Genomic DNA, 57,385 nt, shown 5'->3' with positions numbered 1-57,385 from the left:
GCGCGGCCGCCGCTTCGACCATGGCCCCGGCCTCGGCCCCGTACACGGCGCCGTGCACCGAACCGGCCCCGGCCGCGGCGGCCGGCGGCGCCTCGACGCCGAGCCGGTCCGCCATCACGGGCAGTACCTGTACGCCGGCCAGTTCCTGGTAGCCACCGGAGTTGACCCGGGTGACCTGGCGGACCAGCGGGTGCCCGGCGACCGGCAGGAAGCCGACCTCCCCGGCGCCTCCGGTCCAGCCGCGGTGCAGCCGGCCGCCGAGCACGAGGGCGGCCCCGAGGCCCTCCTCGTTCCACAGCAGGACGAAGTCCTCGTGGCCGCGGGCGGCGCCGAGCCGCTGCTCGGCGACGGCGGCGAGGTTCACGTCGTTCTCGTACTCGACCGGCATCGGCAGGGCCGCGGCGAGCTCGTCGAGGAGCGTGGGGGACTGCCAGCCCGCCAGGTGGTCCGCGTAGCGCAGCACCCCGGTGCGGGGGTCGAAGGAGCCGGGGGTCGCGATGACCACCCGGTGGATGTCGGCGAGGTGCAGCCCGGCGTCCTTGACGGCCTCGCCGAGGGCGCGGGTGACCTGCTCGACCGGGCCGGTGCCCTCCGCGTACGGGAGCTCGTGGCTGCCGACCACCTCACCGGCCAGGTCGGCCACGGAGGCGAGGATCCGGCCGGGGGTGACGTCGAGTCCGGCGACGTGCGCGGCCTGGGCGTTGACGGCATAGAGCTGCGCGTTGGGGCCGGGGCGGCCGGTGGCGGTGCCGGTGAGGACGACGAGCCCGGCGGCCTCCAGGCGGGCCAGCAACTGGGAGGCGGTGGGCTTCGAGAGGCCGGTGAGATGCCCGATCCGGGTCCGGGACAGGGGACCGTGCGTCAGCAGGAGCTCGAGCGCGGCCCGGTCGTTGAGGGCGCGCAACAGGCTGGGCGTACCGGGGGTGGCGGGCATGGGGTGACTTCTCTCTCACCGGGGTGAACTGTTAGGTAAGTTTCCTATTGGTGTTGGCCCGTGTCAATGGCACTGCGTACACCACTGCCCCCGCAGGTCGGACCTACGGGGGCAGTGGTGTGTGTACGCAGTACGGGCCGGGCGGCTACTTCGTGACGCGCGGGCCGGACCCCGCGCCGCCCGCGGCCGGATGCGGGATCTCCGCGGTGGCCAGGGACTGCGGGGAAGTCGGGTTCGCCAGCGCCGACGGCGGGGCGACGGAGGCCGAGGGGTCGGCCGGGGCCGCGTCCTCCTCGGGCGCCGGCAGGCCCCCGACGATCCCGATGCCCGCCGCGTCGAAGGCGTCCTTGATCCGCCAGCGCAGCTCGCGCTCCACGGCGAACTGCTGGCCCGGCATCGTCTTCGCCGACACGGACACCGACATCGAGGCCAGCAGCACCTCGTCCAGGCCGAGCACGTCCACCGGACCCCACAGCCGCTCGTCCCACGGGGACTCCTTGGCCATGGTGTCGGCTATGTCCTTGATCACCTCGCGGATGCGGCCGAGGCTCTCGTTGGGCTTGACCTGGACCGCGACGCTCGCCGTGGCCCAGCCCTGGCTGAGGTTGCCGATCCGCTTGATCTCACCGTTGCGGACGTACCAGATCTCGCCGCTGTCGCCGCGCAGCTTGGTCACGCGCAGACCCACCTCGACGACCTCGCCCGAGGCCACCCCGGCGTCGATCTTGTCGCCGACGCCGTACTGGTCCTCCAGGATCATGAACACGCCGGAGAGGAAGTCCGTGACCAGGTTCCGGGCGCCGAAACCGATCGCCACACCGGCCACACCGGCACTCGCCAGCAGCGGGCCCAGATTGATGTCGAGCGCGCCGAGCACCATCAGGGCCGCCGTGCCGAGGATCAGGAAGGAGGCCACCGAGCGCAGCACCGAACCGATGGCCTCGGACCGCTGCCTGCGCCGCTCGGCGTTGACCAGCAGCCCGCTCAGGGCCGTGCCCTCCACGGCGTCGGCGCCGCGGTTCATCCGGGTGATCAGCTTGGTCAGCGACTTGCGGACCACCGAGCGCAGGGCGAAGGCGATGACCAGGATCAGCAGGATCCGCAGGCCCAGGTAAAGCCATCCGGCCCAGTTCTCCTCTATGAAACTGGCGGCGTTCGTGACGCTCTCGTGGGTTTCTCTGATCGTTTCGGACGCGTCCGGGTTGTCGGCTGCGAGGGGGAGCAGGGCGGCAGGCCTGGGCACGGCGGGAACCTCCAGATGTAGCGTCCTGCCCGCGGTAGGGGTGGGCGGGCAGACCATCCACCCTAACGGGGCACTCGGCCTGACTTGTTGCCGTGTTCGAGGGAGAGACCAGACTCACGCGGGGATGAAGCGGTTGTGGTCGAAAACACCTCGGACCCGTTACGGGCGCGTGGTGGCGCTTCGACCAGCCGTAAGGGGAGACTGGAAAGCAGATCGTCCCGGCGCGAGCCACGCGCCGCCGGCGTACAAGGAGGCAGTCCGTGCCGCACGTCCTGGTCCTCAACGCGTCGTACGAGCCCCTCGGCGTCGTACCGCTCCGTCGCGCGCTCGTCCTCGTCCTGGAGAACAAAGCCGTCTCCCTGGAAGAATCCGGCGCCTTTCTGCACAGTGCGACAAGGGCCGTCCCCGCGCCCAGCGTGGTTCGGCTCAAGCGCTTCGTGCGGGTCCCCTACCGGGGGCCCGTTCCACTCACCCGCCGCGCGCTGTTCGCCCGGGACGGCGGCCGCTGCATGTACTGCGGGGCCGTCGCCACCAGTGTCGACCACGTCATCCCGCGCAGCCGGGGCGGGCAGCACGCCTGGGACAACGTCGTCGCCGCGTGCCGCCGCTGCAACCACGTCAAGGCCGACCGCCACCTCGTGGACCTCGGCTGGCGCCTGCGGCACCAGCCGGCTCCGCCGTCGGGGCTGGCCTGGCGGATCATCGGGACGGGGCACCGGGATCCGTGCTGGATGCCGTACCTCCAGCCGTACGGGGCGGACGACGCGCTGGACCGCATCGGGGTCCCCCTGACCGCCGCGGCGGTCGCGTCGTAGCCCGCTGAGCCGGGGGCCCGGCTGCGAGCGCACCGCTGCGACCTGTGCCCCCGGACCCCTCTGGGGCTCCGCCCCGGGCCGGCCCCCGGGTACGGCGGGTGGGGGAGCTCCGCCCCGCAGGGTTGCCCGGCCCCCTACGGGGCCAGTGCGTAGGCCTCCGCGGAGAGCAGGCTGCAGCCGTAGCGCGTGGCGCGGGCTTCGCAGGTGACCCGGACGAAGCGGGCCGGGGCGGCCGCCGGGTCCAGGTGGACGGAGTCCACCCCGCCGCGCGAGGCGACCGTCGCCGACGGGTGCCACGCGACACCGTCCGCCGAGGTCTCCACCCGGAACCGGGACGGGTACGCCTCCTGCCAGTGGAGACGGAGCAGACCGATCCGCGCCGCGGCCGGCAGCTCCGCCTGCCACCAGGCTCCGTCCTGCGCGGGCGAGGACCAGCGGGTGGCCGCGGAATCGTCCAGCGCCCCGGACGCGGGGAACGCCGGCGTCTCGTCGGCCGAGGACGAGGCCACGGCGGAGCGCAGCAGGTTCGGGCCGGCCGTGCGCGGGAAGGCCCGGACCTTCAGGGTGTGCTTCTCGGAGCCGAAGGTGACCGGGACCTCGTAGGTGCCCGGCGCGGTGCCCGCGGCCACCGTGAGCTCCACCGGGACCGTGGCCGTCGTCCCGCGCGCGGCCGCCGCGGTCTGCGGCAGGCGCACCGAGATGCCCGGCGGCGGCGCAGCCGACAGGGCCCCGCGGACCTCGCCGGGACGCAGCGCGGACAACTGCGCCACGATCCGCTGCGGGGCCCCGCCGATCTCCGCGTCCACGGTCTGCGGCAGCTCGAAGCGGGCCTCGGGGCCGTCCGCCGTCCACGGGACCACGCTGTGCACCGCCGGTGCCGGGCCGGACCAGACGAGCCGGACCGCGTCGGCCCGCAGGCCGCCCACGTCCGCCTGGGTCCAGCCCGAGGCGGCGGCCTCCGCGACCTTGCGCCAGCCCTCTCCCGGTACGTGGGCCTCGATCACGGCGCCCCGGCTGCCCGGCGGCAGCGGGTCCGTCATCACGGTCACCACCGACACCGGCCGCGCGGCGGACAGAGCGACCGTCCACGCGTCGTCCTGCCGGGTCACCGTGCCCGGCGTCAGGGCCGCGCCGGTCCAGGCGTCGGCCTCGGCCGCGGCCCGGGCCAGGAAGGGGTCCAGCACCGCCTTGTCGACCCGGGCGCTCTCGGCCCCGGACAGCGCCGCGCGGGCGGTGCTGAGGGCCTGCGAGGCCTGCCAGGCCGCCGCTCCGTCCCCGCGGGCCTGCGCCTGGAGGACGTCGAGGGCCAGTTCCCCGGCCGCCCCGTAGCGCGCGAGCCGCGACAGCCAGGGCCCTGCCTCCTCCGCGAGCGCGGGCAGCCGGTCCGGGGCCTCGCGCAGCACGCGGAAGGCGGCGCGCAGCCGTGCGCCCGCCGCCGGGTCACCGGAGCTCCGGGCCCGCCAGAACTCGTCCATCAGGGGGACCAGATAGGCCGACTCGGGCTGGGCGAGGCCGGAGGAGGCGTTGTTCCCGGCCAGCGCCGCCAGGGCTTCGCGGGCCCTGGGGTCGGGTCCGGCGAGCGAGGCCACGGCCGCCGCCCAGGAGTCGGCGGCCCGGTAGCCGCGCGGGTTCCAGGTGAAGTCCGCCGCCGTGAACAGCGGGATGCGCGACAGGGTGCCCTGGGGCATCGCGTTGGCCAGCACGGCCGCGGAACCGCGCGCGACCACCGGGTCCCGTCCCGCGTACGGGCCGAGGAAGATCCGGCCCGGGTCCCAGTCGTTGACCGGGTAGTTGTCCATGGTGACCAGGGGGCGCTGCCCGAGCGCGGAGCGCGCCCCGGTCATCTCCGGCCCGGTGATCGTGCGGGGCACCACGCCGACGCCGGTCCAGGCCACCTCCACCCGGCCGTCCAGGGCGGCGGCCAGCGCGGTCCGGTAGGGCGTCGCGCCCTCCTGGTAGTACTCCGTCGGCAGCAGCGACAGCGCGGGCGCTCCCGGATAGCGCCGGGCCAGGTGCGCGGCCAGCTCGCCCGCCACCTCCGCGTGCGCCTTCGCGGCCGCCGCCGGGCCCCTGCCGTACCGTTCCCGGTCGGCCCGGCAGCCCCACTCGGTGTAGCTGACGTCCTGGAACTGCACCTGGAACGCCCGGAACCCGAGGTCCCACATGGCGTCCAGCTTGCGGGCGAGCGCCGCCCGGTCCGCCGAGGAGGCCAGGCACATCGACTGCCCGGGCGCCACCGCCCAGGCGAGGACCACCTTGTTGGCCCGCGCCCGGCCGGCCAGCTCCCGCAACTCCGCGGCCCGCGCCGCCGGGTAGTCGCGGCGCCACTCCGTGGTCCGGTACGGGTCGTCACCGGGTGCCAGCAGCAGCCGGTTCAGCTTGGTGCGGCCCATGAACTCCACCTGCGCGAGCCGCTGGGCGGCCGTCCACGGAGTTCCGTAGAACCCCTCCGTGATCCCGCGCACCGGCGCCGTCGGCCAGTCCCGTACGAGGACCCCGGGCACCTTCCCGCCGCCCTGGGCCAGCAACTGGCGCAGCGTCTGCGCCGCGTGGAACAGCCCGTCCTCCCCGGTGCCGGCCAGCGCGACCGTGTCCCGCCCGCCGTCGCGGCCCACCGCCAGCCGGTAGCCGCCCGCCGGCAGGTCGCCGGCCGCGGCCGCGCCCAGGGCCCGCAGCGCCCGCTCGGCATCGGGTCCCTGGAGCCGTACGACGGGGCCGGCGGCGGGCAGCGGTTCCCCGTCGGCCCGCTCGTGCAGGGTCCGTACGCCCGCCCCGCGCAGGGCGTCGCGCACCACCTGGGCGGCGTCCGGGTCCACGCCCGCGGACAGCACCAGGACGGCCTCGGCGCCCAGCGGCACCGCGCGCGCCGGGTCGGCGGCCATGGACTGGGGCCGGGGCCACACCGCGGGCCCCCCGTCGGCGGTGCGCGCCGGATCGGCGCCGGGGTCGAGCACGGGGGCCGAGGCGGGAACGGGCGCCGGTTCGCGCAGGGCCGCCGGAGCCGCGGAGGACGCGGACGAGGCGGGCGCCGCCCCCGGGTCCGCGGCGGTGGGGGAGTCCGGTGCGGTCGGCGCGGTGAAGGCGGTGGGGGAACCCACCACCGCCGAGCCGCTCAGCAGCGCGCCTATGACGGCGACCGCCGCGGCCGTGGCCGTGGCCCGCTTGCTGCCCCTGGTCTGCACGGAGCCACCCCGTCCCGAGTCGTCCCCCGCTCGTACGAATGAGCCAGAGCCCACCATTCGTACGCCGGGGTGTCAACGTCGCCGGGTGATCTGACCTGGATCGGCCAGGAATGCGGTGCGGCCGACTGGGTAGAGCTGGGATGTTCTCCGTGCCGCACGGCGGAGGGTGTTCCCGACGTTCCCGCACGCCGGGGCCGATGGCTCCGGACGCGCGGTGATCGGCGCGGAGCTCCGCAACACCTCTCGTGCGCGGCGCGAACACAGGCACGTCTGTGCGAATTCACGGCCCGCACGGGAGAATTTCCGCTGTCGGTGGTGCGCGGACGGCGCGCGGACCGACACAGTGGGAGCCATTCACGGGTCCTGACCGATCCTCACGCACGAAGGAGTACCTGCCGGTGAACACCAAGGCCGCACAGTCGAAGTCCGCGAACGCCGAAAGCGCCAGCTCCGCCATATCCGCCCCGAAACGGCGCCCGCCGCTCGCCCACCTGCCGGCGCAGTCCGAACCGGACGAGCGGACCCTCACCAGCGAGCCCTCGCTCGCCGACGCCGCGCACGCGCCGCTGACCAGTGAGCCCCCGCTCGCCTGCGAGGCCCCGCTGACCAGCGAGCCGACCACCCATGCCGCGGCGGCCGCCGCGGGTGACTAGACGACAAGGAACCTGATGGACGACCTCGCCCGGCTCGCGGCCCTGTACGGAGTCGCCACCACCTACCAGCCCGCCGAGGACGTCACCCTCCGGGTCCCGGAAACCACCGTCGCCGCCGTACTGCGGCAGTTGGGGGTGAACACGGACACCCCGGAGTCCGTACGCGCCGACCTGGCCGCGGCCGAGCACGAAGCGGCGTACCGGCTGCTGCCGCACGTGCTGGTGTGGTGGGCCGGCTCCCGGCCGCCCGTGGAGCTGGCCGCACTGCCCCCGGGCACCCGCACCCAACTGGAGGCGGAGACCGAGGCGGAGGCACGCGCGGAGGCGGAGGCAGCGGCCGGTGCGGTGCCCTGGAGCGCGGCCGAAGCGGGCGAGCCGCCGCTCGGCGTGCACCTGATCCACGCGCAGGCCCCCGACGGCCGCACCGCGACCGCCACCCTGATCGTGGCCCCCGACCGGGCCCCGGCGGCGCCCGAGCGTACCCACGGGCTGCTCGTCCAGCTCTACTCGGTTCTCTCCGAACGCTCCTGGGGCATGGGCGACCTGGGCGACCTGGCGGAGCTGGCGCGCTGGGCGGGCCGCGTCCACGGAGCCGGCTTCGTCCAGGTCAACCCGCTGCACGCGGCCGTGCCCGGCACCCCGACCGACCCCTCCCCGTACCGGCCGTCCTCGCGCCGCTTCCCCGACCCGGTGCACCTGCGGATCGAGGACGTCCCGGAATACGCCGACTGCCCGGACCGGGCCGCCCTCGGGGAACTGGCCGATAGGGGAGCCCAGTTGCGGCGCGAGGTGCTGGAGAAGGGGGCGCTGATCGACCGGGACGCCGTCTGGGCCCTCAAGCGTGCCGCCCTGGAACTGCTCTACGCCGTGCCGCGCGGGCCCGAACGGGAGGCGGAGTACGCGGAGTTCCGCGCCGCCCAGGGTGCGGAGCTGGACCGGCACGCCGCCTGGTGCGCCGCTCACGCGGGGGAGGACCCGAAGACCCGGGCCGACTTCCACCGCTGGCTGGTCTGGCTGACGGACGCCCAGCTCGCCGCCGCCCAGCGCGCCGCCAAGGAGGCCGGGATGGCCGTCGGCATCGTGCACGACCTGGCCGTCGGGGTGCACCCGGAGGGCTCGGACGCCACCGGCGCCCCCGCCGAAGCTCCCTTTGGGGCTCCCCACTACGCCCGGGCCGTCTCCGTCGGCGCCCCGCCGGACGCCTTCAACGCGCGCGGCCAGGACTGGGGGCTGCCCCCGTGGCGGCCCGACCGGCTGGCCGCCACCGGGTACGCGCCGCTGCGGGCCCTGCTGCGGGGGGTGTTCCGGTACGCGGGCGCCCTGCGGATCGACCACGTCATGGGACTCTTCCGGCTCTGGTGGATCCCGGAAGGGTCCCCGCCCGCCGAAGGCGCGTACGTCGCGTACGACGGGGAGGCGATGCTCGCCCTGCTGGTCCTGGAGGCGCACCGGGCCGGAGCCCTGGTCATCGGCGAGGACCTCGGCACCGTGCAGCCGGGGGTCCGCCAGGCGCTGGCCCGGCGCGGGGTGCTGGGCACCTCGGTGCTGTGGTTCGAGCGGGACTGGGGAGGCGACGGGGAGCCGCTGGAGCCGGAGCGCTGGCGGGCCGACTGCCTGGCCACCGTGACCACCCACGACCTGCCGCCCACGGCCGCCAAACTGGCCGGCTCCCACGTGGAACTCCGCGACCGGCTCGGTCTGCTGACCCGGCCGGCGGAGCGCGAGCGGGCCGAGGACGCGGCCGACACCGCGCGCTGGCTGGACGTACTGGAGGACCTCGGGCTCGACACCAAGGGCGAGGAGGCCGCCGTACGGGCCCTGTACGCGTTCCTGCTGCGCACCCCGGCCCGGCTGGTCGGGGTGTGGCTGCCCGACGCGGTGGGCGACCGGCGGCCGCAGAACCTGCCCGGCACCTGGGACCAGTACCCCAACTGGCGGCTCCCGGTGGCCGACGCGGAGGGCCGGCCGCTGAGCCTGGAGGCACTGGCCGCCTCGCCGCGGGCGAACGCCCTGCTGGGGGCCGTGCGGGGGGCGGCGGGAACCCGTACGGCACCCCCGGGCGCGCGCGGTGTTTAGGTGTTCGCTACGTTTGCACCGTGGACAAGAAGAACGCTCTGCGCGCCGGCGCCGTCACGGCCGGAACGACGCTGATGATGCTGCTGATGACGTCTCCCGCCCTCGCGGTCACCCGTGACGACGGCGACGACCCGGGTCCGGGCCTGAGCGTCGCCCAGACGCTCGGCCTCTACGTGGCCACGCCGATCGTGCTGTTCCTGATCATCGCCGGTCTGGTGATGGTCGGCGACAAGTCGCGCAAGACGCAGAGCGAGAACTGAACGAGAACCGAGCGAGACCGAACCACAGACTGAACGAAGGCGCCGGATGTCCTTGAGGACACCCGGCGCCTCGTCGTACCCGGGCCCGGCTACGGAACCCCCGCCATCACCTTGCGCAGCAGGGCGGTGAGCGTCGCGGTCTCCGCCTCGTCCAGCCCGGTGAGCGCCTCGCGCTGCACCTCCAGCCCCGCCGTGACGGCCTCGTCGATGAGCGCGAGGCCCCGGTCGGTGATGGTCACCCGCAGCCCCCGCCGGTCGTCCGGATCGGGGCTCCGGCGCAGCAGCCCGGCCTTCTCCAGCTTGTCCAGCCGTCCCGTCATCCCGCCCGTGGTGAGCATCAGCGTGGCCGAGAGCTGGCGGGGGGAGAGGGTGTACGGGGCTCCGCTGCGGCGCAGCGTGGCGACGACGTCGAACTCCCCGCGCGAGATTCCGTAGCGCCCGTAGGCCTTTTCCATCGCGTCGCCCATGGCTTTGGAGATCCGGTAGATCCGTCCGAAGACGGCCATGGGCGTGGTGTCCAGCTCGGGTCGTACCGCGAACCACTGGTCCGCGATCGCGTCGACCGCGTCGACGGGGGCTTTGTCGGTCATGGGCGCAGTATCCGGCTTCCGCTCGTTCGGTGGCAAGAAAGTTGCTTGCGAAAAAGTAGCTTAACACTAAGCTACTTTCAAGTGAGCTACTCGCCGAGCCGCCGAGCCGCTCGTCCCTGCCACAGGAGCGTCCGTCATGAAGCGCATCGCCACCATCGCCCTGACCGCCCTGGCCCCCGTCTCCTGGGGCTCCACCTACTTCGTGGCCTCCGAGCTGCTGCCGCCCGACCGGCCGCTGTTCACCGGCGTGATGCGCGCCCTGCCCGCCGGGCTGCTGCTCACGGCCCTCGCCCGGAAGCTGCCCACGGGCCAGTGGTGGTGGAAGGCCGCCGTCCTCGGCGGGCTCAACATCGGCGCCTTCTTCCCGCTCCTGTTCCTCTCCGCCTACCGCCTGCCCGGCGGGGTCGCGGCCGTACTGGGCTCCCTGGGGCCGCTGTTCGTCGTGGGGCTCGCCGCGCTCCTCCTGGGCGAGCGGGCCCGGCTGCGGACCGTGGTCTGCGCCGTCGTGGCGGCCTTCGGCGTCGGCATGGTGGTGCTGACCGCGCAGGCGCAGCTCGACCCGGTCGGGCTGGTGGCCGGCGTCGTCTCCTCCGTGTCGATGGGTGCGGGCATCGTCATGACCAAGCGGTGGGGGCGCCCGGAGGGCGTCGGCCCGCTGGCCATGACCGGCTGGCAGCTCACCGCGGGCGGACTGATCATCATCCCGGTCGCCGCACTGGTGGAGGGAGCGCCGCCGGCCCTCGACGGCAAGGCCTTCCTCGGCTACGGCTACATGATGCTGATCAACACCGGCATCGCGTACTGGCTCTGGTTCCGCGGCATCGGGCAGCTCACCGCCACCTCCGTCACCCTCCTCGGCCCGCTCTCGCCGCTCACGGCCGCCGTCATCGGGTGGGCCGCCCTGGGCCAGGCCCTGTCGCCGGTGCAGGTGCTGGGCATGGTGATCGCCTTCGGCGCCACCGTCGCGGGCCAGCTCGCGGCCGGCCCCGCGCGACGGCCGAAGACCGGACCTTTCACTTCCGCTGAAGAAACCCATCGAAATGTTTCGATGGACCTGACGGGTGCCCCGGTGCGACGGTAGACCGACGAACCGACACTCCGAACCCCGAGGGGGAGACACACCGTGGCCGTCATGGACCCAGTCCGCACCGTCCCGCAGGAAGCAGCACCCGGCAAGGCGAAGAAGGGGGCCGCCGGTCTCGGCGTCCTCCTCGCCCTGCTCGCGACGGTCGTCTGGTCCGGCAGCTTCGTCGCCACCCGCGGCATGGCCGACAGCATCCCGCCCGTCCAGGCCGTGTTCTGGCGCTGGGTGATCGCCACGGTGGCCGTCGCCCCTTTCGCCGCCCGGCAGGCCTGGCAGCAGCGGGCCCTGCTCCGCAAGCACTTCGGCTACATCGCCCTGGCCACGCTCTTCGGCGTCACCCTCTACAACACCCTCGTCCACCAGGCCGGCCTGACCACCTCCGCGTCCAACATGGGCATGATCATGGCCGCCTCGCCGGTCATCATGGCCCTGTACGCCCGGCTCGGCGGCGAGAAGCTCGGAGCCCGGCGCACCTTCGGCCTGGTCCTCGCCGCCCTCGGCGTGCTGCTCCTGGTCGGCAAGGGATCCATCCGCTTCGACTTCGCCGCCGGCGACCTGTGGATGTTCGGCGCCGCCCTGTCCTTCGCCACGTACAGCGCGCTCCTCAAGCGCAAGCCCGCCGAACTGGGCGGCCTCGCCTTCCTGCTGACCACCTTCGTCCTCGGCGCCCTGATGCTCGCCCCCGCCTACGCCGTGTCCGTCGGCGTCCAGGGCGGCTTCCAGGTCACCCCCTCCACGGCCGGAATGCTCCTGTACGTCGGCGTCTTCTCCTCCGCCGTCGCCTTCTTCGCCTGGAACAAGGCCGTCTCGATGATCGGCGCCGCCCGCGCCGGAGTCGTCTACTACCTCCAGCCGGTCTGCGTCGCCGGCCTCGGTCTGCTGCTCCTCGGCGAGACGACCGGCCCGACGCAGCTCCTGTGCATGGCGCTGATCCTGGGCGGCGTGGGTCTGGGTGCCCGGCGGTAGGTTCGGTCCCATGATCGAGTGGGACATCAAGAAGCTGCGGATCCTGCGGACCCTCGCCGAGCGGGGGACCGTGACCGCGACGGCCGAGGCGCTGCACATGACGCCCTCGGCCGTTTCGCAGCAGCTGACCAACCTGGCCAGGATGCTGGGGGTCCCGCTGCTGGAGGCCCAGGGGCGCCGGGTCCGGCTCACCGACGCGGCGCAGCTGGTACTGCGGCACGCGGAGGCCGTGTTCGCGCAACTGGAGCGGGCCGACGCGGAACTCACCGGATACCTCGCGGGGGAGGCGGGCGAGGTGCGGATCGGCGCCTTCTCCACCGCCGTACCGGTCCTCGTGGTCCCGGCGGTGGCCGCGCTGAGGCGCTCGCACCCCGGCGTGGAGGTCCGCGTACGGGAGACCGAGGCCGCCGAGTCCTACGAGCTGCTGTCCGCCGGGGTCGTCGACCTCGCGCTCTCCCTCGCCGCCCACGCCCCGACCGCGCGGGACCCCCGCTTCACCCGCAGGACCCTGCTCGAGGACCCCCTCGACGTGGCGCTGCCCCCGGACCACCCGCTGGCGCGGGCGGGCGAGCTGCGGCTCGCGGACCTGTCCGGGGACCCGTGGATCTACGGCGGCTCCGGGCCCTGGTCGGAGATCACCCGCAACGCGTGCGAGGCCGCGGGCTTCGTCCCGGAGCAGGCCCACTCGGCGTCCGGCTGGACGGCGATCCTCGCCATGGTGGAGGCCGGCATGGGGGTGGCCCTGGTGCCCCGCATGGTGGCGAGCCGCGCCTCCGGCGTCGCCGTGCGCGTGCTGTCCCGGGACCGGCCGACCCGGCACGTCATCGCGGCCCTGCGGCGCGGCTCGGAATCGGCGCCGGCCGTGTCCCACGTCCTGGCGGCCCTACGGGCCGTCGCCGCGGCCCGGCCGTAGCCGCCCCGCAGGGCGCGGGCACGGGGCCGGGCGGGGCCGGAGGGTCCGGCACCGCCCGGCGTCCGGGCTCCGGTCAGGCCTGGGCTGCGGCAGCCGCGTCGGCCGCCTGGGCGCGCAGCGCGCGCTCCACGCCCGCGCGGGACTCCGAGACGAGCCGGCGCAGGGCCGCGTTCGGCTCGGCCGAGGCCAGCCAGGCGTCCGTCGCCGCGAGGGTCTCCGCGGAGACCTGGAGGGACGGGTAGAGCCCCACCGCGATCTGCTGCGCGATCTCGTGGCTCCGGGTCTCCCAGACCTCCTTGACCGCAGCGAAGTACTTCGCCGTGTACGGGGCGAGGAGCTCGCGCTGGTCGGTCTGGACGAAGCCCCCGATCACCGCCTCCTGCACCGCGTTCGGCAGCGAGTCGCCCTCGACGACCGAGGCCCACGCCTCCGCCTTGGCCTCCGCCGTCGGACGCGCGGCCCGCGCGGTCGCCGCGTGCCGCTCGCCCGCCGCGGTCCTGTCCCGCTCCAGCTCGGCCGCGATGGCCGGCTCGTCGGCGACACCCGTGGCCACCAGCCGCTCCAGGAACGCCCAGCGCAGCTCGGTGTCCACGGCCAGGCCCTTGACCTCGGCGGAGCCGTCGAGCAGCGCCCCCAGGTAGGTCAGCTGCTCCTCGGTGCGGGCCGTCGCCGCGAAGGCGCGGGCCCACGCCAGCTGGTGGTCGCTGCCCGGCTCGGCCGCACGCAGGTGCTCCAGCGCGGCCTCCGTCCAGACGGCCAGGCCCTGGTCGCGCCAGGCCGGGTCGGCGTACAGCTCCACGGCCAGCTTGACCTGGCGGTGCAGCGACTGGACGACGCCGATGTCGGACTCCTTGCCGATGCCCGACAGGACGAGGGCGAGGTAGTCGCGGGTGGCCAGTTCGCCGTCGCGGGTCATGTCCCAGGCCGAGGCCCAGCACAGTGCGCGCGGCAGCGACTCGGTGAAGTCGCCCAGGTGCGCGGTGACGTTGGCCAGGGACACCTCGTCGAGGCGGACCTTGGCGTACGACAGGTCGTCGTCGTTCAGCAGCACCACGGCCGGACGGGTCCGGCCGATCAGCTCGGGCACGGCCGTCAGGTCGCCGTCGATGTCCAGCTCGATGCGGTCGCCGCGCACCAGCTTGCCGTCGGTCAGCTCGTACAGGCCGACCGCGATGCGGTGCGGCCGCAGGACCGGCTCGCCCTTGGCGCCGGCGGGCAGCGCCGGGGCCTCCTGGCGGACGGCGAAGGCGGTGATGGCACCGTTCTCGTCCGTCTCGATCTCCGGGCGCAGGATGTTGATGCCGGCCGTCTCCAGCCACGCCTTCGACCAGGCGGTCAGATCGCGGCCGGAGGTCTCCTCCAGGGCGCCCAGCAGGTCCGACAGGCGGGTGTTGCCGAAGGCGTGCGCCTTGAAGTACGCCTGCACGCCCTTGAAGAAGGCGTCCTGGCCGACGTAGGCCACGAGCTGCTTGAGGACCGAGGCGCCCTTGGCGTAGGTGATGCCGTCGAAGTTGACCAGGACGTCGTCCAGGTCACGGATGTCGGCCATGATCGGGTGGGTGGAGGGCAGCTGGTCCTGCCGGTACGCCCAGGTCTTCATGGAGTTGGCGAAGGAGGTCCAGGCGTGCGGCCACTTCGAGCCCTCCGCGTACGCCTGGCAGGCGATGGAGGTGTAGGTGGCGAACGACTCGTTCAGCCACAGGTCGTTCCACCACTCCATGGTGACGAGGTCGCCGAACCACATGTGCGCGAGCTCGTGGAGGATCGTCTCGGCGCGCGTCTCGTACGCCGCGTCCGTCACCTTCGAGCGGAAGACGTACTGGTCGCGGATGGTGACCGCGCCCGCGTTCTCCATGGCGCCCGCGTTGAACTCCGGCACGAAGAGCTGGTCGTACTTCGCGAAGGGGTAGTCGTACGCGAACTTCTCCTGGAACCAGGTGAAGCCCTGCCGGGTCACGTCGAAGATCGCGTCGGCGTCGAGGAACTCGGCGAGCGAGGGACGGCAGTAGATGCCGAGCGGGACGGACTGCCCGTCCGTGCCCTCGTAGGAGCTGTGCACCGCGTGGTACGGGCCGACGATCAGGGCCGTGATGTACGTGGAGATGCGCGGGGTCGGCTCGAAGCGCCAGACGTTGTCGGCCGGAACCGCGGGCGTCGGGGAGTTCGAGATGACCGTCCAGCCCTCCGGGGCCGTCACGGTGAACCGGAACGTCGCCTTCAGGTCGGGCTGCTCGAAGTTCGCGAACACGCGCCGCGCGTCCGGGACCTCGAACTGGGTGTACAGGTACGCCTGCTCGTCGACCGGGTCGACGAAGCGGTGCAGACCCTCACCGGTGTTGGTGTAGGCGCAGTCGGCGACGACGCGGAGCTCGTTGGCCCCGGCCGCGAGGTGCGCGAGCGCGATCCGGGAATCCCGGAAGACGGCCGCGACGTCGAGGGACCTGCCGTTGAGGACGACCTCGTGCACGGCCGGGGCGACCAGGTCGATGAAGGTCTCGGCGCCGGCCTCGGCGGACTGGAAGCGCACGGTGGTCACGGAGGGGTACGTGCCACCCTCCTGCGCTCCGCTGAGATCGAGCTCGATCTCGTACGAGTCGACACTGAGCAGCTTCGCGCGCTGCTGAGCCTCTTCACGGGTCAGATTCGTGCCTGGCACGCGGTCATCTCCTTCGATGGTGACGTTCCGGCCCATCCTTCCACGCGGGATGGGCCACCGCGCCGGAGTAATCCACGGGCGAAACTCGACGTCCGATTTCCGCCAGCTCCGCACGGTCCGCCCCGCGCATCCTGAGCCCCATGACCACCCACGTGACCGCCCACACCGTGCTCGCCATCGCCCCCGCGGCCCTCGCCCGCCTGCGCGTCCTCGACGACGCCGGGCGGCCCTGCGCCCCGTACGAGGACCCGGAGGGCGGCGCTCCGCTGCGCTGCTGCCTGCGCCGCAGCGTCCCCGGCGAACGGATCGCCCTCGTCGCGTACGCCCCGCTGCGCCGCTGGGCCGCCGAGACGGGCGCCGATCCCGGGGCCTACGACGAGCAGGGCCCGGTGTTCATCCACGCCGCCGACTGCGGAGGACCGGTCCCCGGGGCCGGCCTGCCCTTCGCGCACCCCGGCGCCCTGCGCACGGCCCGCCGCTACGACGCCGCGGGCCACATCCTCGGCGGGCGGGTGCTCGACCTCGCCGGGGACCCGGAGGCGGTGATCGGCCGGGCGCTGGCGGAGGCCTTCGAGGACCCGCGGACCGCGCTCGTCCATGTCCGCGCGGCCGAGTTCGGCTGCTACCTCTTCGAGGTCCGCCGGGCTCGGGCCGTCTAGCGGTACCGGCACCGGGAACGCCGGAGGGCGGCACCGTCACGGTGCCGCCCTCCGCCGGTGCGCGCTGTGCGCGGATCAGCCGCGCAGCTCGTCCGCGACCAGCTCCGCGATCTGGACCGCGTTCAGCGCGGCACCCTTGCGGAGGTTGTCGTTGGAGAGGAACAGCGCGAGGCCGTTCTCGGTGGTCTCGTCGACGCGGATGCGGCCCACGTACGAGGCGTCCTTGCCGGCGGCCTGCAGCGGGGTCGGGATCTCCGAGAGCTCGACGCCCGGGGCGTCCTTCAGCAGCTCGTAGGCGCGCTCGACGCTCAGCGGACGGTCGAAGCGGACGTTGACCTGGAGGGAGTGGCCGGCGAAGACGGGCACGCGCACGCAGGTGCCCGAGACCTTGAGCTCCGGGATCTCCAGGATCTTGCGGGACTCGTTGCGGAGCTTCTGCTCCTCGTCGGTCTCGAAGGAGCCGTCGTCGACGATCGAGCCCGCGAGCGGGATCACGTTGTAGGCGATCGGACGCTTGTAGACGGCCGGCTCCGGGAACTCCACCGCGTCGCCGTCGAAGGTCAGCTGGTCGGCGGCCTCGGACACCGCGCAGGCCTGGCCCTTGAGCTCGGCGACGCCCGCCAGGCCAGAGCCGGACACGGCCTGGTAGGTGGTGGCGATCAGCGCGTTCAGGCCGGCCTCGTCGTGCAGCGGGCGCAGCACGGGCATCGCGGCCATCGTGGTGCAGTTCGGGTTCGCGATGATGCCCTTGGGGCGGTTCTTGATCGCGTGCGGGTTGACCTCGGAGACGACGAGGGGGACCTCGGGGTCGCGCCGCCAGGCGGAGGAGTTGTCGATCACGACGGCGCCCTGCGAGGCGACCTTCTCGGCGAGGGCCTTGGAGGTGGCGCCGCCCGCGGAGAAGAGCACGATGTCCAGGCCGGAGTAGTCGGCCGTGGAGGCGTCCTCGATGGTGATCTCGCGGCCCTCCCATTCGAGGGTGGAGCCGGCCGAACGGGCCGAGGCGAACAGCCGCAGCTCGTCCACCGGGAACTTGCGCTCGGCGAGGATGCCGCGCATGACTCCGCCGACCTGTCCGGTGGCTCCGACGATTCCGACCCTCACGGTGACTCCTCTTGGTACGTACGACGCGGGCGCGCGTGAAGCCATCATGCGTTCGACCCCACGAGCCTTGTCCAATCCATTGTCCGTACTACGGACGATCTGCGGCGCGGAACGGGCCGCGGCCGGGCCGCGGGCCGGTCAGTCGCGGACCCGGAGGCTCCATTTTCCGGAGGCGCGGACGGAGACCGGGCCGGGCGGCAGATCGTGGACCCCCGGCCCGGTGCAGAGCCTGTCCCCGGGGAACAGGTGCTCGTCCAGGGCGAACAGCGGGGTGACCATGCCGTCGTGCCGGACCTCCGCCCTCGCCCCCCTGCCCGGCACCAGCACGACCTCCGGGCCCCGCCCGGACAGCTTCCGGTCCAGCACCGGGGCGGTGTTCAGGGGCCGCACGTCGAGCTCCCACGCGATGGCCTCGGGAGCCTCCAGCTGGACGTGGCACACCCCGCCGGGGCCCACGGCGAGCGGGCCCGTCACCGGGTGCCGGTGGTTGGGCTGCGCGACGAGGTGGCCGAGCCCGTCCTCCCGGACGGTCATCACCTTCAGCCAGGCGTCGTCGCCCCCGCGCCCGCGCCGGACCCCGAGCAGGGCCGGCGGGCCGGCGTACGACAGGACGGCGGAGCCCTGCCCCGAGGCGCCGGACCGCAGCGCCCGGGCGGTCCCGGCCGGGCGCAGCCGCAGCCGCCAGCGGCAGTTCGCCTCGACGCGCAGCCGGATGATCCGGGAGCCCCGGCCGAAGGCCAGCTGCTGCCCCCGCAGGCCGTTGGAGGCGCGGTAGAACAGCTGGACCGGGTCGTCCGGATCATCGATCCGGAGGCAGGTGAACCAGGTGTGGGAGTCCGTGGGGCCGAGCGTCTCGTACTCCAGCAGCGCCGGACCGCCGGGGTCCGGGTGCACCAGGGTGAGGACCTGCTCGCCGTAGCCCTCGTGCAGCCCGTCGGCCTCGGACCAGCCGCCCGGCGGCCCGTGCTCCACGGGGGCGTGCTCCACGAGGGCCGGGAAGGCGGCCGGAGCGGCTGGGGAGGCGGCCGGAGCGGGCGGGGAGGCGGCCGGAGCGGGCGGGGGCACCTCGGCCACGGGGCCTGCGGTGCCCGCGGAGGGGCCCGCGGTGCCTGGCGCGGTGGCCGGGCCGGACCCGGGGGCCGCGCCGGCCGCGCTGACCTTGTCGACCTCGGTCGGTACGGGACCGTCCACCGGGGGCGCCGGGGCGGCCGGGAGCGCCTGCGGCCGGATGCCGTAGTCGGCGGCGAGGGCGTCCGGGCCGCCGGTGTAGCCCTGGCCCACCGCGCGGAACCGCCAGGCGCCGTTGCGGCGGTAGCACTCGCCGAGCACCAGCGCGGTGTCCATCGCCGCGTCCGTCACCTCGTACCGGGCCATCGGCGTGCCGTCGCCGGCCGCCACCTCCACGGACAGCCCGTCGACCGCTCCGAAGGTGCCCCCGGCCGTGAGGGCGGCGATCAGGATCCGCTGCACGGAAGGTTCCACGTCGTCGGGGTCCACCTCCAGCCGCTGGACGAGCAGCCCGCCCTCCTCGGCTCCGCCGAGGTGCCGTACCGCGCCGGAGGGGTGCCGGGGTCCGGCCGCCAGGAGGACGTCGGCGTCGTCCCGGACCCGGCCGACGGCGTCCAGCAGGATCGCCGCGCCGGCCACGGCCGGGGTTCCGGGCCGGGCCGTGCGCGCCACGGTGATGCGGAACGGGCCGGTGGTCAAAGGGGCGTTGGCCCCTCTTCGTATGTTCGGCATACCGGCATCCTGCCACCGGGCGGGCCCGGGCAGCGCGAAGGGGCCGGCGCCTCGGGCGCCGGCCCCTCCGTCATGCGGTCAGCAGGTCTCGGCCGTTACGGCAGGACCTTCTCGATCTGCACGCTGCCGGTGCCGGCGGCGGTGCCGCGGGCGTTGAGCAGCTTGACCTCGCCGAAGAACTGGCGGCCTTCCGGGGCGGCGCTGTTGACCAGCACGTTCGCGGAGACAGTCGCCGAGGCGCCGTTGGCGAGGTTGACCGCGGCGGCCTCGTCGACCTGGACGGAGCCCAGGGCGGCCGAGTAGTAGACGTCGCGGTAGTCGTACGTGGTGGAGCCGGACGGGATCGCGTAGCCGAACACCTCGACGGTGTAGGTGCCCGCGGCCGGGTTGAGGAGCGTCACGGCCTCCTCGGAGTCGCCGTCGGCGGAGGTGCCGACCTTGACGCCGTCCTTGTACACGTCCAGGTCGAGGTCGGCGGCGGCGTCGGAGACGTTGCCGATCGCGATGTCGAGGCGGGAGACGCCCTCGCCGATCGTGACCTCGGTGGTGTGGGTCTCACCGGCGGCGATGGTCGGCTTGGCGACCTTCGCGGAGCCGAGGGCACCACCCTGGAGCTTGCCGCCGGAGATGGCGGCCCCGTCGTTCTTCACGGTCCACTGGACCGGCGCCGGGGTGCCCTGCTTGACCTCGGGGAGGACCTTGACCGCGGGGTCGAAGGCCGCACCGAGCACGGAGACGTCCAGCTTGAACGGGTTGTCGAGCAGCGGCGACGTACGGCGCGACTCGACCTCGATCTCCCAGACGCCCGGCTGCGGGTTCGGGTACGAACGCAGGTCGGGGCGGCACAGGTTGGCCGGGTTGTCGTAGTTCGGGTAGCACTGGGTCGTCGCGCTGTCCTCGACGCCCACACCGTACGGGTGGATCGAGATGAAGCGGGTCTGGCTGTTCGCCGCGAGTCCGCCGAGGGCGACCTCGAGGGTCTTCGCGCCCGCCGGGACGGTCACGAAGTACGACTTGTGGCTGTTGCGCTGCACGGACGAGGTGTCCGAGTAGGCGTACGCCGGCTTGGCCAGCGGGGTGGAGACGACGACCGTGGAGAGGATCTGCTTGTCGATGCCCTCGGTGGTGGGGTCGTCGAGCTGCAGGATGCCGCTGTGGACGCCGGCGGTCTTGGCCTTGGCCTCGACCTTGATGGTGACGGGCTTGTTCAGGGGCAGGGTGACGTAGTCGTAGCCGCCGATGACCTTGAAGGTGCCGTCGTTGTTGCGCCAGCTGAGCTGGTGCGGGGTGCCGTACTTGACGCCCGTGGTGCGGGTGACGACGACGTCGTAGACCTTCTTCTGGCCGACCTTCAGGCCGCCCTCGCGGTCGTAGACGCCGGTGCCGAAGCCCGGGGTCTTCAGGAACTGGTCGATCGCGGTGTCGACCGGGGCCTTGACGGTGAACTCGTTGGCCTTCGCGCCGCGCTGGATGGACTCCCACGCGCCGGGGATGTTGATCAGGCCCGCGCCCTGGGCGTGCGCCGGGACGTCGTCGATCTTCTTCGCGCTGCTGGTGAGCGCGATGCGCAGGGCCGCCGGGGTGAGGGCGATCTTCTGCTGCTTGGCGGCCGAGATCAGCAGGGCGCTGGCGCCCGCCGCCTGCGGCGAGGACATCGAGGTGCCCTGGAGCATGCCGTAACCGGCCGGCAGGTTGTAGCCGGCCTCCTTCACCGGTGCACCGGGCAGCCAGGTCTGGATGGAGTTGATCGACGCGCCGGGGGCGGTGATCGTCGGCGTGAACCCGCCGTCCTCACGCGGACCGCGGGAGGAGAAGGGGAACATGTTGTACTTCTTGGTCACGCCGGAGCCGTAGTTGGCCGCCCAGGTCTCCTTGGAGACCGCCGCACCGACGGAGATGACCTTGTCCGCGAGACCGGGGTCGCCGATGGTGTTGATGCCGGGGCCCTCGTTGCCCGCCGAGATGACGAGCTGGACACCGTAGGTGTCGATGAGGTTCTTGTAGAGCTCGGAGCGCGCGTTGTTGCCGTCGTTCAGGGCCGGCAGGCCGCCGATCGACATGTTGACGATGTCCACACCGCGGTTGACGACGAGGTCGATCATGCCCTCGGTCAGCGCGATGTTGGTGCAGCCGCCGGACCAGGAGCAGGCGCGCGAGGAGACGATCTTGGCGCCGGGCGCCTCGCCGTTCATCGCCCCGCCGAACAGGCCGTTGGCGGCGGTGATGCCCGCGACGTGCGTGCCGTGCTCGGACTCGATGATGCCGACGTTGACGAAGTCGGCCTTCTTGCCGACCCAGTCACCGCCCAGCGGGTCCATCGGGACGTCCTTGCGGATCTCGATCACGAACGGAATGCGCTCGGCGACGTCGGTCGCCGGGTTGTCCGTGCCGAAGTAGCCGATCTGGTAGCCGTCCTTGTACGGCTTCATCGGCTCGTTGTTCGTGAAGTCGTTGTCCTGGTCGGTGTCGACGCGGACGGTCCCGGCGACCGGGTCGTAGAGCAGGCCGAACCGGTCGGTGGTGTCCCCGTCCCGGTTGACGTCGCCCTTCATGTCACCGGTCGCGGTGATCGACTCGGTGAAGCGGCTCCACTGGAACGAGCCCTCGGGGGCCTTCCAGGTCCCGCCGCCCGCGGTGAAGGTGCCACCGGCGACCGGGGTGATCTGCGCCCGCCAGGTGGCGTCGTTGTCGGCGAGCGGGTCGGTCGCGGTGACCCAGTCGACGATCTTGCGCTCGCCGGTGGTGGTCTTCTGGAGCGCGGGGTGACCGAGGTCGACACCCGAGTCCAGGACACCGATGGTCACGCCGCGGCCGTCGGCCTTGGGGTTCTTCTTGAGGAAGTCCAGCGAACCCGTCTCGAAGGACGGGTTGTACGGGTTCTTCGCCGGGGTGTTCTTGTCCGGGCCGGGGTAGGTCTCGGCGGCGGTCCGCTTCACCGTCCCCGTCTCGCGGTCCGCGTCCGGACGGGGGTCCGGAAGCTGGATCTCGTGCCGCAGGTCGATGCCGTGCACGGTGGACAGCTTGGCGGCCGCCTTCAGCGCGGCCTCCGCCTTGTCGGTCGGCAGGGTGGCCCGCACGTAGCCGAGCTTGTCGTACGTCTGGCCCACCGAGGCGCCCTGGACGTCGTCGAGCTGCTTGGCCACTTGCTGGGTCTCGCCGGGGGCCGTGGCGACCATGACCGTGACGGTCTTCTCGCCCTTGGTCTTGGCTTCCTGAAGCAGTTCGGCATCGGCCGAGCCGAGCTTCTCGTCGGCCGACTTCACGGCGGGGTTGGGCGCGGGGGTGTTCGTGCCGGTCGCCGCGAAGACGGGCATGGCACCGGTGGCCGCGAGGGCGGCCACCAGGCCGGCCGCGGCCGCGACGCGCGCGGCGCGCCGGGCCCCGGGTATGGCGCCGTCTTTGGAACGAGCGGGGGAGTCGAGGGTCATCAGCATCCCTGGCTAAGTGAAAGGTACGGTCCGGATTTCGGTGCCGGATGACCGGTCAGCCTCGCGTAAGTGACAGCTCTTTGGGGAGAGTTGTCACGGACCGATACCTGCCGTGGCGGACACCCGCCAGCTCGGGACATACGCCAGAAGGCCCGTACCGGGGTGAACGGGTACGAACCTTCGGGGTGGAACGTGGATTTGTAGACTCCCCGACCGTGCGCCGGTGGCGGGGCGGGCGGCGGTCTCAGATCGGGTGTGACAACTTCGGCGCGTTCAGCGCTCGCGCGTGCGCGCGTAGTGACGGGACGCCTTCGCCCGGTTTCCGCAGGCCGACATCGAGCACCAGCGGCGGGTGCCGTTGCGCGAGGTGTCGTGGAAGCGCAGGACGCAGGTCTCGGAGGCGCACTTGCGGATCCGGCCGGGGTCGGAGCCCAGCAGTTCCAGGTAGTCGCGGGCGGCCGTCCAGGCCGGGCCCCAGGTCGGGTCGTCGAACTCGGTCCGCTCCCCGGGCCCCTCGGCGGTCAGGGTCGCCCTGATCCGCCCGTGCTCCAGGACGGCGTCGACCAGGGCGCGGGCGCTCTCGTCGGCGGGGTCCGCGACCGCGCGGGCCAGTGCCTCGCGGGCGGTGAGCAGGTGGACCAGGGTCGCGGCGTCCGCGCGGAAGCGGCCGGCCAGCCCGGCGCTCTCCAGCCAGAGCGCCAGCCCTTCGACGCGGGTGAGCCCGAAGGCCCCCGCGAAGAGGTCGACGGCCTCGCCCTCCTGGACCCACCGGGTGTTGATCAGGTCCAGGGCCACCGGTTCCCCGGTCAGGGGTCGTGGGTCCGCCGTCGTCTTGTCCGCCGCCGTCATGTCCGCCTCCTCGTGGCACTAACCCTTCAAGAGTACGTGAGCGGTTGACTCCTCGATCTCTAACCATTAATCTCAATTTAGAAGGTTAGAAATTGAGTGGTTTCCGGGAAAGGAACCGTTGTGACGACCGTCATCAGCAAGCTGCGCACCGGCCACGTGGGCCTCAACGTCACGGACCTGGCCCGGTCGCTCGTGTTCTACCGGGACGGCCTCGGCTTCGAGCTGCTCGGCGAGGGCACCGAGGAGGACCGGCGCTTCGCGTTCCTCGGCCAGGACGGCGAGCTCGTCCTGACCCTGTGGCAGCAGGCCGAGGGGGCCTACGCGCCCGGCGCGGCCGGACTGCACCACCTGGCGCTCTCCGCGGACGCCATCGAGGAGGTCAGGGCGTACGAGGAGCGGCTGCGCGACCTGGGCGTCGACTTCGCCTACGAGGGGGTCGTCGCCCACGGCGAAGGGGCGGCCTCCGGCGGGATCTTCTTCCACGACCCCGACGGGACCCGTCTGGAGATCTCCGTGCCGAGCGGCGCCGAAGGCGCCGAGGCTCCCACTGCGGGGGCCCCGACCTGCGGGTTCTTCTAATGTCCGGGTACCACTGGGGCTCGCTGGCCGTCCAGGAGCGGGTCGGTGTCCGCGAGCACGCCGTGCACGTCGGCCGGTCCGTCACCCCGCACATCAAGGACGTGGCCGCGGCCTTCCTGGGACTGCAGCCGCACCTGGTCGTCGGCGCGGCCGACGGCGGGGGCCGGTTCTGGGCCTCACTGCTGACCGGCGCCCCCGGGTTCGTACGGGCCACCGGGCCGGACCGGATCGCGGTCAAGGGGGGCGTCCCCGAGGGTGATCCGCTCGCCGGGGCGCTGGCCACCGCCGGCACCCGGGTCGGGACCATCTCCCTCGACCCGCGCACCCGGCGCCGGATGCGGCTGGGGGGAACCCTGGAGGTGACCCCCGGCGGGTTCGCGCTGTCGGCCGAACGGGTCTTCGCCAACTGCCCCAAGTACCTCCAGAAGCGGCAGCCTGTCCAGCTCGCCGCCGATGGAGCCGGTGTCGTGCGGCGCGGGGACGCGCTCACCCCCGACCAGGAACGGGCCGTCCGCGCCGCCGACACCTTCTTCGTCGCCACGTCCGCGGGGGAGGACGGGGCCGACGCGAGCCACCGGGGCGGAATGCCGGGCTTCGTCGAGGTGCTGTCCCCGACGGAACTGGCCTGGCCCGACTACGCGGGCAACGCGATGTTCCTGACCCTGGGGAACCTGCTGGCCGATCCGCGGGCCGGGCTGCTGTTCCCCGACTGGGAGAGCGGGGCGGTGCTCCAGCTCAGCGGGCGGGCGGAACCCGAGTTCGGGGCGGGCGGGGACCGGCGGGTCCGGTTCCGGATCGAGTCGGTGGTGGAGAGCGTGCACCCGGGGCGGCTGCTGTGGAGCGCCCCGGAGTACTCGCCGGCCAATCCGGCGCTGCCCGCGCCGCCTTGGCGGCCTGCGCGGTAGGCGCTCCGGCGGCAGGCCCCTCGGCCGTGGGCCCCTCAGCAGCGGGCCCCTCAGCAGTGGGCCCGTCACCTGGGCAGGACGACGAGGTAGGCGGCGGGCTCGCGGTCGGCGGAGGCCGTCAGGGCGGTCCGTACGACCGCCGCCTGCTGCTCGGGCCAGTCGCGGAGCTTGCGCGGGGTGATGTGCAGGACGGTGATCCCGCACCGCTCCAGGGTCTCCCGCTTGCGCACGGACTCCGTCCACGCCTCGTCCTCGCCCTGGCGCGGGGCCCGGGTGTCGATCTCCACGGCCACCGCCTGCTCCGGCCAGTACGCGTCGACCCCGCCCAGGTGCGGGCCGCCGGGCAGCCGCAGGTCCACGTTCCAGACGGGCTCGGGGAGCTCGAAGCCCCGTACGAGCTGGTACAGCCGGTCCTCGGCGATGGCCCGCCCCTCGGCGAGCAGCGATTCGACGGCGTCCACCACGTGCGGGCGGTTCAGCAGCCGGGCCACCGTCAGCTCCCGCACCACGGCCGCCGGTTCGCAGTGCCCGGCGCGGACGGCTTCGCTGAGCAGGCGCCGGACCGTACCGGCGTCGGAGAGGTGGGCGACGGCGTCGGCGACGGCGCGGGCGACGGGGGCGACCGGCAGCCCGGTGACCTCCACCGGCCGGGGCGGGGTGTGCGCCCGGACGATGCGGACCTCTCCGGCGGAGCGCAGCCGGCGGGTGTTCGGGACGAGCACGTCGATCTGCGGGAGGCCGAGCAGGGCGGGGACGGAGGAGAACCGGTACAGGGCGAGGGCGGCCAGCCCCGTGATCATGACCTCGTCCCCCCGGCGGCCCGCGTAGAGGAGCGCCGCGTGCAGCCGCTCCTCGCTCGTCGCGGGCCCGGAATGGAGCAGGAACACCCCCGGCAGGATCTGCTGCCAGGACCGCTCGGCGGCGTCGGAGGCGGTGACCCCGTGCTCGCGGAGCTGGGTCAGCGACAGCACGCGGGGGCGGTTGTCGGTGAGGTGGGCGAGGGGGAGGGGTGCGTTGTGGTTCATGACGCTGAGATTCCCTCAGGCCATGGCCTCGCTAACCCCTGTTACACATCCGTCGGCAAATCGGGACAAGACGGGGCTAAAGTACGGACGTTCGACTGCCGATGGCACACGCCGCTGACCAGCCCGGGTGCCGCCATCCGGGGCGCACACACCGGCGGGGCCGGAAAAACCGGCCCCGCCGGGGTTTGAGGCGCGGGTCAGCCCGCGGCCACGTCGCAGGCCTGGGCGCGCAGCGCACGGGCCAGGTCGTCACGGGACTCCAGGACCAGGCGCCGCAGCGCCGGCGCGGCCGACTCGTGCGCCGAGAGCCAGGCGTCCGTCGCGTCCAGGGTCTCCTGGGAGTCCTGGAGGGACGGGTACAGCCCCCGCACCACGTCCATGCCGATCTGGATCGACCGGTCGGCCCAGATCCGCTCGATGGCGGCGAAGTAGGGCTTCGTGTACGGCGAGAGCAGGGGCCGCTGCGAAGAGCGCTGCATGCCCGCGATCGTCGCCTCGACCAGCGCGTTCGACAGCGCGTCCGACTCGACCACAGCGGCCCACGCCTGGTCCTTGACCGCCGCCGACGGCCGCGCCGCCAGGCACCGGACCTGGTGCCGCTTGCCCGACGCCGTGTCGTCCCGGGCGAGTTCGGCCGCGACGACCTCCTCGCCGACCGCCCCGTGCGCGGCCAGCGGCAGCAGGAAGTCCCAGCGCAGCTCCTGGTCCACCTCCAGCCCGTCGATCCGCGCCGATCCCTCCAGCAGACCCAGCAGCAGCTGGAAGTCGCCCTCGGTCGCCGCGCCCGCCGCGAAGAAGCGGGCCCACGTGAGCTGGTGCTCCGACCCCGGCTCCGCGAACCGCAGTTCCTGCAGCGCGCACGCGGCCAGCACCTTGCCGCCCTGCTCCCGCCAGCCGGGCGCCGCGTAGTGGGTGACCGCGGTCAGCGCCTGCGCGTGCAGCATCTGCAGGACGCCGACGTCCGTCTCCCGGCCCGCGTGGGCCACGACGAGCGAGACGAAGTCCCGGGCCGGCATCAGCCCGTCGCGCGTCAGGTTCCACAGCGCCGACCAGCACAGCGCGCGGCTCAGCGGGTCCGTCACCGAGCCCAGGTGCGAGCGCAGCGAGGCCAGCGAGGCCTCGTCGAAGCGGATCTTGCAGTACGTCAGGTCCTCGTCGTTGACGAGCACCAGGGCGGGCTTCTCCTGCCCGGCCAGCTCGCCGATGACGGTCCGGGCCCCCGCGACGTCCGCCTCGGCCCGCGCGTAGCGCACCAGGGCGCCGTCCGGGTCCAGCCGGTACAGGCCCACCGCGACCCGGTGAGGACGGAGCTCGTCCCCGTCCTGGACCACCGCCAGCTCGGTCACCCGGCCGCCCGCGTCGCAGGTCACCACCGGGGTCAGCGCGTTCACGCCGGCCGTCTGCAGCCAGGCCCGCGACCACTCGGCCATGTCCCGGCCGGAGACCTCGGCGAGCACCGACAGCAGGTCGTCCAGGGTGGTGTTCCCGTAGGCGTTCGCCTTGAAGTAGCGGCGGGCGCCCTCCAGGAAGGCGTCCCGGCCCACGTACGCCACGAGCTGCTTGAGCACCGCCGCGCCCTTGGCGTAGGTGATGCCGTCGAAGTTCAGCTTCGCGTCCTCCAGGTCACGGATGTCGGCCGTGACCGGGTGCGTGGACGGCAGCTGGTCGGCCCGGTAGGCCCACGCCTTGCGGCTGTTGGCGAAGGTGACCCACGCCTGGTCGAAGCGGGTGGCCTCGACCAGCGCGAAGGAGCCCATGAAGTCCGCGAAGGACTCCTTCAGCCACAGGTCGTCCCACCACTTCATGGTGACCAGGTCGCCGAACCACATGTGCGCCATCTCGTGCAGGATCGTGTTCGCGCGCCGCTCGTACGAGGCCTGCGTGACCTTCCCGCGGAAGATGTACTCCTCCCGGAAGGTCACCATCCCCGGGTTCTCCATCGCGCCCAGGTTGTACTCCGGCACGAAGGCCTGGTCGTACTTCCCGAAGGGGTACGGGTAGTCGAAGATCTCGTGGAAGAGGTCGAAGCCCTGCTTCGTGACGAGGAACACCTCGTCCGCGTCGAAGTGCTTCGCCAGCCCCTTGCGGCAGATCGCGCCCAGCGGGATCGTCAGGTCCCCGCGGGTGTAGGAGTCCGTGACGTAGTGGTACGGCCCCGCCACCACGCACGTGATGTACGTGGAGATCGGCGCGGTCTCGGCGAAGCGCCGGGTCTGCCCCTCGCGGGACTCCTCGGCCCCGTTGCTCCAGACCTGCCAGCCCTCGGGCGCCGTCACCTCGAAGCGGTACGGGGCCTTGAGGTCGGGCTGCTCGAAGTTCGCGTACACCCGCCGGGCGTCGGCCGGCTCGTACTGGGTGTAGAGGTAGACCTCGCCGTCCTCCGGGTCCACGAAGCGGTGCATGCCCTCGCCGGTCCGGCTGTACGCGCAGTCGGCGTCGACCACGAGCACGTTCTCGGAGGCCAGCTCGTCCAGGGCGATCCGCGCGCCGTCGAAGACGACGGCCGGGTCCAGCTCGCGCCCGTTGAGGGTCACGGCGTTCACCCGGGGCGCGACGAGGTCCGCGAAGCTCGATGCCCCCGGAGCGGCGGCGCGGAAGCGCACGGTGGTCACCGAGCGGAAGGTCCTGGGTCCGTCGGCCGGTTCGGCCTCGTCCACCGCGGACCTCAGATCGAGGACCACCTCGTACCCGTCGACGGACAGCAGCTCGGCCCGTTCGCGGGCCTCGTCACGGGACAGATTCTCTCCGGGCACGTGCACTCCTTCGTGCGTGATCGCGATACCTGACCGAATCCTCCCACGGGGGAATGCGTGTGCGGCCGGAGCGGTTGGGCAGGGAGGAACGTTCCGATCTGAGGAGAGACATGGCTGACACCCAGGTGCGCGAGAAGACCGCTGTCGACTTCTGGTTCGACCCGCTCTGCCCCTGGGCCTGGATGACGTCCCGCTGGATGCTGGAGGTCGAGAAGGTCCGTGACGTCGAGGTCCGCTGGCACGTGATGAGCCTCGCGGTCCTGAACGAGAACAAGCTCGACGAACTGCCCGAGGTCTACCGGGACCTGCTCGGCCCCAAGGGCTGGGCCCCGGTCCGCGTGGTCGTCGCCGCCCAGCAGAAGTTCGGCGACGAGGTCACCGGCAAGCTCTACACCGCGCTCGGCACCCGCTTCCACAACGAGGGCACCGGCCCGACCCGTGAGGCGATCGCCGAGGCCCTGAACGAGGTCGGCCTGCCCGCCGAGCTCATCCACTTCGCGGACTCCGACGAGTACGACGAGGTCCTGCGCGACTCCCACAACGACGGCATCAACCGCGTCGGCCAGGAGGTCGGCACCCCGGTCATCTCCGTGCCGGGCGCCGACGGCGAAGAGGTCGCCTTCTTCGGCCCGGTCGTCACCCCCGCCCCCCGCGGCGAGGCCGCCGCCCGCCTCTGGGACGGCACCCTGCTCGTCGCCTCCACCCCGGGGTTCTACGAGATCAAGCGCACCCGCACGCAGGGCCCGATCTTCGACTAGTCGGACCAGCCCGGCGGGCTTCCGACTAGCAGGGGTCCGGTTCCTCCCTTAACGTCCCCCTATGGGGACTGGTCCGACACGGGAGGAACCGCTCGGCCGCAGCGGCGGCCGGGCGGAGCCCGCGATACCGAACGACAACGCCGCGCACGGCAGCCTGCCCGCACGCCCCCGAGACCGGGTGCTGCGGGCGGCCTGCGTTGCGGTGCCCCCGCTGTGGACGGCCCTCGGGGTCCGCCAGGCCGCCGGCACCCTGCGCCACTACCTCCGCGGCACGGGCCGCCCGTACCGGGTCGACGCGCGGGCGCTGCTCGCGGTGCCCGCCGTACGGCAGGACGTGGACCGGCGCCTGGCCGAGTGGCGGGAGGCCGCGCGGACGCTCGGCGAGCCCGGCGCGTACGCGGCCGACAGCGGCTGGCGCGGGGTGCTGATCACCCGGCGGGCCCGCGAGGGCGGCAGCGCGGACTGGTGGCTGGCCCTGCGCGGGGCCCAGTACCGGATCAGCGGCACGGTACGGGTCCACGAGGACGGCTCCGTGGTGAGCGACTACCGCTTCCAGGTGCACAAGAGCTGGAACTTCGACCGCGGCGAGTCCGAGTTCGGCGTCCCCTTCACCCCGTTCGCGCGGCTCCACGAGACGGGTCTGGCGCGGGAGTTCACGGTGGTCGGCGAGGTGGACGGCCTGGTGGACGCAGAGGACCCCCGCGAGTCACGTCCTCGCGGGGGCCTTCTGGTGGACACGCCCGCACGTGAAGGTTGAGAAGACGATCACGAGGCGGACGGCTGGTGGCGCCGATCAGCCCTTGGCGGGGATCAGCAGCGGGGTGTTGGCCTTGGCGTCGGCGTAGCGCTTGGCCACGTCCTGCCAGTTGACGACGTTCCACATCGCCTCGATGAAGTCCACCTTCTGGTTCTTGTACTGAAGGTAGAAGGCGTGCTCCCAGGCGTCGAAGACCAGGACCGGGGTGCTCGCGATGCCCACGTTGCCCTGGTGGTCGTAGACCTGCTCGACGACGAGGCGGCCGCTGACCGGCTCGTACGCCAGCACGCCCCAGCCGGAACCCTGGGTCGCGGAGGCGGCGAAGGTCAGCTGCTTCTTGAACTTCGCGAAGGAGCCGAAGGACTCGGTGATCGCGTCGCTCAGCTCGCCCAGGCCGTCGGCCGCGGTGGGCTCGCCGCCGCCCTCGCCGGTCTTCGGGCTGGCCATGTTGTGCCAGTAGATGCTGTGCAGGATGTGGCCGGAGAGGTGGAACGCGAGGTTCTTCTCCAGGCCGTTCAGCGCGCCCCAGTTCTCCTTCTCGCGCGCCTCCTCCAGCTGCTCCAGCGTGTTGTTGGCGCCCGTGACGTAGGCCGCGTGGTGCTTGTCGTGGTGCAGCTCGATGATCTGCGGGTTGATCACCGGCTCGAGAGCCGCGTAGTCGTAAGGAAGCTCAGGAAGCGTGTAGATGGCCATGCGTGTTATCCGGTCCCCTCAGCGTGCCAATCGCTTATTGCAATTAATGCGCAACTGCACGCTAGCAGTATCTATTCCGCAGCTCACGTAAGGGTCGCCTCTCTTGTCGGGACCTCGGAAACGCCGGAGGCCGGACCCGTGCGATCGCATGAGTCCGGCCTCCGGGCCGCCGCAGGGCGGGAGTTACGCCGCTTCGCGCGCCGCCGCCCGGCGCTGGACGACGTAGCCGGTGGCGGCGAGGGCCACGGTCAGGCCGCCGGTGAAGACGAGCTGGAGCCGCGTGTCGTCCTGCGTCGCCATCAGGGCCAGGATGGCGACGACCCCCGCCAGTGCGACCCAGGTCAAGTACGGGAAGCCCCACATCTTCACGACCAGCTTCTCGGGGGCCTCGCGCTCCAGCCGGCGCCGCAGCTTGAACTGGGAGAAGGCGATGAAGCCCCAGACGACGAGGATGACGCCGCCGACCATGTTCAGCAGCCAGGCGAAGAGGGTGTCGGGGTACCAGTACGACAGCAGCACGGTCGCGAAGCCGAAGCCCGAGGAGGCGAGCACCGCGCGGCGCGGCACCCCGCCGCTGACCTTGCCCAGCGCCCGGGGGCCCTGGCCGCGGGAGACGAGGGAGTAGGCCATGCGCGAGGAGCCGTAGATGTTGGCGTTCATCGCGGACAGCAGGGCGATCAGGATGACCACGTTCATGATCTGGCCGACGTGCGGGATGCCGAGGTGGTTCAGGGTGGCGGCGTAGGGACCGTCCGTCGTCACCGACGGGTCGTTCCACGGGAGCAGGGTGACGATGACCAGCATCGAGCCGACGTAGACGATGCCGATCCGCCACATGGTGGTGCGCACGGCCTTGGCCACGGCCCTGACCGGGTTCTCGGACTCGGCCGCGGCGATGGTCACCGTCTCCAGGCCGCCGTAGGCGAACACGGAAGCGAGCAGACCCAGCAGCAGGCCGTTCGTGCCGTTGGGCAGGAAGCCGCCGTCGTGGAGCAGGTTGGCCGAGCCGGGGGAGTCGGTGCCGGGCAGTACGCCCAGGACGGCGAGCACGCCGAGGCCGAGGAACAGACCGATCGCGCCGATCTTCAGCGCGGCGAACCAGAACTCGAACTCGCCGAAGTTGGAGACGGCGGCCAGGTTGGAGCCGCAGAACATCGCCATGAAGACCAGCACCCACATCCACGAGGGGGTGCCCGGGAACCAGCCCGTCATGATGTGCGCCGCGCCGATGGCTTCCACGGCCACGCCCACGCACAGCAGCGTCCAGAACATCCAGCCGGCGGTGAAGCCCGCCCACGGGCCGATCGCCCGGTCCGCGTGCACGGAGAAGGAGCCCGAGGAGGGGTTCGCGGCGGACATCTCGCCGAGCATGCGCATCACGAACATCACGAGCAGCCCGGAAGCGGCGTACGCGAGCACGATCGAGGGGCCGGCGGCCGCGATGCCGGCGCCGGAGCCGACGAAGAGGCCCGCGCCGATGACCCCGCCGAGGGCGATCATCGAAAGGTGGCGCTGCTTGAGTCCGTTCCCGAGGGGCGATCCGGCTTCGGGCCGGTCCGGCGCCTGTCGCTCGGGCGGGGTCAGGGTGCTCTGGCTCATGGGGGAGATGCCTGTCCGGTGTGCGGGGGGACGGGATGAGGTGCCCCAGTCTGCCCACCGTCCGTTTATCGGACGTTTAGTGTCCATCATCCGGACGCCCGTTTCACCGGCCGTGATCGCGGCGCCGCGCAACCGCGACGGGCCCGGGGCGAAAGCCCCGGGCCCGTCCCGTGCACACCGTCCGCGTCAGGGCCGGACGGCCCGCCCGGCCCGGATCTCCCGGATCCACGCCACCAGCAGCACCGCGGCCGCGGCCCCCGTGGACCACAGCAGCTGCGGCCGCGCCGCATCGTCGAACAGCATCAGGACCAGCACCGTGGCCATCCCGATCAGCGCCGCCCACGTCGCGTACGGGAACAGCCACATCGGCAGCGTCAGCCGCTCCGGCATCTCCCGCTCGATCTTCTTTCGCAGCCTGAGCTGCGAGACCGCGATCAGGGCCCAGACGAACAGCAGCACCGCGCCGACCGCGTTGAGCATGTAGAGGAAGATCGTGTCCGGCCAGAGCAGGTTCAGCACCACCGAGACGAACCCGAAGGCCACCGATGCGAAGACCGCCCGGCGCGGCACCCCGCCGCCCGACACCTTCAGCAGGGACTTCGGCGCCTCGCCCCGCTCCGCCAGCGAGAACACCATGCGCGAGGACCCGTACAGGTTCGCGTTGAGCGCCGACAGCAGGGCCACGAAGATCACGACGTCCATGATCTGGCCCGCGTGCGCGATGCCGATCGAGTCGAGGACGGCCACGTACGGGCTCTGCCCCGGCTCCAGCGAGTCCCACGGCAGCAGGGTCACGATGACCAGCATCGAGCCGACGTAGAAGAAGAGGATGCGCCACACGGCGCTGCGCACCGCGCGGGCCACGGACCGGGCCGGGTCGTCCGACTCGGCGGCCGCGATGGTGACGACCTCCAGGCCGCCGAAGGCGAAGACGACGGCCAGCATGCCGGCGACCACGCCGCTCGCGCCGTTGGGGAAGAAGCCGCCCTGGCCGGTCAGATTGGCCATGCCGATCGGGTCGGTGTCGGGGAGGAGGCCGAAGATGGCCAGCGTGCCCAGGATTAGGAACAGCACGATCGCGCCGACCTTCAGGGCCGCGAACCAGAACTCGAACTCGCCGAAGTTCCGCACGGCGGCCAGGTTGCTCACGGTGAAGACCACCATGAAGACGAGCACCCAGACCCACTGGTCCACCGAGGGCAGCCAGCCGTTCGCGATCTTCGCCGCGGCGGTGGCCTCCACGGCCAGCACCACGACCAGCAGGAACCAGTACAGCCAGCCGGCCGAGAAGCCGGCCCAGCGGCCGAGCGCCTTCTCCGCGTAGACGGAGAAGGAACCGGAGGCGGGCATCGCCGCCGACATCTCGCCCAGCGCCCGCATCACCAGCATCGCGAGGACACCCGCGAGCAGGTACGAGCAGATGATCGCGGGGCCGGCGATGGTGATGCCGGCGCCGGAGCCGACGAACAGCCCGGCACCGATCACCCCGCCGAGACCCAGCATGGTCAGGTGGCGCTGTTTGAGGCTGTGGCTCAGGGGCTCCGCTGGGAGGAGCTCGTCCGTGGTGCCGGGAGGGGCGGACGGCAGGTCGCGCATGAGGGGTGCTCGTACTCTCTAAGGCCTGGCGGCGGTGGGGGCTCCGCGACAGTTGGAGGGACCCTACAGTCTCTCCGGAGAGCGCCCATCCGCGCAAAACGGACGTGTCAGCAGTCATCGCCCGTGATGCGGATCACTCCAACTCGGGCGCTGAGCGGGGTCTTTGTGCACTCCCCACCAAACCGGGGAGTACGGCTTTGTCCCGGGCGACCCTGATGGGACCCCGGACCCGGGACTAACGTCGGTGATCGTCCCTGCCGCCCCCACCCCCTGCGGAGTCCCCGATGAGCACTGCTTCCGTCTCCTTCCGGCCCGGCGCCGTCCTCGCCGACCTGCTGCCCGCGAGCCGCGTCCGCGACATCGCCCTCGTCGCCGGCGGAGCCGCGCTCACCGGCCTGGCCGCGCAGATCGCCGTGCCCGTCCCCGGCTCCCCGGTCCCCGTCACCGGGCAGACCTTCGCCGCCCTCCTGGTCGGTACCGCCTTCGGGGCCCGCCGCGGCTTCCTGTCGCTGGCGCTCTACGCCCTCGTCGGCATGGCCGGCGTGCCGTGGTTCGCCGGCGGCAGCTCCGGCGCGGGCGGCGCCTCCTTCGGCTACGTGCTCGGCATGCTGCTCGCCGCCACCGTCGTGGGCGCCCTCGCCCGGCGCGGCGCCGACCGCTCGGTGCTGCGCACCGCCGGCACGATGGTGCTGGGCTCCGCGCTCATCTACGCCGTCGGCGTGCCCTACCTCGCCCTGTCCACCGGGATGTCCTTCGGCGCGGCCGTCGCGGCCGGGCTGACGCCCTTCCTGATCGGCGACGCGCTCAAGGCGGCGCTGGCGATGGGCCTGCTGCCGGCCGCCTGGAAGCTGCTCGGCCGCGCGTAGGCGCCCCCGCTCCGCACGGCAGCCCCGGACCGCACGGCGCGGTCCGGGGCTGCCGTCATGTCCGGAGCCGTTACGCGGCGGTCTTCAGGGCCGCCTTGCGGCGCAGCTGCCGTGCCACGCCGATCGCGATCACCACGGCGGCGACCAGGAGCGACAGCAGGACGGTCTCGCGGTTGTCCTTGTCGTAGACCATGTAGCCGAGGACGAAGGTGATCATCGCGGCGGTGGCCCAGGTCAGGTACGGGAAGAACCACATCTTCACCGTCACCTTCTCCGGGGCCTCGCGCATGAGGATCCCGCGCATCCGCAGCTGGGTCAGGCAGATCACCAGCCACACGAACAGCGCGATCGCGCCCGAGGCGTTCAGCAGGAAGCTGAAGACGGTGTCCTTGAAGGCGTAGTTGAAGTAGACGGCGACGAAGCCGAAGACGACCGAGCCGAGGATCGCGGCCATCGGCACGCCGCGCTTGTTGACCTTGGCGAAGGCCTTCGGGGCGTCACCGCGCTCGCCCAGCGAGAAGGCCATGCGGGAGGCGGTGTACAGGCCCGAGTTCAGGCAGGACAGGACGGCCGTCAGGACGATCACGTTCATGATCTGGCCGGCGTGCGCGATGCCGATCGAGTCCAGGGCGGCGACGTACGAGCCCTTCTCGACGATCGACTTGTCGTTCCACGGCAGCAGGGTCAGCACGATGAAGATCGAGCCCAGGTAGAAGACTCCGATGCGCCAGATCACCGAGTTGGTGGCCTTGGTGACCGCGCGCCGCGGGTCCTCGGACTCGCCGGCGGCCAGCGTGACGATCTCGCTGCCCATGAAGGAGAAGACGACCATCAGCACACCGGTGAGGACCGAGCCCCACCCGTTCGGCATGAAGCCGCCCGTGTCGGTGAGGTGGGCGAAGCCCGCACCCGGGTTGTCCGAGCCCGGCAGCACGCCGAAGACGGCCAGCAGACCGACGATCACGAAGCCGCCGATGGCGACCACCTTGATGCCCGCGAACCAGAACTCGAACTCGCCGTACGAGGCGACCGAGCCGAGGTTGGTGACCGTCAGCACGGCCATCACGATCAGCGCCCAGGCCCACTGCGGGACGGCCGGGACCCAGCCCTCGAGGATGACGGCGCCGGCGGTGGCCTCCACGGCCAGGACGACGACCCAGAAGAACCAGTACAGCCAGCCGATGGAGAAACCGGCCCAGCGGCCCAGCGCCCGGTCGGCGTAGGCGGAGAAGGAGCCGGAGTTCGGGCTGGCGGCCGCCATCTCGCCCAGCATCCGCATGACGAAGACGACCATCGCGCCGACGAGCGCGTAGGAGATCAGGATGGCGGGGCCGGTCTTGGCGATACCGCCGCCGGAGCCGACGAAGAGGCCTGCGCCGATGACACCGCCGATGGCGATCATGGACAGGTGGCGGTTCTTGAGACCGGCTTTCAGACCGTCGGAGGGCTTGCCGTCACCGGGATTGCCGGTGGAGGCGCCTTCCTTCTGAAGGGTCGTCGTGGAGCTCATGGACGGATCCTTAGGTTCTCGGGTGGCGAGCCCCGGCATTCAAACCCGAGATGAACTCAGGGCGGAAGACCCCAATCCGGATCGTTGCGCTGGGACGAACGTCCAGGACCTAGGTCCCACGGTGTCCCATCTGCGTTCTTTGGGTTTACTTGAGCTTTAGAAGTGACTTACGCGACACCCCGCGGCGGGTCCGCGGCCCGGCTCGTGCCACACTCGGACCATGCGCGTGTACCTCGGATCCGACCATGCCGGCTTTGAGCTCAAGAACCACCTGGTGGACTGGCTCAAGAACAACGGCCACGAGCCCGTCGACTGCGGGCCCCACATCTACGACGCGGTGGACGACTACCCGCCGTTCTGCCTCCGCGCCGCGGAGAAGACCGCCGCGGACGCCGGCAGCCTCGGCATCGTGATCGGCGGCTCCGGCAACGGCGAGCAGATCGCCGCGAACAAGGTGAAGGGCATCCGCGCCATCCTCGCGTGGAGCGTCCAGACCGCCGAGCTCGGCCGCGAGCACAACAACGCCAACGTGATCTCCGTCGGCGGCCGCATGCACACCCAGGACGAGGTCGTCAGCTTCATCGACGCCTTCCTGAAGACCCCGTACTCCGACGAGGAGCGCCACACCCGCCGCATCGACATGCTCTCCGCCTACGAGGCCACCGGCGAGCTCCCCCCGATCCCGGCGCACCACCCGCAGGGCTGATCCCGCTTCCGGCCGCGGCGCCCTCCGGGGCGGCGCGGCCGGTTTTTCGTTTCCGGGTGGCCACGTCCCGGCTTTCGTTTCCGAGGAGAACTGTCGTGCCCGAGGGGCATACGATCCACCGCCTCGCCCAGGACCACACCGAGCGCTTCGCCGGTCGGCCGGTCCGGGTGAGCAGCCCGCAGGGCCGGTTCGCCGAGAGCGCGGCCCTGCTCGACGGCCGCGCGCTGGAATCCGCCGAGGCGCACGGCAAGCACCTGTTCCTCGAACTCGGCGACGCCTGGATCCACATCCACCTCGGCCTCTTCGGGAAGCTCGGCTTCGGCCCGGCCCCCGCCCCGCCCGCCACCGACACCGTCCGGCTCCGGCTGCTGAACGAGGACCACTACGCCGACCTGCGCGGCCCCACCGCGTGCGCGCTCATCGGCGAGGGCGAGAAGAAGGCGATACACGAGCGGCTCGGCCCGGACCCGCTGCGCCCCACCGACGACCCCGACCGCGCCTGGGCCCGGATCTCCCGCTCCCGCACCACGGTGGCCGCCCTGCTCATGGACCAGAAGGTCGTCTCGGGCGTCGGCAACGTCTACCGCGCCGAGGTCCTCTTCCGGCACGGCATCGACCCGTACCGCCTCGGCAAGGACCTCGGCCGCGGCGAGTGGGACGCGATCTGGGCCGACCTGGTCCTCCTCATGCGCGAGGGCGTGCGCAACAACCGCATCGACACCGTCCGCGACGAGCACCTGCCCGAGGCCATGGGCCGCCCGCCGAGGGTGGACGACCACGGCGGCGAGGTGTACGTCTACCGCAGGGCCGCCATGCCCTGCCACATCTGCGGCGGCGAGATCCGCACCGCCGGTCTCGCCGCCCGCAACCTCTTCTGGTGCCCGGGGTGCCAGGCCCGCTAGCGGGGCGCCCCGGTTCGGACACCGGCTAGAAGCCGTGCGGCAGCCAGGGGGCCACGTCGCCGGCGAAGGCGCGCGAAGCGGGGGCGAGGGCTCCCGCGCGCAGCTCGCGCACCAGACCGGCCGCCGCCAGGGAGTTCAGGGTCACCCCGCCGAGGTAGGCCGCGCCCAGCTCCCGTACCGACAGCTCCAGGTCGGCCGGGGCCTGCGTCCGGGTGCAGACCGCGGCCCCGTCCGCACCGGCGGTCAGCCGCCAGCGCCCCGCGTTCCACGGGCAGAAGGCGTCCCCGACCTCCAGGACCACGTCCAGCGGAGCCCCGTAGGCCCGTGCGGTCAGCGCCGCCGGCAGGTCCACGAGCCGTACGTGCAGGGAGTCGCGCAGCCGCGCCTGCGTCCGGCGCACATCGGTGACCAGGTGCAGTACGGCATCGTCCGCCGGCCGCTTGAAGGCCCGTACGGTCCAGGTCAGGTCGATGGAGCACACGTAGCGCCACAGCGCCGCGTACGCCGCCGGGTCGAGCGCGTCGAGGTCCGCCACGTCCACCCGGCCGTCCGAACCGGTCAGGTCCCACTCGGGCCTGACCCGGTAGCGGGCGTACCCGACCACCTCGCCGTCCGCCCGCTCGGCGACCACGCACTTCAGCGGCGAGGCGCCGTTCCGCGACGCCTCCGGGTCCAGCAGCGCCTGCAGCTCCCAGCCCGGCTGCCGGGCCGGCATCCCGGGACGGCCCGCGAGCAGGGCCGCGTAGACCCGCTCGCAGTCGGCCAGGGCCTTGCGCGGATCGACCAGCCGCAGCCGTACCCCGTCGGTGCCCGGCGGCACGGAGAGCCGTACGCGGGTCTTGTCGATCTCCACGGACAGCGAGTACGCGGCGGTGCCGTAGCCGAAGCGCCCGTAGATGGCCGGATCCGAGGCCGTCAGCACGGCGATCGGTTCACCACCCGCCCGGACGTCGTCCAACTGGCGCCGCATCAGAGAGGTGAGCACGCCCTGTCTGCGGTGGGTGGGGGAGACGCCCACCATCGTGACCCCGGCGGCCGGGACGAGCGAGCCGCCCGGCACGGAGAGCCGGAAGGAGAAGGCCCCGGCGCCGGCGACACAGGTCCCCGCGTCCCAGACGCCGAGAGAGCGCTCGGTCTCCGTCAACGACCGGTAGAGCTGCCGCTCCTCGGGCGATTCGGACACTCCACCGAACGCCAGTTCCAGCTGGTCGTACCAGACATCCCACTCATCGGGCTGCAATACGCGCGTCTCAAGAGGCATATGGCCATCCCTACCAGGGCAATCCGTCCCCGGTCGATCTCTTTTCGGTTGCCGATGGGCCCATCTCAGGGGGTACCCCTGCGCGCGCACAGCCAGGATGGATAGGGTCCCGAAGCAATGGCCGGAGCACACGTGGAGTCCCTCCTGGCCCGGTCGCGCATGGCGTGGCACCGGGCGCGCACCGCGCTGCGCAAATCCGCCGTCGACTACTTCCGCGGCGACGCCTCCGACTGGCTGGCCTTCGGCGGCCTGCTCCTGACCATCCCGGCCATCGCCTGCGGCACCCTCATGCTGCCGGTCTGGTTCTCGCCCGCCGCACTCGTCCTGCCGATCGTGGCCGGCGGCCTGCTCCTGCGCCCCGCCAGCCTGCTCGCCCTCTACGCCGCCTCCGCGGCCGCCCTCATCGTCGAAGCCCTCGTGCTGGGCCCCTACACCCAGGGCCCGGCCCGGGTCACCCCCGGCACCGTCCTCGTCGTCGCCGCCTGCGGGTTCTTCGGGCTGGTCATCGCCCAGTTCCGCAGCCGCGTGGGCGTGCCCTGGCGGCGCGGCGGCACCATGCTCTTCGACCTGCGCGAACGCATCAGGGTCCAGAGCAAACTGCCCGCCCTGCCGCGCGGCTGGCACCGGGAGATGGCCCTGCGCCCGGCGGGCGGCCAGTCCTTCTCCGGCGACTTCGTCGTCGCCGCCCGCACCAACGGCGGCCGCACCCTGGAGATCGTCCTCACCGACGTCTCGGGCAAGGGCATGGAAGCGGGCTCCCGCGCCCTCCTCCTCTCGGGCGCCTTCGGCGGCCTCCTGGGCGCGCTGCCCCCGCACGGCTTCCTCCCCGCCGCCAACGGCTACCTCCTGCGCCAGGACTGGGACGAGGGCTTCGCCACCTCCATCCACCTCGTCCTGGACCTGGAGACCGGCGACTACGAACTCCTCTCCGCGGGCCACCTCCCCGCCCTCCAGCTCTCCGCGGGCACCGGCCGCTGGCAGGAGAAGACCGGCGAGGGCCCGCTCCTCGGGGTCTACGACGGCGCCGAGTTCAGCCCCGCCCGCGGCAACCTCCGCCCCGGCGACGTCCTGATGCTCTTCACCGACGGCCTGGTCGAAACGGCCGACCGCGACATCAGCGAGGGCATCGACCGCCTCACCGGCGAGGCCGACCGCTACGTCGGCGCGGGCTGGGAGGGCGCGGCCTGGCACCTGATCGAAAAGGTGGCCAAGGACGTCAACGACGACAGAGCCCTCCTCCTGATCCGCCGCGCACCGTTCTAGACGCGCCGGCCGGTGGTCGGGTTAGCCCCACCACCGGTCCGCCAGCTCCCGTCATGGTCACGGCCCCCGCACGCTCCGTAGCGTCGGAGACACGATCACCACCGGGTGCTCGACCGGCACGGAAGGCGGCACATCATGGGGCTCCGCAGGAGCAAGCGGAAGGCCGAGCAGCGGGCTCAGCAGGCGGGCCGGCCCGGCCAGGGCCAGCCGGGCCAGGGCCAGCCGGGCCAGGGCCAGGCGGCCCGCGAGGCCGCCCCCGCCGTCGAGCTCCGCTCGGTCCGTCGCCAGTACGGCCGCGGCGGCACCGCCGTCCACGCCCTGCGCGGCATCGACCTCAGCCTCCCCCGCGGCAGCTTCACCGCGGTGATGGGCCCCTCCGGCTCCGGGAAGTCCACGTTCCTCCAGTGCGCCGCCGGGCTGGACCTCCCCACCGAGGGCTCCGTCCGCCTCGGCGGCACCGAGATCACCGGCATGAACGAGAACCAGCTCACCGAACTGCGCCGCAGCCGCCTCGGCTTCGTCTTCCAGGCCTTCAACCTCCTCCCCTCCCTCACCGTCGAGCAGAACGTCCTGCTCCCCCTGCGCCTCGCCGGCGGCGGCGCCCGCGCCCGCACCCGCGGCCGCTCCGCCTCCGAGGGCCAGGCGGCCCGCGCCGCGGACCTGCTGGCCCGGGTCGGCCTGGAGGGCAAGGGCCGGCGCCGCCCCGCCGAACTCTCCGGCGGCCAGCAGCAGCGCGTGGCCATCGCCCGAGCCCTGATCACCCGCCCCGACGTGGTCTTCGCCGACGAGCCCACCGGCGCCCTCGACACCACCACCGCCGCCGAGGTCCTCGGCCTGCTCCGCAGCGCCGTGGACACCCTCGGCGCCACCGTCGTGATGGTCACGCACGACCCGGCCGCCGCCGCCCACGCCGACCAGGTGCTCTTCCTCGCCGACGGCCTCATCGCCGACCGGCTCCCGCGCAGCCCGGCCGCCGCGATCGCCGCCCGCATGACGGCGCTCACCGCTCCCGCCGCACCCCGATACGCGGGAGCGGCCGCCTGATGCCGTTCCGTCTCCGTCTGCGACCCCGTCCCAACGGCCTGGCCCGCGCCGTGCTCCGGTTCCGGCCCGCCGCCTTCGCCGGCACCTTCGTCGCCCTGTTCCTGGCCGTCGGCATCGTCTCCGCCTGCGGAATCCTGCTGGAGACCGGTGCCCGCGCGAGCACACCGCCGACGCGGTACGCCGAAGCCCCCGTCGTCGTCGCCGCCGACCAGCAGGCCCGCCTGCGGATGGGCCACGGCGACGGCGCCTACGAGGTAGCGGCCCCGCTCCCGGACCGCGCACGGGTGGACGCCGCCCTGCTGGAGCGACTGGCTCCGCTGGGGCGGGCCGTGCCCGACGTGGTGTTCCCCGTACGGGACGCGGCGGGCGGCACGCTCGACGGCTCCGGCTGGGGCTCCACCGCCTTCAGCCCTACGGAGCTCCGCTCGGGCCGCGCCCCGGCCGGCCCCGGCGAAGTCGTCCTGGGCGGAGCCGACGGCCCGGACCGGGTCACGCTCGACACCCCGGCCGGGCCCCGCCCGTTCCGGGTCGTGGGGCGCGCCGACCGCGCCGGGGCCTGGTTCACCGACACCGAGGCGCGCACCCTGTCCGGCCACCCCGACGGGCTCGACGCCATCGTGCTGTTCGGCACCGACGCGGCGCGTGCCCGGGCCGCCGTCGAGGGCCGCGCCCAGGTGCTCACCGGAGACGCCCGCGCCCTCGATCCGCGGCTCGAGGGCGCCCGGGAGGTGCTGACCGGGCTCGGCGGTTCCTTCGGCGGGATCGCCACGCTCGTCGCCGTCTTCACCGCCGCGGGCACCGTCGCCCTCTCCGTCGGGCAGCGCTCCCGCGAGTTCGCCCTGCTGCGCGCCGTCGGAGCCACCCCGCGCCAGATCCGCCGTACGGTCGCCACCGAAGCCCTGCTCGTCGCTCCGGCCGCGGGCGCGCTGGGCTGCGTACCCGGCATCGCGCTGGCCTCCTGGTGGTTCGGGCAGCTCAAGGCGAAGGGCGCCGTCCCGGCCGGAGTCGACCTCACCGTCTCCTGGATCCCCCTGGTCAGCGCCACCGCCCTCGGAGTGATCGCCGCCCTGATCGCCGGCTGGGCCGCGTCCCGCCGCCCCGCCCGCATCCGCCCCGGTCTGGCCCTCGCCGCGTCCGCCGTGGAACGCCTGCGGCCCGGGTGGATCCGTACGCCTCTCGGCATCGCCGCCCTGGCCGGCGGTGCCGCCTGCGCGCGCCTGGCCGCCACCAGCAGCGGCCCGGACGCCGCCAACGCCGCCCTCGGCGTCGTCATGCTCTTCATGCTCGCCGTCGCCCTGCTCGGCCCGCTGATCGCCGGCGCCTGCGCCGCCCTCTTCGGGCTCCCGCTGCGCGCGGGCGGCGCGCCCGCCGCGCTGGCCGCCGCCAACTCCCGTACGCACGCCCGCCGTCTCGCCTCCGCCATCACCCCGATCGTGCTCGCCATGGCCTTCTCCTCCACCCTGGTCTTCCTCCACACCAGCGAGGACCGGGCCGTCCTCCGGCAGCAGGAGGCCGGCCTCCTGGCCGACCACGTCGTGCCCCTGGGCGGTGCGAACCGCCCGGCGGCCGCGGACCACCCCGCCCTCGACCGGGCCGTCGCGGCGGGGGCCGTCGCCCTCACCCGTACCTCCGTCCTCGCCGTCGTCGGCTCGGGCGGCGACCGGAGCTTCCACACGGCCTCGGCGCAGGGCGTCACCGGGGACCTCGCCACGGTCCAGGACCTGGGCGTCCGTTCGGGGGACCTCTCCCGGCTCGCCCCCGGAACGGTCGCCATCGACCGCACCCTGGCCGAAGCCACCCACACCCGGACCGGTGACCGGATCCCCCTCCGGCTCCCCGACGGAACCCCCGTCACCCCCGAGATCGTGGCCGTCTACACCCGCGGCCTGGGCCTCGGCGAGGTCACCCTCCCCGCCGCGGACCTGGCCGGCCGCACCACCGCGGGCGGCCCCACCGAACTCCTCGTCCGCGGCCCGGCCCCCGAAGGCCTCGGCCCGGTCCTGTCGGCCGCCGCCTGGACCTCCCAGCAGAGCGTCGACCGGCAGCTCAACGCCTGGGCCAACACCACCATGGCCGCGGTCCTCGGCGGCTTCGCGGCCGTCGCCGCCGCCAACACCCTGGTCATGACCGTCCTGGACCGCCGGCGCGAACTCCGGACGCTGCGCCTGATCGGCACCACCCGCCGCCAGATCCTGCAGATGCTCTCCTGGGAAGCCCTCCTGGTCAGCGGCACGGGCATCGCCCTGGGCTCGGCGATAGCCCTGGCCACCCTGACCCCCCTCACCAAGGCGACGACGGGCACGGCTCCGTACGTCCCGCCCCTCGTCTACGGCTCCTTCGTGGCGGCCGCCCTCACCCTGGCCCTGGCCGCCACCACCCTCCCGGCCCGGTACGCCCTGCGCCTCAGTCGAACCTGATGTGCCGTACGCCGACCAGCGCGCGCCGGATCCGCCCCCGGAGCGCGCCGTCGGTGTCCGGCGCCAGGGCCAGCCCGGCGGACCGGGCTACCCGCTCGGCCACCTCACCGACCCCGATCCGGTCGGTGTCCACGTGCTCGGCGAACACCGGCCCCCGCAACGCCTCCAGACACCCGTCCAGCCGCTCCACCGCGAAGCTCTCCCGCTTCAGCCCGCGGCCGAGCCCCCGCTCGCGCAGCCGGCGCAGTACGGTCCCGCGCTCGGCCAGCAGCGCGAAGTGCCGTACGTCGTGCCCCCGCTCGCGCAGCCGTCCCACCGTTTCGGCGAAGTACCCGGCATCGGTGACGGTCATCGGCACGATCACCACCCCCGGGTGCTCGCGCGCCGCCAGATCGAGCACCTCGAACACACCCTGCCGCCACGCCGGAAGATCCTGGAAGTCCCCGCGCAACCCGGGCGGCATCATCCGGTGCAGCCCGAACCCGACATGCTCCGGATCACACACCACACTCCCGGCAACCCGCCGCCGCAAGGCGTAGGCGGTCTGCGTCTTCCCCCCACCAAAGGGCCCATTGACCCACAAAATCACCCCTGCACCCCCGTCCCCGCCCCATCCCCAACCTCCCCCGACCCTACGACCCGATCGCCCAACACCCCCGAAACCCAACACCCGGAGCCCCGGCCCCCCAAGCCCACCTCCGACCGTTCCCGAAACGCAGACCCCGTCATCCCGGCCGCCGAAGCCCAACCCCGGCGGTCCCGGTTCGCGAAGCCCGAGCCCGGCGGTCCCGGCCGCCGAAGCCCAACCCCGGTGGTCCCGGTTCGCGAAGCCCGAGCCCGGCGGTCCCGGCCGCCGAAGCCCAACCCTGGCGGTCCCGGTTCCCGAAGCCCGAACCCGGTGGTCCCGGTTCCCGAAGCCCAAGCCCGGTCGTTCCGGTTCCCGAAGCCCACGTCCCGTCGCCCCGGCTGCCGAAGTCCACCGCCCACCGTCCCGGCCGTGGAAGCCACGCGCTCCCGTTCCGGCCCCGAGACCCACCGCTCGCCAACCCGGCCCGCGCGCCCCATCCTGCGAGGCTTCACTCCCCGGTGGCCGCCCCCGCGGCAGTCCCTGCCCGTGCGCGAGGGCTGACGGCGCCCCCATCCAGCCTCGCCGGCGTCTGAGGCGCGGGGTCTGGGGCGGAGCCCCAGGGAACGGTGGAAGGGCGGGTAGGGGACCAGCCCCGCAGGGCCGCCCCACCCGCACACGGACACGGTGCCCCGCTCCGGCGGCCGAGGCGTCACCGTGCCCCGGCCGGACCCGGACCCGGACCCGGACCCCGGGCACCGGCATCGCCCGGCCCGGCCAGCAGCACCCTGCAACCAGCCCCGCCGCGCAGCGGCCCGACAGCGGCACGCACCACCCGCCCCGCCCCGCCCCGCCCGCCCCGGCCCACCCGCCCCCGGGGGCCACTCACCCCCGATTGGCCGGTCCCCGCCGCCCGGCCACCCCCTACCGTGCCCCCATGGACCGCACCCTCGCCGCCGACCTGGCCCGCCTCCCCGAGCTCCTCGACGCCACCCGCGACGCCGCCGCCGCGACCCTCGCAGCACTCGACGAGCGTCCGGTCGTACCGGGCCCGGGCCCGGATCAGGGCCAGGGCCAGGGCCAGGTCCCGGGACCAGACCCGGCGGAGCCGGCCCCGTCACTCCCCGAGCACGGCTCCGGCACCCAAGCCGCCCTGGCGGCCTTCGCGGAGCGCTGGGCCCCGAGGCTGTCGGCCTCCGCCGGCCCCCGCTACCTCGGCTTCGTCACCGGCGGCGCCACCCCCGCCGCCCTCGCGGGCGACTGGCTCACCGCCGCGCACGACCAGAACTCCAACTCCGCCCTGGACGGCGGCGGCCAGGACCTCGAACGCGAAACCATCACCTGGCTCCGCGACCTCTTCCACCTCTCCACCGCCCACACCGGCACCTTCGTCAGCGGCGCCACCATGTCCAACACCACCGGCCTCGCCATCGCCCGCGAATGGCTCGGCGAACGCCTCGGCGTCTCCCCGGCCGAGGAAGGCGCCGCCGCGCTCGGCCCGGTCCGCGTCCTCTCCGGGGCCCCGCACTCCTCCATCGCCAAGGCCCTGTCCCTCCTCGGACTCGGCCGCGCCGCGCTGGTCCCCGTACCGACCCTGCCCGGCCGCGAGGCCGTGGACCCGGCCGCCCTGGACCGCGCCCTCGCGGACACGCCCGGCCGGCCCGCCGTGGTCGTCGCCAACGCCGGCACCGTCAACACCGTGGACTTCGACGACCTCCGCGCCATCGCAGCCCTCCGCGAACGCCACGACTTCTGGCTGCACACGGACGCCGCCTTCGGCGCGTTCGCCGCGCTCTCTCCGGCCCACGCCCACCTCACCGACGGCCTCGACGCCTCCGACTCGGTCTGCGTCGACCTCCACAAGTGGCTCAACGTCCCCTACGACAGCGCCGTGCAGTTCACCCGCCGCCGCGACCTCCAGGCCCGCGTCTTCCAGAACGCCGCCACCTACCTCGGCCCCCTGTCCGAGGACCCCGACCTCGTCCACCTCACCCCGGAGAACTCCCACCGACTGCGCGCCCTCGCCGCCTGGTTCACCCTGCGCGCCTACGGCCGCGAGGGCCACCGCGAGATCGTGGAACGCGACATCGCCTGCGCCCGCGCCCTGGGCGAATCCCTCGCGCAAAACCCCTACTTCACGCTTCTCTCGCCCGTCCGCCTGAACGTCGTCTGCTTCACCCTCACCGATTCCCCCACCCCGGCCCGCCTGACGGCCCTGCGCGAAGCGGCCGGACCCGAAGTGTTCGTCACCCCCACCACGTACGCGGGAACCCCCGCCCTGCGCGCCGCGTTCTCCAACTGGCGCACCACACAGGCAGACGTAGGCCGGATCACGCAGGCCCTCCACGCGGCAGCGAAGGAGCTCGGATGAGCAACAGTCCCCTCACCCTCATCGAGGTGGAGGCCCTCGCCCGTGCCGCACACAAGGACCAAACGGACAAGGCCGGCCGCCCCTACGCCGAACACCTCGCCGCCGTCGCCGAGGGCGTACGCACCCGAGGCGGCACCGCCGAACAGCAGGCCGCGGCCTGGCTCCACGACGCGATCGAGGACGAGGCCCTCACCCCGGCCTGGCTGGAATCGGCCGAACTCCCTTCATCCGTCAAAGACATGATCCTGGCCGTCACCAAACGCCCCGGCGAACCGGTCGAGGCGTACACGGCCCGCATCCTCGCCACCCCCGGCGCCCTCCTCGTCAAAGAAGCCGACCTGGCCCACAACGCGGACCCCGCCCGCCTCGCGGTCCTCGACGCCCCCACCCGCGACAGACTGTCCGCAAAGTACGCATACGTCCGCTCACTCCTCGGTCTCGCCGCCCCCTGACGCAAAAGCATCTCCGTCACTTCGCCACGAGACGGATAGCCGGGGCGCGTTGGTGGGAGGATGGACCATGTGGGGGTGCGCACGGCCGCACCCCGGGCCGACCAGGGGACGACCGAAGGTGTGATCAGAAGTGGCCATTTCGCTGTCAGTGGTAGTCCTGTTGGCGATCATCCTGGTGGTGCTCGTCCGCGGAGGCCACCTCAAGGCCGGCCCCGCGATCGTCGCGGTCCTCTTCGGCTTCTTCCTCGCGTCCAGCTCCATCGCCCCGGACGTCAACCGCTTCCTGAACTCCCTCGCGGACACCATCGCGGGCATCAAACTCTGAGCGGGGCGCCAGCGCGCACAGCTCGGCGATGGAGGCGCCCGGTGGCAAACGAAGACGATTTCATCCCGGTCGTCGGCAAGATCCCCAAGCGCGACAAGGCCGGAAACGACATCACCGGCGACAACTTGAGCGCAGGGGGACTGCGCCGGGCCGACGGCACGATGTCCGCAATGGCCTACGACCTGAAGGTCCAGGGCGATGACGACGGACGGGACTGGCTGAAGGATCTCGCCACCAAGGTGGCAGTCGAAGTCGCCGCCGAGGTCACCGCCAGGGTTGCTCCCCGCGTCGAGAACTGGTGGCAGGAGAAGGCGCTCTCACGCCTCAAGAGGACCTGGGCCAAGGGAGAGAAGCCGGCCCGGCCCGCAACGCTGGAGGACCACGGCGGATCGGCCGCCGCACAGCTTGCGACTCCGGATGCTGCACTCGAAGACCACAGAACCGCCATGACGGGCGAGGAAGCGCAGCGACGGTTCAAGGAGATGCTCGAGGCTCTGGCGGTCTGCGTGGAGCAGGTGAAAATCCTGTCCAACGCTCGCGTGGAGAACGGCGCCGACTTCCCCGGACTGGAGAGCGCAGTCGGGAAACTCGCCACTCCGGAATTCAGGGACGCCCTCAGCCGCATGCTCGAGACGAACGGTCCCCGGGCCGCAGAAGAGACGGCGGCAGGGCTCGCCAGGATCTTCACCGACGTCCGAGCAGCGAGCTCCGGACCCGGCACCCCGGCCTTCCCCGAGCTGATCGCAGCCCCGGGGAACGACGAAGAGCCAGGTCGAGGAAACACGTTCTGGCCTGGCCCTTTAGGTCTCTGAGCGGGTGACGGGAATCGAACCCGCGTAGCTCGTTTGGAAGATCGCGCACCCGCCCCCACCTTGACCAGTAGCTTCCCAGCCCCCACAGCGTCGTTCCCCGCGAATCCCCGCGCATCACTCCGCCACCAGACACGCAGAAGACACGGCTCCGAAGCCCGTCGCGAGGGCCGCTCCGCTACAGATAACCCTCGGTCCGCTGCGGCGGTGGCTGCGTTGCCGGCCGTGCCTGGCTTCTGTTTGCCTGCCACTTCACCGACTCGCGACCGTAGCGAACCGCCCACATGAGGATTCCGGCGGCCAGGAAGCCGCGCATGACCGGGTCTTCCTCTGTGATCACGAAGATCAGCAACGGTGCCAAGAACACCAGGATCCAACGCGGGTGGTTCAGCCAGTCGTTCTTGCCTGCCATTTGACCTCCCACCGGGACCTTAAGGCGCGAGTAGCCCGGAGAACTAAGGTTTGCCACTCTCCGCCGGGTCGCCAAGACATAGGTCCTCACGGAAGCCAGCAGCATGGCTGGCGGCCTGAACGCGTGCCTGGCGGCCCGGCGGACACCTACCCCAGGGAACGTCGACCGGCGGGCTAGACGTCGCCCTGAGACCGCTCAAGGCCTTCCATGAACGAGTTGTGGAAGGCGAGCTCTGCGGCCCGGCAGGGCGAGGTGATGAACATCCGCTGAGCCTCGGCGAGGCTGCACCCGACCACCTGCTTGGTAACCATGACCGCGTCCACGCCGTGACAGCCGATCTCCTTCAGGAAAACCTGTAGAGCCCCTCCCAACTCCAGACGAAGCAACAATCCTTCGCATCAGCCCGACCCTGGCCATCCTCTCGATCACGCGCGCGGCAACCGACACCACCGGCCGCGTGGTCGAAGCGGCCCTCCTGGCACTCCCTGGCGACCGAGCCGATGCAGTCTTCACCACACACCACACACCACACAGCCGGAGCCAGGAGGGCGGAACGATGACACCCCACAACGAGCTGCGACTCTTGCCCTGGGCGGGCCCAGACGGCAAGCCGTGCTTATTGAGCTCCGACGACAACACCGGCTACCTATCCCGCCTCGCCGACAACACCGAGGCGGCGCGACTAGGTTTGGGCTCCGAACTCCTGGGCCACGCCCTTGATGTCCTCAAGGACGAGGAGGCGGACTTTAATGAACTCCGCCTCCTGGCAACGGACCTGACCGGAGCGCTGAGGGACGCGGTCCGCGTGGCAACGAGCCGCGGCCACCGCCTAGCGATGCCAGCCCCCTATGCCCGCGAAGATCGTGCTGAAGGTCCTCGCTAGCCGGCGGCCTCGGACTAGCGACGCTGCCTCCAAAAACAGTGAAGCCCCCAGTGGGTCTCTGGGGGCTTCACTGTTGTTGGAGTGGGAAAACGGCTCCGGACGCCCTGTACGCCTAGCGCGCCTGAGCCGGTCAGTGGTCCATGGGTGGGGGACAAGCCTTCTCGGTCCACGAAAGGCCACCTGTCGCTAGAACAGTCGTGCTGTCGGTAGCTGCCGGGCACATTGGGGCCTACAGCTTCCCGCTCGACCTCGCGCGTCAGAGACAGTTGGGCCCGTGCCGTCCGTCGACAGAGGCACCGACCATTTTTGGCCAACCTGCCACTACCTTGGCCGTTCTCCTGACGGATCGGCCACCCTGTGCCAAAATTTTGTGGTTTAAAGAATTTTGTACGCTTAAGTAAGCCGCATATGAGTCGCAGCGGGGTGCTCGGGGTCAGGGAATCGCAGTGAATTCCAGGGGGGAAACTCATGTCTGAAATTATAGTTGCACTCATCGCTGCGGGTGCCACGATCGGCACTGGTGTCATCGGGCTCGCCGGTGTCCGCCGGAGTCGATCGCGCGGTATCGAAGCCACTTCCGTCGATGAACTCCCTCCGGGCGCTCCGGATATGCCCATTCGAAGCGATGTGACTGAAACGGGACGAACGCAGACTCCCGCGTCGGATGGCATGACGATAAACGCGAATAATGCCCGACAGGTAATCGGCCGCAACGATGGAAATGTTACCCAGGTCAATCATTACGGAAGTAAGCGCAAGCGGTGAAGTCCCCGAGAGTTGACACGGGAGCGCTACTCTCAGTCGCGCAAACGGTCCTTGGGCTCCTACTCGCAATTTTTGTGGGAGCCATAGGGGTCAGTGTCATCAGCGAAGAATTTCCGGAGGTCTGGCCGGCTATCGGCTGGTTCATAGGCCAGGCTGTAAGGCTAACGTCGGACGACTACGTTGGGGTCTTTGTACGGGATCGAATTCTGCTCTTCGTGCTGGTAGGTGCGGCATTCGTCCTATGGGTCACCCACAAGTGGCCAACGCTCCTCAAGACCGTCGCCCAATCCTTCAATCCCTTCGCTCGTCTTGGAGTCGCAACGGTATCGGCCATTGCTGCAATCCTGGTAGCGCTCATCCTGGCCGGGCCTTTGGGGCAGTCGAAGTCCGGAGGGGAGTGCACTTCTAGCTTCCAGCTCACTCTCAATGGCGAACCCTCGCTGGCGAGTAATACCAGTTGTGGGAAGGTAGGTCGTGGCGGCAATACCGGCCATTGATCAATACATTCATGAGAACAACGGGAATGTGTTCCAGACGATCATCAACAACGACAAAGTGGATAAGGAACTCAAGCGTCAAGTCAGGCAGCTCGCCGTCGCTTCTCCCCAGATGCTTTCAAAGATGAACGAAATGCTTAAAGCTAACGGCGACGTAAAGCAGGCGATTGCTCTCGTGCGCGATGCCTCCGACATTCTCTCTGGAAAGGAGGCCTCATCGGTTCTATTTACCGATGTGGGCGATGATCCAATGTTTCCCGGAAAGGGTGAACGGGAGCTCCGCAAGGCAGTGGCAGGGCCCTTCCTGCTTATTGTTGCAATTGCCATTCTCATCCTGTGGCTGTAGGTGTGGTTGGCTGGCATGGTCGGCCCAAAAGGGCTGATCAGCCACGGACTACCCTGGGGCGACGGCAGACGGGATGGCAGCCCCCACCCCGAACCACGACAGAGCCGCGGGCGCACCACTGGCCCCCGCATCCCAGAGTCTGAGCGCCCCCGCCGGAGGCGTCAGTCCTGACGGACGGCTCACCGATCAGGCCGGGCTCATTCAGCCCATCAAGTCCTTGGCCATTGGCGCGCGGTCGGCGTCCCGGGCTGGAGAGGGGCGCAGACAGGAGCGCAGGCCCGGGGCGACGGGCGCGCGACGCCGCCTTGGCGGCGGAAGTGCCCTTGGTCTGCGTTGGGGTGAGCTGATCGGCTTCCACCGGCGGGACCTGGACCTGGAGCACCGCACCGTGCGTGTCCGGCGGGCCGTCGCCGAGCTGAGCAACGGGAGATCAAGGCGCCGAAGAGTGCCGCGGGCAAGAGGACGGTCTCCATCCCCGGCGTGATCCTCGCGGATCTCCACGAGCACCTGAAGCGGTACGCCGAGGCCGGCGCCGATGGGCGTGTCTTCGTCGGGGCCAAGGGAGCCACCCCGCGCCGGAATCACTTCAACCGGCTCTGGCACAAGGCGTGTCGGGAAGCGGGAGTGAAAGGGCTTCATTTCCATGATCTCCGGCACACGGGCAACACGCTCGCCGCGTCAACGGGTGCCAGCACGCGGGAGTTGATGACGCGCATGGGCCACAGCACCGCCCGCGCCGCGCTGATCTACCAGCACGCCAGCGCCGACCGGGACCGGCTCATCGCCGACGCGCTGAGCGGGCTCGTGAAGAAGGGGCGGAAGCCGGTGAAGGGCACGAAGGAAGATCCACAGCGGAAGGGGCACGCAGGGGGCACGCCGAGCTGATCACAGCCCCCGGAACGACGAAGGGCCAGATCGAGGAAACATCCTCTGACCTGGCCCTTCAGTACTTCTGAGCGGGTGACGGGAATCGAACCCGCGTAGCTAGTTTGGAAGACTAGTGCTCTACCATTGAGCTACACCCGCAGCATGCGCGCCCGAGGTCCGGGGACCTTGGCACGAAGAGCATCCTAGCGGGTTCCGGCGGGGGATCGCACACCGCATTTCGCGCCCGCGTGTGGCCGCGGCCACGTCGTGAGGGCGGTGCGCGGAGCAGAAGGTGGCGCATTCGCTGAAACTCCGCGCGGCGGAGGGTCTTCGGGCATGTACCCTACGTGTCGCACCGACGGGGTGTGGCGCAGCTTGGTAGCGCGTCCGCTTTGGGAGCGGAAGGTCGTCGGTTCGAATCCGGCCACCCCGACCAGCAGGAGTAGCAGGAGTAGCAGGAGTGGGGCGCGGGTCCCTCGGGTCCTTGCGAGACCGCGTCAGTGACCGCGCCAATGACCGCGTCGATGATCGCGTTGTGGGCTGATTGCCGCTTGCGGCTACTATGCAAGCTGCGTGCCCGTGTGTCTGATGTACCGGGCCCGATCCGCTGAGAACCGCTAGACCGCGGCGATGAGCAGAGACCCCCAGCAGTCAGCCACAAGGAGACCGAACCGTGAAGAGCGCCGTGGAGACCCTGAACCCGACTCGGGTTCGGCTCACTGTTGAGGTGCCCTTCGAGGAGCTCAAGGACAGCCTCGACGCGGCCTACAAGAAGATCAACCAGCAGGTCACGGTGAAGGGCTTCCGCAAGGGCAAGATCCCGGCCCGCGTCATCGACCAGCGCTTCGGCCGCGGTGCGGTGCTGGAGGAGGCCGTCAACGACGCCCTCCCGAAGTTCTACACCGAGGCCGTCAACGAGGCCGACCTGAACCCGCTGGGCCAGCCCGAGGTCGACATCACGGAGCTGAAGGACGGCGAGCTGCTGGCCTTCACCGCCGAGGTCGACATCCGTCCCGCGATCGAGATCCCGGACTACTCCGGCATCGAGGTCACCGTGGACGCCGTCGAGGTCTCGGACGAGGACGTCGAGAAGTCCGTCGAGCAGCTGCGCGGCCGCTTCGCGACCACCAAGGACGTCGAGCGCGCGGCTGAGGACGGCGACGTCGTCACCATCGACCTCGAGGCCAAGGTCGACGGCGAGGTGCTGGAGGACGGTGTCGCCCAGGACGTCTCCTACACCATCGGCTCGGGTGAGCTTCTCGAAGGCATCGACGAGGCCGTCAAGGGCCTGGAGGCCGGTGGCGAGGCCACCTTCACCTCCCAGCTGAAGGGCGGCTCCGCCGAGGGCAAGGACGCCGAGGTCACCGTCAAGGTCACCAAGGTCCAGGCCCGTGAGCTGCCGGAGCTGGACGACGAGTTCGCCGGCCTGGCCAGCGAGTTCGACACCATCGAGGAGCTGAAGGCCGACAGCCGCAAGCGCCTCGAGAACATGAAGCAGTACGACCAGGCCACGCAGGCCCAGGAGCGCGTCCTGGAGAAGCTGCTGGAGCTCGTCGAGGTCCCGATCCCCGAGAAGCTCCTCGCGGACGAGGTCCAGACGCGCAAGCACAACCTGGAGCACCACCAGCTCGGCCAGATGGGCCTCACCATCGAGAAGTACCTGGAGATCCAGGGCAAGACGGTCGAGGAGTTCGACGCCGAGACCGCCGAGCAGGCGATCAAGGGCATCAAGACCCAGTTCGTCCTCGACGAGCTGGTCAACAAGGAGAAGCTGAACGTGAACCAGGAGGAGCTCACCGAGCACCTCATGCGTCGCGCCGCCTCCTCCGGCATGTCCCCCGACCAGTTCGCCCAGGCCGTCGTCGAGGGTGGCCAGGTTCCGATGCTCGTCGGCGAGGTCGCCCGCGGCAAGGCCCTCGCGGCCGTCGTCGAGGCCGCCAAGGTCACCGACACCAACGGTGAGGTCGTCGACCTCTCCGACGAGGAGGACGAGCTCGAGACGGCCGCCGAGACCGTCGAGAACGTCGTCGAGGCCGACGGCGAGATCGCGGCCGACGAGGCCAAGTAACACCCGGGCTCACCCCCGCCAGCAGCACCAGAGCACGGCCCGGAGGGCCCGTACGCCATCGCGTCCGGGCCCTTCGGCCTTCCCGCCGCAGACCCCTCACGACGGCTTCACGATGGCCCCGCGAGGGGCCCCGCGACGCCCTCCGTGACGGCCCCCTGACCTTGCGCTCCGAGCGAACAGTTCGGGAAGCGGGATGGCGTTGTCCTAGCTGCGCGTTAGGGTCCATGAATACGAGGGCACGGGAGTACCCGACGCCGGCGGACATCGTCCGCACGGCAGGTCCGCGCCCCAGAACGAGACGCTGAGACGGCACATGGCCGTCGGAGACGAGCAGGTGGATACGTGACGAATCTGAAGCCTTACGCCGCGGGTGAGCCGTCCATCGGTGGCGGCCTCGGCGACCATGTCTACAACCGGCTGCTCGGCGAGCGCATCATCTTCCTCGGCCAGCAGGTCGACGACGACATCGCCAACAAGATCACCGCGCAGCTCCTGCTCCTGGCCGCCGAGCCGGAGAAGGACATCTACCTGTACATCAACAGCCCCGGTGGCTCGGTGACGGCGGGCATGGCGGTCTACGACACCATGCAGTACATCCCGAACGACGTGGTCACCATCGGTATGGGCATGGCGGCCTCCATGGGCCAGTTCCTGCTCACCGGCGGTACCCCGGGCAAGCGCTTCGCCCTCCCGAACACCGACATCCTGATGCACCAGGGTTCCGCCGGTATCGGTGGCACCGCCTCGGACATCAAGATCCAGGCCCAGTACCTGCTGCGCACGAAGCAGCGCATGGCTGAGATCACCGCGCACCACTCCGGCCAGACCGTGGAGACGATCATCCGCGACGGCGACCGCGACCGCTGGTACACGGCGGAAGAGGCCAAGGAGTACGGCCTCATCGACGAGATCATCTCCGCCGCGTCGCTGGTCCCGGGCGGCGGCGGCACCGGGGCCTGATCCCGGCCCCGGCGCAGGGGGTCCCGTACGGGGATCCCCGCGCCCGCCCGCACCAGGCAAGCCTCAGCCCGCAGAACGCCACCAGGACGGTGAACACCCAGATGCACATGAACAACCTTTCTCCCGCGAGCGGCCTCTACACCGGCGCGCCGGTGGACAACCGCTACGTCGTGCCGCGCTTCGTGGAGCGCACCTCGCAGGGCGTCCGCGAGTACGACCCGTACGCGAAGCTCTTCGAGGAGCGCATCATCTTCCTCGGCGTGCAGATCGACGACGCCTCCGCCAACGACGTCATGGCGCAGCTCCTGTGCCTGGAGTCGATGGACCCGGACCGCGACATCTACCTGTACATCAACAGCCCCGGCGGCTCCTTCACCGCGCTGACGGCGATCTACGACACGATGCAGTTCGTGAAGCCGGACATCTCGACGGTCTGCATGGGCCAGGCGGCCTCCGCCGCCGCGGTCCTGCTCGCCGCCGGCGCGCCCGGCAAGCGCATGGCGCTGCCGAACGCCCGCGTGCTGATCCACCAGCCCTCGGGCGGCACCGGCCGTGAGCAGCTCTCCGACCTGGAGATCGCGGCCAACGAGATCCTGCGCATGCGCGACCAGCTGGAGACCATGCTGGCCACGCACTCCTCGACCCCGATCGAGAAGATCCGCGACGACATCGAGCGCGACAAGATCCTCACGGCCCAGGACGCTCTGGCGTACGGCCTGATCGACCAGGTCGTGGCGACCCGTAAGACTTCGAACTGATCCTTGCCGCCAGTTGGCGCGGGCACATCGCCGGATTCGGCGATGTGAACCACGTCAAGGGGGCCCCGCACGGGGCCCCCGGCAAGGTACCGTCGGATATGAGGCACCAGGAGCGCTGAACCAGGCGTCTCCCAGGCGAAGGGGAAGCACCTCGTGGCACGCATCGGTGACGGCGGCGACCTGCTCAAGTGCTCGTTCTGCGGAAAGAGCCAGAAGCAGGTGAAGAAGCTCATCGCGGGACCCGGTGTGTACATCTGCGACGAGTGCATCGACCTCTGCAACGAGATCATCGAAGAGGAGCTGGCCGAGACCTCCGAGGTCAGGTGGGAGGAACTCCCCAAGCCTCGTGAGATCTACGAGTTCCTGGAGAGCTACGTCGTCGGCCAGGAGCCGGCGAAGAAGGCGCTCTCCGTCGCGGTGTACAACCACTACAAGCGCGTCCAGGCCGGCGAGAACGGCGGCGGGACGGGCCGTGACGACGCGATCGAGCTCGCGAAGTCCAACATCCTCCTGCTCGGCCCCACGGGCTCGGGCAAGACGCTGCTGGCCCAGACGCTCGCCCGGATGCTGAACGTGCCGTTCGCCATTGCGGACGCGACGGCGCTCACGGAGGCCGGGTACGTCGGCGAGGACGTCGAGAACATCCTGCTCAAGCTGATCCAGGCGGCCGACTACGACGTCAAGAAGGCCGAAACCGGGATCATCTACATCGACGAGATCGACAAGGTCGCCCGCAAGAGCGAGAACCCGTCGATCACGCGCGACGTGAGCGGCGAGGGCGTGCAGCAGGCCCTCCTGAAGATCCTGGAAGGCACCACCGCTTCGGTCCCGCCGCAGGGCGGCCGCAAGCACCCGCACCAGGAGTTCATCCAGATCGACACGACGAACGTGCTGTTCATCGTGGGCGGCGCCTTCTCCGGCCTGGAGCGGATCATCGAATCCCGCGCCGGCGCCAAGGGCATCGGCTTCGGGGCGACGATCCGCTCGAAGCGCGAGATCGAGGCGAGCAACCAGTTCCAGGAGGTCATGCCGGAGGACCTGGTGAAGTTCGGGATGATCCCCGAGTTCATCGGCCGTCTGCCCGTCATCACCTCCGTGCACAACCTGGACCGCGAGGCCCTGCTCCAGATCCTCATCGAGCCGCGCAACGCGCTGGTCAAGCAGTACCAGCGGCTGTTCGAACTCGACGGCGTCGAGCTGGACTTCGAGCGCGAGGCCCTCGAGGCCATCGCCGACCAGGCGATCCTCCGCCAGACCGGCGCGCGCGGCCTGCGCGCCATCATGGAAGAGGTCCTGATGTCGGTGATGTACGAGGTCCCGTCCCGCAAGGACGTGGCCCGCGTGGTCATCACCTCGGACGTGGTCCGCTCCAACGTCAACCCGACGCTGGTCCCGCGGATCGTCCCCAAGGACCAGGGCCCGCACGGCAGCAGCACCTCGTTGGCCGCGTTGACGGCCGTGGCGACGGCGACCGGGCGCAGCCGGATGACGAAGTGGGCTAGGTGCCGGCCGTCGGGGAGT

47 protein-coding genes and 2 tRNA genes (1 of these 49 cut by a window edge) are annotated in these 57,385 nt (G+C 71.8%); 29 read left to right on the top strand and 20 right to left on the bottom strand.

The genetic code is table 11. From position 1 onward, the window contains the following. Together ACWCP2_RS21635 and ACWCP2_RS21630 are read right to left on the bottom strand one after the other, a co-directional pair. A protein-coding gene (locus tag ACWCP2_RS21635) for an ROK family transcriptional regulator (RefSeq protein ID WP_450910209.1) crosses the window boundary here: on the bottom strand, positions 1-934 show its 5' portion. Its footprint begins 314 nt before the window's first position; the window shows 934 of its 1,248 coding nt (coding positions 1-934); its start codon is at positions 932-934; its stop codon lies beyond the left edge, outside the window. A 145-nt stretch (positions 935-1,079) separates the two neighbouring features. Continuing rightward, positions 1,080-2,234, bottom strand: coding sequence for a mechanosensitive ion channel family protein (locus ACWCP2_RS21630; RefSeq protein WP_450910208.1), 1,155 nt, complete (start codon positions 2,232-2,234; stop codon positions 1,080-1,082). Positions 2,235-2,437: 203 nt separating this feature from the next. Between ACWCP2_RS21630 and ACWCP2_RS21625 the strand changes: the two genes are divergently transcribed. Beyond that, positions 2,438-2,992, top strand: coding sequence for an HNH endonuclease (locus ACWCP2_RS21625; RefSeq protein WP_450910207.1), 555 nt, complete (start codon positions 2,438-2,440; stop codon positions 2,990-2,992). 134 nt (positions 2,993-3,126) lie between these two features. Here ACWCP2_RS21625 and ACWCP2_RS21620 read toward each other — a convergent pair whose 3' ends face one another. Further along, positions 3,127-6,174, bottom strand: a complete 3,048-nt coding sequence (locus ACWCP2_RS21620) for a beta-N-acetylglucosaminidase domain-containing protein (protein ID WP_450910206.1) — start codon at positions 6,172-6,174, stop codon at positions 3,127-3,129. Between the two features lie 455 nt (positions 6,175-6,629). Here ACWCP2_RS21620 and ACWCP2_RS21615 point away from each other — a divergent pair, with 455 nt between their 5' ends. From ACWCP2_RS21615 to ACWCP2_RS21605, 3 genes are read left to right on the top strand one after another with little or no spacing between them, the layout of a single operon-like run. Beyond that, positions 6,630-6,827, top strand: coding sequence for a hypothetical protein (locus ACWCP2_RS21615; protein ID WP_450910243.1), 198 nt, complete (start codon positions 6,630-6,632; stop codon positions 6,825-6,827). A gap of 15 nt (positions 6,828-6,842) precedes the next feature. Continuing rightward, entirely contained in the window at positions 6,843-8,903 is a 2,061-nt protein-coding gene (locus ACWCP2_RS21610) for a 4-alpha-glucanotransferase (protein WP_450910205.1), read from the top strand. 20 nt (positions 8,904-8,923) lie between these two features. Beyond that, on the top strand, positions 8,924-9,163 hold the full coding sequence (locus tag ACWCP2_RS21605; protein WP_450910204.1) for a hypothetical protein: 240 nt from the start codon (positions 8,924-8,926) through the stop codon (positions 9,161-9,163). A gap of 89 nt (positions 9,164-9,252) precedes the next feature. Here ACWCP2_RS21605 and ACWCP2_RS21600 read toward each other — a convergent pair whose 3' ends face one another. Then, positions 9,253-9,753, bottom strand: coding sequence for a MarR family winged helix-turn-helix transcriptional regulator (locus tag ACWCP2_RS21600; RefSeq protein WP_450910203.1), 501 nt, complete (start codon positions 9,751-9,753; stop codon positions 9,253-9,255). A 136-nt stretch (positions 9,754-9,889) separates the two neighbouring features. Here ACWCP2_RS21600 and ACWCP2_RS21595 point away from each other — a divergent pair, with 136 nt between their 5' ends. From ACWCP2_RS21595 to ACWCP2_RS21585, 3 genes are read left to right on the top strand one after another with little or no spacing between them, the layout of a single operon-like run. Further along, entirely contained in the window at positions 9,890-10,834 is a 945-nt protein-coding gene (locus ACWCP2_RS21595; protein WP_450910202.1) for an EamA family transporter, read from the top strand. 51 nt (positions 10,835-10,885) lie between these two features. Then, positions 10,886-11,803, top strand: coding sequence for a DMT family transporter (locus ACWCP2_RS21590; RefSeq protein ID WP_450910201.1), 918 nt, complete (start codon positions 10,886-10,888; stop codon positions 11,801-11,803). A 10-nt stretch (positions 11,804-11,813) separates the two neighbouring features. Next, a complete protein-coding gene (locus ACWCP2_RS21585) occupies positions 11,814-12,716 on the top strand; it encodes a LysR family transcriptional regulator (RefSeq protein WP_450910200.1) in 903 nt (300 codons plus the stop codon). 73 nt (positions 12,717-12,789) lie between these two features. Here ACWCP2_RS21585 and pepN (ACWCP2_RS21580) read toward each other — a convergent pair whose 3' ends face one another. Next, positions 12,790-15,372, bottom strand: coding sequence for an aminopeptidase N (gene pepN / locus ACWCP2_RS21580; protein ID WP_450910199.1), 2,583 nt, complete (start codon positions 15,370-15,372; stop codon positions 12,790-12,792). Positions 15,373-15,512: 140 nt separating this feature from the next. Here pepN (ACWCP2_RS21580) and ACWCP2_RS21575 point away from each other — a divergent pair, with 140 nt between their 5' ends. Continuing rightward, a complete protein-coding gene (locus tag ACWCP2_RS21575) occupies positions 15,513-16,031 on the top strand; it encodes a DUF1203 domain-containing protein (RefSeq protein WP_450910198.1) in 519 nt (172 codons plus the stop codon). Positions 16,032-16,106: 75 nt separating this feature from the next. On the opposite strand, the gene ACWCP2_RS21570 is transcribed toward ACWCP2_RS21575, so the two are convergent. The 4 genes from ACWCP2_RS21570 to ACWCP2_RS21555 all read right to left on the bottom strand — a co-directional run bounded on the left by ACWCP2_RS21570 (position 16,107) and on the right by ACWCP2_RS21555 (position 23,152). Continuing rightward, entirely contained in the window at positions 16,107-17,135 is a 1,029-nt protein-coding gene (locus tag ACWCP2_RS21570) for an aspartate-semialdehyde dehydrogenase (protein ID WP_450910197.1), read from the bottom strand. A gap of 138 nt (positions 17,136-17,273) precedes the next feature. Beyond that, complete coding sequence (locus ACWCP2_RS21565) at positions 17,274-18,875, bottom strand: TerD family protein (RefSeq protein WP_450910196.1); 1,602 nt, start codon at positions 18,873-18,875, stop codon at positions 17,274-17,276. A 95-nt stretch (positions 18,876-18,970) separates the two neighbouring features. Then, entirely contained in the window at positions 18,971-22,303 is a 3,333-nt protein-coding gene (locus ACWCP2_RS21560) for a S8 family serine peptidase (RefSeq protein WP_450910195.1), read from the bottom strand. A gap of 273 nt (positions 22,304-22,576) precedes the next feature. Next, positions 22,577-23,152: a CGNR zinc finger domain-containing protein gene (locus ACWCP2_RS21555; protein WP_450910194.1), complete on the bottom strand. Its 576-nt coding sequence runs from the start codon at positions 23,150-23,152 to the stop codon at positions 22,577-22,579. Positions 23,153-23,272: 120 nt separating this feature from the next. On the opposite strand from ACWCP2_RS21555, the gene ACWCP2_RS21550 reads away from it, so the two are divergent. Both ACWCP2_RS21550 and ACWCP2_RS21545 read left to right on the top strand, forming a co-directional pair. Next, on the top strand, positions 23,273-23,731 hold the full coding sequence (locus tag ACWCP2_RS21550; protein ID WP_450910193.1) for a VOC family protein: 459 nt from the start codon (positions 23,273-23,275) through the stop codon (positions 23,729-23,731). Beyond that, positions 23,731-24,636, top strand: a complete 906-nt coding sequence (locus tag ACWCP2_RS21545) for a pyridoxamine 5'-phosphate oxidase family protein (RefSeq protein WP_450910192.1) — start codon at positions 23,731-23,733, stop codon at positions 24,634-24,636. Before ACWCP2_RS21550 ends, ACWCP2_RS21545 begins: the two co-directional genes overlap by 1 nt. Before the next feature lie 65 nt (positions 24,637-24,701). Here the strand turns inward: ACWCP2_RS21545 and ACWCP2_RS21540 are convergent, their stop codons facing one another. Continuing rightward, positions 24,702-25,661 carry a hypothetical protein gene (locus ACWCP2_RS21540; RefSeq protein ID WP_450910191.1) on the bottom strand — a complete coding sequence of 320 codons (960 nt, stop codon included), beginning with the start codon at positions 25,659-25,661 and terminating at the stop codon, positions 24,702-24,704. Positions 25,662-25,858: 197 nt separating this feature from the next. Next, positions 25,859-28,414 (bottom strand): aminopeptidase N, encoded by a 2,556-nt coding sequence (pepN, locus tag ACWCP2_RS21535; RefSeq protein WP_450910190.1) that lies wholly within the window; start codon positions 28,412-28,414, stop codon positions 25,859-25,861. 110 nt (positions 28,415-28,524) lie between these two features. On the opposite strand from pepN (ACWCP2_RS21535), the gene ACWCP2_RS21530 reads away from it, so the two are divergent. Next, a complete protein-coding gene (locus ACWCP2_RS21530) occupies positions 28,525-29,172 on the top strand; it encodes a mycothiol-dependent nitroreductase Rv2466c family protein (RefSeq protein ID WP_450910189.1) in 648 nt (215 codons plus the stop codon). Between the two features lie 61 nt (positions 29,173-29,233). Continuing rightward, on the top strand, positions 29,234-29,929 hold the full coding sequence (locus ACWCP2_RS21525) for a hypothetical protein (protein ID WP_450910188.1): 696 nt from the start codon (positions 29,234-29,236) through the stop codon (positions 29,927-29,929). A 36-nt stretch (positions 29,930-29,965) separates the two neighbouring features. Here the strand turns inward: ACWCP2_RS21525 and ACWCP2_RS21520 are convergent, their stop codons facing one another. The 3 genes from ACWCP2_RS21520 to ACWCP2_RS21510 all read right to left on the bottom strand — a co-directional run bounded on the left by ACWCP2_RS21520 (position 29,966) and on the right by ACWCP2_RS21510 (position 33,817). Beyond that, on the bottom strand, positions 29,966-30,622 hold the full coding sequence (locus ACWCP2_RS21520; protein ID WP_450910187.1) for a superoxide dismutase: 657 nt from the start codon (positions 30,620-30,622) through the stop codon (positions 29,966-29,968). 183 nt (positions 30,623-30,805) lie between these two features. Further along, entirely contained in the window at positions 30,806-32,221 is a 1,416-nt protein-coding gene (locus ACWCP2_RS21515; protein WP_450910186.1) for an amino acid permease, read from the bottom strand. A gap of 186 nt (positions 32,222-32,407) precedes the next feature. Then, the gene (locus tag ACWCP2_RS21510) at positions 32,408-33,817 is read right to left on the bottom strand and encodes an amino acid permease (protein ID WP_450910185.1); all 1,410 of its coding nucleotides are present in this window, start codon (positions 33,815-33,817) and stop codon (positions 32,408-32,410) included. 284 nt (positions 33,818-34,101) lie between these two features. Here ACWCP2_RS21510 and ACWCP2_RS21505 point away from each other — a divergent pair, with 284 nt between their 5' ends. After that, positions 34,102-34,683 (top strand): biotin transporter BioY, encoded by a 582-nt coding sequence (locus ACWCP2_RS21505; RefSeq protein ID WP_407839175.1) that lies wholly within the window; start codon positions 34,102-34,104, stop codon positions 34,681-34,683. 70 nt (positions 34,684-34,753) lie between these two features. On the opposite strand, the gene ACWCP2_RS21500 is transcribed toward ACWCP2_RS21505, so the two are convergent. Continuing rightward, positions 34,754-36,193 (bottom strand): amino acid permease, encoded by a 1,440-nt coding sequence (locus ACWCP2_RS21500; protein ID WP_450910184.1) that lies wholly within the window; start codon positions 36,191-36,193, stop codon positions 34,754-34,756. Positions 36,194-36,413: 220 nt separating this feature from the next. Here ACWCP2_RS21500 and ACWCP2_RS21495 point away from each other — a divergent pair, with 220 nt between their 5' ends. Further along, positions 36,414-36,899 carry a ribose-5-phosphate isomerase gene (locus ACWCP2_RS21495; protein ID WP_254383081.1) on the top strand — a complete coding sequence of 162 codons (486 nt, stop codon included), beginning with the start codon at positions 36,414-36,416 and terminating at the stop codon, positions 36,897-36,899. A gap of 95 nt (positions 36,900-36,994) precedes the next feature. Further along, positions 36,995-37,801 (top strand): Fpg/Nei family DNA glycosylase, encoded by an 807-nt coding sequence (locus ACWCP2_RS21490; RefSeq protein WP_450910183.1) that lies wholly within the window; start codon positions 36,995-36,997, stop codon positions 37,799-37,801. A 25-nt stretch (positions 37,802-37,826) separates the two neighbouring features. On the opposite strand, the gene ACWCP2_RS21485 is transcribed toward ACWCP2_RS21490, so the two are convergent. Continuing rightward, positions 37,827-39,062: a GNAT family N-acetyltransferase gene (locus ACWCP2_RS21485; protein ID WP_450910182.1), complete on the bottom strand. Its 1,236-nt coding sequence runs from the start codon at positions 39,060-39,062 to the stop codon at positions 37,827-37,829. 117 nt (positions 39,063-39,179) lie between these two features. On the opposite strand from ACWCP2_RS21485, the gene ACWCP2_RS21480 reads away from it, so the two are divergent. The 3 genes from ACWCP2_RS21480 (at position 39,180) to ACWCP2_RS21470 (ending at position 43,786) form a co-directional block, all read left to right on the top strand. Beyond that, positions 39,180-40,325 (top strand): PP2C family protein-serine/threonine phosphatase, encoded by a 1,146-nt coding sequence (locus ACWCP2_RS21480; RefSeq protein WP_450910181.1) that lies wholly within the window; start codon positions 39,180-39,182, stop codon positions 40,323-40,325. Positions 40,326-40,460: 135 nt separating this feature from the next. Then, positions 40,461-41,369, top strand: coding sequence for an ABC transporter ATP-binding protein (locus tag ACWCP2_RS21475; protein ID WP_450910180.1), 909 nt, complete (start codon positions 40,461-40,463; stop codon positions 41,367-41,369). Beyond that, a complete protein-coding gene (locus ACWCP2_RS21470) occupies positions 41,369-43,786 on the top strand; it encodes an FtsX-like permease family protein (RefSeq protein ID WP_450910179.1) in 2,418 nt (805 codons plus the stop codon). The genes ACWCP2_RS21475 and ACWCP2_RS21470 overlap by 1 nt, the downstream gene beginning before the upstream one ends. Here ACWCP2_RS21470 and ACWCP2_RS21465 read toward each other — a convergent pair. After that, on the bottom strand, positions 43,773-44,375 hold the full coding sequence (locus ACWCP2_RS21465; protein ID WP_450910178.1) for an ATP-binding protein: 603 nt from the start codon (positions 44,373-44,375) through the stop codon (positions 43,773-43,775). The genes ACWCP2_RS21470 and ACWCP2_RS21465 overlap by 14 nt on opposite strands. A gap of 913 nt (positions 44,376-45,288) precedes the next feature. On the opposite strand from ACWCP2_RS21465, the gene ACWCP2_RS21460 reads away from it, so the two are divergent. From ACWCP2_RS21460 to ACWCP2_RS21445, 4 genes are all read left to right on the top strand, one after another. Further along, positions 45,289-46,722 carry a pyridoxal phosphate-dependent decarboxylase family protein gene (locus tag ACWCP2_RS21460; RefSeq protein WP_450910177.1) on the top strand — a complete coding sequence of 478 codons (1,434 nt, stop codon included), beginning with the start codon at positions 45,289-45,291 and terminating at the stop codon, positions 46,720-46,722. Next, positions 46,719-47,174: an HD domain-containing protein gene (locus tag ACWCP2_RS21455; RefSeq protein ID WP_450910176.1), complete on the top strand. Its 456-nt coding sequence runs from the start codon at positions 46,719-46,721 to the stop codon at positions 47,172-47,174. The genes ACWCP2_RS21460 and ACWCP2_RS21455 overlap by 4 nt, the downstream gene beginning before the upstream one ends. Positions 47,175-47,304: 130 nt before the next feature. Further along, complete coding sequence (locus ACWCP2_RS21450; protein ID WP_250739483.1) at positions 47,305-47,499, top strand: hypothetical protein; 195 nt, start codon at positions 47,305-47,307, stop codon at positions 47,497-47,499. A 41-nt stretch (positions 47,500-47,540) separates the two neighbouring features. After that, a complete protein-coding gene (locus tag ACWCP2_RS21445; RefSeq protein WP_450910175.1) occupies positions 47,541-48,311 on the top strand; it encodes a hypothetical protein in 771 nt (256 codons plus the stop codon). A 175-nt stretch (positions 48,312-48,486) separates the two neighbouring features. On the opposite strand, the gene ACWCP2_RS21440 is transcribed toward ACWCP2_RS21445, so the two are convergent. Together ACWCP2_RS21440 and ACWCP2_RS21435 are read right to left on the bottom strand one after the other, a co-directional pair. Further along, the gene (locus ACWCP2_RS21440) at positions 48,487-48,720 is read right to left on the bottom strand and encodes a hypothetical protein (RefSeq protein ID WP_450910174.1); all 234 of its coding nucleotides are present in this window, start codon (positions 48,718-48,720) and stop codon (positions 48,487-48,489) included. A 173-nt stretch (positions 48,721-48,893) separates the two neighbouring features. Next, positions 48,894-49,031 carry a hypothetical protein gene (locus tag ACWCP2_RS21435; RefSeq protein WP_450910173.1) on the bottom strand — a complete coding sequence of 46 codons (138 nt, stop codon included), beginning with the start codon at positions 49,029-49,031 and terminating at the stop codon, positions 48,894-48,896. 1,811 nt (positions 49,032-50,842) lie between these two features. Between ACWCP2_RS21435 and ACWCP2_RS21430 the strand changes: the two genes are divergently transcribed. Then, positions 50,843-51,211: a hypothetical protein gene (locus tag ACWCP2_RS21430; protein WP_450910172.1), complete on the top strand. Its 369-nt coding sequence runs from the start codon at positions 50,843-50,845 to the stop codon at positions 51,209-51,211. Positions 51,212-51,691: 480 nt separating this feature from the next. Beyond that, positions 51,692-52,096, top strand: coding sequence for a tyrosine-type recombinase/integrase (locus ACWCP2_RS21425; protein ID WP_450910171.1), 405 nt, complete (start codon positions 51,692-51,694; stop codon positions 52,094-52,096). A 70-nt stretch (positions 52,097-52,166) separates the two neighbouring features. Here ACWCP2_RS21425 and ACWCP2_RS21420 read toward each other — a convergent pair. Beyond that, a tRNA-Gly gene (locus ACWCP2_RS21420) sits at positions 52,167-52,237 on the bottom strand. Positions 52,238-52,437: 200 nt separating this feature from the next. On the opposite strand from ACWCP2_RS21420, the gene ACWCP2_RS21415 reads away from it, so the two are divergent. The 5 genes from ACWCP2_RS21415 to clpX all read left to right on the top strand — a co-directional run. Continuing rightward, positions 52,438-52,514 (top strand) — tRNA-Pro (locus ACWCP2_RS21415). A gap of 237 nt (positions 52,515-52,751) precedes the next feature. Then, complete coding sequence (tig, locus tag ACWCP2_RS21410) at positions 52,752-54,146, top strand: trigger factor (RefSeq protein ID WP_450910170.1); 1,395 nt, start codon at positions 52,752-52,754, stop codon at positions 54,144-54,146. Between the two features lie 342 nt (positions 54,147-54,488). Then, a complete protein-coding gene (locus ACWCP2_RS21405; protein ID WP_382971010.1) occupies positions 54,489-55,106 on the top strand; it encodes an ATP-dependent Clp protease proteolytic subunit in 618 nt (205 codons plus the stop codon). 107 nt (positions 55,107-55,213) lie between these two features. Then, positions 55,214-55,864: an ATP-dependent Clp protease proteolytic subunit gene (locus ACWCP2_RS21400; RefSeq protein WP_250739479.1), complete on the top strand. Its 651-nt coding sequence runs from the start codon at positions 55,214-55,216 to the stop codon at positions 55,862-55,864. Between the two features lie 153 nt (positions 55,865-56,017). Continuing rightward, positions 56,018-57,385: ATP-dependent Clp protease ATP-binding subunit ClpX (gene clpX, locus ACWCP2_RS21395; RefSeq protein ID WP_450910169.1), on the top strand; the 1,368-nt coding region annotated here is incomplete at its 3' end.

Source organism: Streptomyces sp. NPDC002104, from assembly GCF_053593795.1.
This window is presented reverse-complemented; position numbering and strand designations above follow the sequence as displayed.

What these genes read in the sequence shown, in the direction of transcription:
- ACWCP2_RS21630 (WP_450910208.1), bottom strand. Translation starts at nt 2,234, where the DNA reads ATGGTCTGCCCGCCCACCCCTACCGCGGGCAGGACGCTACATCTGGAG.
- ACWCP2_RS21610 (WP_450910205.1), top strand. Translation starts at nt 6,843, where the DNA reads ATGGACGACCTCGCCCGGCTCGCGGCCCTGTACGGAGTCGCCACCACC.
- ACWCP2_RS21600 (WP_450910203.1), bottom strand. Translation starts at nt 9,753, where the DNA reads ATGACCGACAAAGCCCCCGTCGACGCGGTCGACGCGATCGCGGACCAG.
- ACWCP2_RS21595 (WP_450910202.1), top strand. Translation starts at nt 9,890, where the DNA reads ATGAAGCGCATCGCCACCATCGCCCTGACCGCCCTGGCCCCCGTCTCC.
- ACWCP2_RS21590 (WP_450910201.1), top strand. Translation starts at nt 10,886, where the DNA reads ATGGACCCAGTCCGCACCGTCCCGCAGGAAGCAGCACCCGGCAAGGCG.
- ACWCP2_RS21585 (WP_450910200.1), top strand. Translation starts at nt 11,814, where the DNA reads ATGATCGAGTGGGACATCAAGAAGCTGCGGATCCTGCGGACCCTCGCC.
- ACWCP2_RS21575 (WP_450910198.1), top strand. Translation starts at nt 15,513, where the DNA reads ATGACCACCCACGTGACCGCCCACACCGTGCTCGCCATCGCCCCCGCG.
- ACWCP2_RS21565 (WP_450910196.1), bottom strand. Translation starts at nt 18,875, where the DNA reads ATGCCGAACATACGAAGAGGGGCCAACGCCCCTTTGACCACCGGCCCG.
- ACWCP2_RS21560 (WP_450910195.1), bottom strand. Translation starts at nt 22,303, where the DNA reads ATGACCCTCGACTCCCCCGCTCGTTCCAAAGACGGCGCCATACCCGGG.
- ACWCP2_RS21555 (WP_450910194.1), bottom strand. Translation starts at nt 23,152, where the DNA reads ATGACGGCGGCGGACAAGACGACGGCGGACCCACGACCCCTGACCGGG.
- ACWCP2_RS21545 (WP_450910192.1), top strand. Translation starts at nt 23,731, where the DNA reads ATGTCCGGGTACCACTGGGGCTCGCTGGCCGTCCAGGAGCGGGTCGGT.
- ACWCP2_RS21540 (WP_450910191.1), bottom strand. Translation starts at nt 25,661, where the DNA reads ATGAACCACAACGCACCCCTCCCCCTCGCCCACCTCACCGACAACCGC.
- ACWCP2_RS21530 (WP_450910189.1), top strand. Translation starts at nt 28,525, where the DNA reads ATGGCTGACACCCAGGTGCGCGAGAAGACCGCTGTCGACTTCTGGTTC.
- ACWCP2_RS21525 (WP_450910188.1), top strand. Translation starts at nt 29,234, where the DNA reads ATGGGGACTGGTCCGACACGGGAGGAACCGCTCGGCCGCAGCGGCGGC.
- ACWCP2_RS21520 (WP_450910187.1), bottom strand. Translation starts at nt 30,622, where the DNA reads ATGGCCATCTACACGCTTCCTGAGCTTCCTTACGACTACGCGGCTCTC.
- ACWCP2_RS21515 (WP_450910186.1), bottom strand. Translation starts at nt 32,221, where the DNA reads ATGAGCCAGAGCACCCTGACCCCGCCCGAGCGACAGGCGCCGGACCGG.
- ACWCP2_RS21510 (WP_450910185.1), bottom strand. Translation starts at nt 33,817, where the DNA reads ATGCGCGACCTGCCGTCCGCCCCTCCCGGCACCACGGACGAGCTCCTC.
- ACWCP2_RS21505 (WP_407839175.1), top strand. Translation starts at nt 34,102, where the DNA reads ATGAGCACTGCTTCCGTCTCCTTCCGGCCCGGCGCCGTCCTCGCCGAC.
- ACWCP2_RS21500 (WP_450910184.1), bottom strand. Translation starts at nt 36,193, where the DNA reads ATGAGCTCCACGACGACCCTTCAGAAGGAAGGCGCCTCCACCGGCAAT.
- ACWCP2_RS21495 (WP_254383081.1), top strand. Translation starts at nt 36,414, where the DNA reads ATGCGCGTGTACCTCGGATCCGACCATGCCGGCTTTGAGCTCAAGAAC.
- ACWCP2_RS21485 (WP_450910182.1), bottom strand. Translation starts at nt 39,062, where the DNA reads ATGCCTCTTGAGACGCGCGTATTGCAGCCCGATGAGTGGGATGTCTGG.
- ACWCP2_RS21480 (WP_450910181.1), top strand. Translation starts at nt 39,180, where the DNA reads ATGGCCGGAGCACACGTGGAGTCCCTCCTGGCCCGGTCGCGCATGGCG.
- ACWCP2_RS21475 (WP_450910180.1), top strand. Translation starts at nt 40,461, where the DNA reads ATGGGGCTCCGCAGGAGCAAGCGGAAGGCCGAGCAGCGGGCTCAGCAG.
- ACWCP2_RS21470 (WP_450910179.1), top strand. Translation starts at nt 41,369, where the DNA reads ATGCCGTTCCGTCTCCGTCTGCGACCCCGTCCCAACGGCCTGGCCCGC.
- ACWCP2_RS21460 (WP_450910177.1), top strand. Translation starts at nt 45,289, where the DNA reads ATGGACCGCACCCTCGCCGCCGACCTGGCCCGCCTCCCCGAGCTCCTC.
- ACWCP2_RS21455 (WP_450910176.1), top strand. Translation starts at nt 46,719, where the DNA reads ATGAGCAACAGTCCCCTCACCCTCATCGAGGTGGAGGCCCTCGCCCGT.
- ACWCP2_RS21440 (WP_450910174.1), bottom strand. Translation starts at nt 48,720, where the DNA reads ATGGCAGGCAAGAACGACTGGCTGAACCACCCGCGTTGGATCCTGGTG.
- ACWCP2_RS21435 (WP_450910173.1), bottom strand. Translation starts at nt 49,031, where the DNA reads ATGGTTACCAAGCAGGTGGTCGGGTGCAGCCTCGCCGAGGCTCAGCGG.
- ACWCP2_RS21400 (WP_250739479.1), top strand. Translation starts at nt 55,214, where the DNA reads ATGAACAACCTTTCTCCCGCGAGCGGCCTCTACACCGGCGCGCCGGTG.